Here is a 57,671-nt window from a genome sequence, read left to right as displayed (position 1 = left end):
GGTGAACCGGCGGCATCCGCCGTGCAACCCCGGACGGCCCCCGCATGTCTAGTCAACACAGGGGGCGGGAACGGCAGTTGGCCGACCGCCGACCGGGGACCAACTCAGGCCCAGGGGGGCTTTCCTCATGACGCACCGTAGCTCACGCATGCCCAGATCCGGACTGATGGCGGCCACCGCGGCCGCCGTGTTGATGCCGCTGACCCTGGCGGCTCCCGCGCTCGCCGGCGCTCCGAACCCGTCCGGCGGCGCTCCCGCGCCCGCCTCGACACCCGCGTCCCCGGCGCCCACGGCGGCGGCCGCGGCTCCGCACGGGCAGGCGGCACCCGCCGTCCCGACCGGCGTCGTCACGCAGGCCTACGTGCCGGTGGTGACCCCGGGCCCGCTGGGCGCGGGGGCGACCCGCTTCACCGTCCGCCTGCCGCAGGGGACGACCGGCCAGGTCGGCGCCGTGATGGCCTTCGATCCCTACCAGTTGCCGCCCGCGGGCTACACCTCGTGGCGCGTCGCGTCCCACCTGCACGCCGTCTGCTCGGTGAACGGCGGCCCGTTCCGGACGTGCGAGTGGGCCGGCGGGATCGACGACGGCGACGATCCGCTCGCCGCCTACCTGCGCCTGGTCATGCCGGTGGCCGACGCCACCGCCACCATGACGTACGACGTGCGGATCACCGCGGACTACGGGGCGCTGCCCGACGACCAGTTGCTGCACGGCTGGTTCCGGGCGACCGATGCGGACGGCGGCTCGCTCGCCGTCGGCAGCGCGCAGCTCCAGTACCTCAGGGGCGAGACGCCGGCCGCGGCCCGGGGCGTCCTCTACGCCCGGGACGCCACCGGCGAGTTGTGGCGCTACGAGGGCACCGACACCTCGCAGTCCACCGTCCCGTTCAAGCCGCCGGCCAAGGTCGGCGGCGGCTGGAACGCCTACACCGCGATCATCCCGCTGGGCGCGCAGTCCGCGGCGGCCACCGGCGACGTGGTCGCCCGCGACAAGGACGGGGTCCTCTGGTACTTCGCGCACAGCGGCGACCCGGCACGGCCGTTCGCGCCGCGGGTGCGGATCGGCGCCGGCTGGAACATCTACACGGCGCTGAGCGCCACGTCGGACAGCGGCGCCCGGCACGCCGACCTGGTGGCCCGGGACCGGGACGGCGTCCTGTGGCGCTACCGCGCCACCGGTGCCGCCGGTGCGCCGTTCGCGCCGCGGGAGCGGATCGGCGCCGGCTGGAACGCGTACACCGCGATCAGCCCGTACGGCGACGGCATCGTGGCCCGTGACGCCTCGGGCGTGCTGTGGTCGTACGCCGCGCGCCCGTCCGGCACCGGCACCGACCCGTTCGAGCCGCGCGTGAAGGTGGGCGCGGGCTGGAACGTCTACACGGCCCTGAGCGGCAGCAACGTGGCGAACGGCGCCGCCGGGGACTCGCTGATGGCGCGCGACGCCGCCGGACGGCTCTGGTGGTACGACCAGAAGTCGGACCACATCCCGGGCAGCCGCACGATCGTCGGTGCCGGCTGGAACATCTACACCGCGATCTTCTGAGATCTCCGATGCATGACACCAAGGGGGGACCTTTCATGACCCGACACACCACACGCCTGTCCCGGCGCGGGCGGGCCGCGGTGGCCGCGGCCGCCGTGCTGATCCCGCTGGCCGCCGCCTCGCCGGCGCTGGCCGGCGCTCCGGCCCGGCCCGGAACCGCCGCGACCACCGCGGCGGCGGCCGCCGCATCCGCTCGGCCGGCCGGCTCCCACGCTCCCGCCGCCCTCACCGGCGCCACCCCGGCGGCCGAGGCGCCGGGCCGGGTGGACCAGCTCGGCGGCGTGCCGGTGGTGACCGCCGGCGCCGACGCGGTGACCACGACGTTCCGGGCGACGCTGCCGGACGGCGTGACGGGGCCGGTGTCGGCCCAGCTCGCCTTCGCCCCGGACCAGTTGCCGCCCGGCGGCTACACCTCGGACCGCGTCGCGGCCCACCTGCACGCCACCTGCGCGGTCGACGGCGGCGCCTACCAGCCGTGCGCGTGGACGGGTGGCGTCGGCGCGGAGGACCCGGTCGGCGACTACCTCCGGCTGGAGCTGCCGCAGGCGCCCGCGGCCACCCAGATCACCTACTCCGTCCGGATCTCGGCCGACGCCCCGACCCTGCCCGCCGACACCGTGCTCACCGGCTGGGCCGAGCTGACCGACGGCGGCGGCGCGGTGCTGGCCGACGGCGTCGCGCAGCTGCGCTACTCCGTCGGGCCGGTCGCGGCCGACCACCGCGCGCAGTTGTACGCGGTGGACCGGGGCGGCGTGCTGTGGCGGTACGAGGGCACGGGCCGGTCGGCGACGCCGTTCCTGCCGCGGCAGCGGGTCGGCGCGGGCTGGGACGCGTACACCTCCGTCGTCCCGCTGGGCGGCACCGACGCCGCGGGACAGGGCGACGTGGTGGCCCGCGACAAGGCCGGCGTCCTCTGGTACTACCGGCACAGCGGCGACGCCGCGCAGCCGTTCCTGCCGCGCGTCAGGGTCGGCGGCGGCTGGAACATCTACACCGCGCTGAGCGGCACCGGCCAGACCGCGGTGGACCTCCGCTCCGGGCTGGCCGGCGACCTGGTGGCCCGCGACGCGAACGGCGTCCTCTGGTACTACCAGTGGACCGGCGAGGCCGGGCGGCCGTTCGCGCCGCGCACCAAGGTCGGCGCGGGCTGGAACGCGTACGACGCGCTGTCGGTCTACGGCAACGGCATCGTCGCCCGGGACACCCACGGCGTGCTGTGGTCCTACAGCCACAGCGGCGTCTCGGGACCGGGGAGCGACCCGTTCCTCCCGCCGGTGAAGGTGGGCGCGTTCTGGCAGCAGTTCACCGCGCTCAGCGGCGTGCTGGTGGGTGACGACCTGGTCAACGGGCTCGCGGCCCGCAGCAGCAGCGGCGGGCTGTGGCTGTACGGCGCGAAGCCCGGCTCACCGCAGATCCCGGGCAAGGGCACGGTCATCGGCGGCGGCTGGAACATCTACACCGTGCTGTTCTGACCGGCGGGCGGCTGTGCGCCGTCCCACGTCCGGGCCACCGGGCCGCCTCGCGGGGCGGCCCGGTGGCCCGGAGCCGTCAGCCCAGGTGCCCGGTGTCGTTCCAGCGCTCGACGGCCGGCTGCCCGTAGGCCCAGCCGAGGACGGACAGCGAGGCCGGGTCCAGCCGCAGCGCCGCGGCGAACGCCGGGTCGAGGCCGAGCCAGCGGGCCCCCAGGGTGCGCAGCACGTGGCCGTGCGCGAAGACCAGCACGTCGCGCTCGGCGGACCGCGCCCAGGCCACGACCTCGTCGGCCCGCGCGGTGAGTTCGGCGAGCGACTCGCCGCCCGGCACCCCGTCCCGCCAGATCTGGAACCCGGGCCGCAGCTCCTGCAGCTGGGCCGGGGTCAGGCCCTCGTAGTCGCCGTAGTCCCACTCCAGCAGCGCGTCCCACGGCTTGGCGCGGTCGCCGAAGCCGGCCAGTTCGGCGGTCTCGGCCGCGCGCCGCAGGGGGCTGGTGCGCACCTCGACGTCCGGCAGGCCCTGCCAGACCGGGGACGCCAGCCGCTCGCCCAGCAGCACGGCCGTGCGCCGGCCCTCCTCGGTCAGCGGGATGTCGGTACGGCCGGTGTGGCGCCCGGTCCGGGACCACTCCGTCTGCCCGTGCCGGACCAGGTGGAGACGCGCAGGCATGCGGGGCCTTTCCTCAGGAACGCGTACGCGGGAACGCGAGACGTACGGCGGACGACGGCGGGCATCCGGAAGGAGCGAGAGATACCGAATGCGCCGGTCTGGGGGGTGTGGACGCCCCATGATGACCTACGGCGGTCAGCGGCCGCCCAGCAGCCCCTCGACCATGGCGTCCAGCCCGCGCTCGTACTGCGCGGCGCCGTTTTCCTGCACCCGCATGAGTTCGGGCGCCAGGGAGACCAGCGACGGGTAGCGGTCGGACGGCAGGGCGTCGATCTTGGCCCGCACGCGGTCGCGGACGCCGTCGTCGCACAGGGCGCGGGCCCGCCGGGTGTTCCACAGGGCGGAGCCCACCGTGTACTGCATCAGCGCCACATGGGCGCGGGCGGCCTCGGTGCGCGACAGCCCGGCCTCGCACAGCAGGCCGAGCATCCGGTCGATGACGGAGATCGCGTCGTCCCCGCGCATCGGCCGCAGGGTCAGGAGTTGAAGCGCGGACGGGTGCTCGGAGAACAGCCGGTAGACGCCGAGACACACCTCGCGGAGTTCTGCCCGCGGGTCGCCCGAGCCGGCCGGGGGCAGCTCTATCGTGTCGAGGAGGCGCTGCGCCACCGCGTCGCTGATCTCGTCCTTCCCCCGGAAGTGGGAGTAGACGGCCATGGTGCCGACCCCGAGCTGCTGCGCCAGGGCGCGCATGGTGAACGCCTCGGCCCCGTGGCAGTCCAGCAGGCGGATCGCGGCATCGAGGATACGATCCGCATTGAGCGAATTGCGTGGTGCGCGGCGCCGTGGGGAGCGGACCGGCTGGGTGACGGACATCGGATTCTCTGTTCTCGTCCTGCGGTTCTCGTCCTGCGGATCTCCGGGGGTCTCGCGGAACTCCGTCGTGCGTCTGCGTCGTGGAAGGGCAACCCGTTCGAGCGGGCGGGCGTCCTTCCGCGTGCATACCCTCCCACGGGACGTTGAACACCGTACGAAGCCGGTGTCCACCGACGCCTCGGGGGGTGGTGTGCGGAGGTTTTAACGTACGGCGTACGGTAGAGCCTACGCCATTCGCACCACGACCATCGCTGAGCAGCCCGCCGGGGCCTTCGGAGAACCTGGAGAGACCTCCGCATGACGATCACCGCCACCGCGCCGCGCGCCGCCGCCTATCGCGGCAGGCTCCGCTGGTGGACCGAACTGCCGCTCGTCGCGGTCATATACGCCCTGTACTCCGGGGCGCGGCTGCTGGTGCGCGGTGACGTGGACGACGCGGTGGAGCACGGCGCGGACATTCTCCACCTCGAGCAGCTGCTGCACCTGGACCCCGAGCACTTCTTCAACCAGCTCTTCACCGACCACGCGTTCCTCGGGGTGCCGGCGGACTTCGCGTACGCGTCGCTGCACTACATCGTGACACCCGGGATCCTGGTCTGGCTGTGGCTGCGCAGGCCGACGGCGTACCGCAACGCCCGCACGTGGCTGCTGATCTCCACGCTGATCGGCCTGATCGGCTTCACCCTCCTGCCGACCGCGCCGCCCCGCCTCATCGGCGGCGGCCACGGCTTCATCGACACCATGGCGCAGTACGGCTCCTACGGCTGGTGGGGCACCGACGCGAGCGCGCCGCGCGGCCTCGGCCACCTCACGAACGAGTACGCGGCGATGCCCAGCCTGCACTTCGGCTGGTCGCTGTGGTGCGGGATCATGCTGTTCCGCTACGGGCGGCACACCGCGGTGCGGGTGCTGGGCGTGCTCTACCCGCTGATCACGGCGCTCGTGGTGATGGGCACCGCCAACCACTACCTGCTGGACGTGCTGGCCGGCGGCACCGTGATGCTCCTCGGCTTCCTGCTCGCCCCGCAGGCGCTGCGCCTGGTCGACGTGGTGCGCGCCCGTGCGGGCGTGGCGCTCGGCCGCCCGCCGCGGGTGGCCCCGGCCGAGGCGGGCGCCGGCGGCCTGTCCGCGACCGTCCCCGGCCCGCGCCGCGCGCCCGGGAAGGGCGCGGACGCCCACACCGGTGGGGACGCCTCCGCCGACGGGTCCGGCTCCGCACCGGGGAGCGCCGACGACGCCTCCCGTGCGGCGGAAACGGGCGGAATCAACACAACGGACACAACGGACGGCATCGACGACGCGGACCTGTCGTCCGCGGCCGTGGCGCGCGGCGGGGAACACGCCGGACACGGCCGGATGTCCTGACCGGGTGCCACACTCTCCCGGGTGAGCACTACGCACCTCCTGCGGGAGCGGCTGGCCGCCCTGCGCGGCCCGGCCACCTCACCCCGCCCGCTCGACGCCCGGGCGCTGGCCGCCCTGGCCGCGAACCCCGGCTGCCGCCGCCGCGCCGTGCTGGACGCGGCCGGCGTCGACAAGGGCGCCGTCGCCGGAGTCCTCGGCGCTCCGGCGCCCTTCGGCCAGTCCCGGTTCGCCTTCTCACGCGGCCACGCCTTCGAGGCGCGGGTCAAGGCCGACGACTGCGGCGAACTGCTGCGGCTGCTCGGCGCCGAGGGGCCCGCGCACGTTCCCGACCTGACGGCCGCCGGCCCGGAGGGGCGGGCCGCGCGCACCCGGCTGGCGCTCGCCGAGGCACCGCCGGGCGCGTGGACGCTGCTCGACCACCCGCTGCTCGCGCTGGAGGTGGCCGGCTCCACCGCCTACCTCGAGCCCGACGCGGTGGCCGTCGCGCCCGACGGCGGCTGGACCGTCGTGGAGATCAAGTCGTTCCCGATCCTGGACGGGGCCGCGGACCCGCAGAAGGTGGGCGCCGCCGCCCGCCAGTCCGCGGTGTACGTCCTGGCGCTGGACGCCGTCACGCCCGGGAGGGCGCGGCGGAGCGTCCTGCTGGTGTGCCCGCGTAACTTCTCGAACCAGCCGGCCGCCGAGTGGCTGGACGTCCGCAAGCAGGCCGCCGTGACCCGGCGCCAGCTCGCCCGGCTCACCCGGATCGAGGAGATCACCGCCACACTCCCGGAGGGCACCACCTTCGATCTGGTGCGGAACGCCGACGGCGACGCGACCCGTCCGGCCGGGGAGCTCGCGTCCGCGGTCGACGCGGTCCCCGCCGCCTACGCGCCGGAGTGCCTGTCCACCTGCGAGCTGGCGTTCCACTGCCGGGCCCGCGCCCTCGCCGCCCAGGACGTGGCGGCCCTCGGCCGCTCCCTGCGCGGTGACCTCGGCGAACTGACCACCGTCGAGGCCGTGCTGACCGCGGCCGCCGGGACCGCCGGCGACCCCGCCGATCCGGCCGTGGTGGCCCTGCGCCGCGCCGCCGCCCTGCGCTCCGAGGCCCTGGCGCACGCCGCCAAGGAGGCCGCCGCGCCGTCCTTCGCCCCCGCCGACGCCGCACCCTCCAGCGGCCGTCCCGCCATCCCGGGCCAGCCCGCGGTCACGGACCGGCCCGCGACCGCGGCCGCGCCCGCCGCCGCGGAAGCCAGGGGCGCAGAAAACGTCAAGGGTGCCAAGGGCGTCAAGGGCGCTGAGGGTGCCGAGGGAGGGGACCGGCGGTGAGCGTGCTGCAGGCACTGGCCAGGGCCGAGGCGGTGGCCGGCGGGCGGGCGGTGCCCGGCGCGACCGTGCTGCACCGCCGGCTGTCCGCCCGCCCGCTGGTGCTGGCGGTGCTGACCACCGCGGGCGAGGCCGGCGCGCCGCTGGGCGCGCTGGTCGGTACCGAACGGGACGCGCCGCGGCTGCTGGTGGTGCCCCAGCCGCTCGACCGCGACCTGCGGTTCGCGTTCTTCGCCGAGCTCGCCGGGATCATGCTGCCGCTGCTCGACGCGTACGGGGAGCGGACGGAGACCGAGCCGGCCACCCGCAACCGCGAGGAGTCACAACTCTGCTCGGACGCGCTGCAGATCGTCGTGCCCAACGCGGCGACGGTGGAGTACGTGCGGCTGATCGGCCGGTCCACGCGTTTCCTGCGCACCTCCGACGATCCGGACGCCGCGTATCCCGTGCCGGCGCCGCTGCCGCTGCTGGGCCGCTGGCTCACCCACTACGCCGAGCGGGCCCGCACCCCCGGCAGTTCGCTGCTGCTGGCGATGACCGACCTGCTGGCCCGGCACTGGACGACCGGGCAGAGCACGCTGGAGGACCAGCACCTGGGCGCGCTGCTCGGCTGGATCGACCCGCCGCCCGGCACGGACGGTGCCGCCGCCGCGGCCCGCGCCGAGACGGGCCGCACGCCCGACGGGCTGCTCGTCAGCCCGCCGGCCGGCCCCGCGACCGACCCCCGTTTCGACAACCGGCTGCTGGCGCCCGCCCTGGCCCGCTTCGACGCGGCACGGAAGGCCGGTTCGGGTGTCGCGCGCGCGCAGGCGGAGCTGCGGCGGCTGGTGGAATCGCAACTGCGGCCGGTGTGGGACGACGTGTGGCACGGCCTGGACCTGTTGCGTGCGCTGCCGGAGGGCGCGCACGTCGAGGAGCGCTGGAAGCGGGACCGCTGGTCGTTCACCGGCCACCACGACCGGGTGAAGGCGGGCGAGCCGCCGCAGCCGCGGCGGGACGACGCGATCGCGGCGGCGCAGAAGCTCGCCGGGCGCGAGACCGCGCAGGCGCGGCTGTCCGCCCAGGAGGCGCTGGACGACCCGCTGGCCATGGCGTCGCGGCGGCTGTCCGGCGAGGCGTTCAGCGGCGTGGTGCGCGGGGTCGAGGAGGCGTTCTCCGAGGGGCGCCGGCCCATGCCGCGCCCGCTGGTGACGGTGAAGACCGACGATCTGCCGCAGGCCGAGCCGGGCGCGCGGGCGTTCCGGGCGGTGCCGGAGGCGCGTTCCGCGCAGCCCGCGGAGCTGGTGTCCGTGGACCGGGACCCCGAGCCGGGGGCCGGGCGCGACAGGAACCCCGACGACGGCGGGGCGGACCGGTCCGACGCGGCCGACGGGTCCGGCTCGACCGGCGCGTCCGGCGGTAGGTCCGCGGCCGGCCGCCTCGTCACCGTCCGCCTGACCGGCGGCATGGGCAACGGCCGCGTGCCCAAGGAGGGTTCGGTGCCCGTCCCGGGAGACCTGGTGACGTTCACGTTCTTCGAGCACGAGCCGCGCGGCGGCCCCTCACTGCCCGATCCCGAGGCGACGCCGTGGACCCACGGCGGCCCGCCGGGTGCGGCGGCCGCCGTACCCGAGGCTCCCGACCCCGTCACCGCGGAGGACCACCTGTGACGTCCCTGCCCGAAGCGCGCGCCGGCGCGGAGGCGCCCGGCACGGCGCCCGGCACGCGACCCGGCACCGTGTTCGACCCGGCGGCCGAGGCGGCGAAGGCCACCGCGGCGATCCTGGACAGCACCCTGCACGGCACGGCCCGCGGGGTCGTCGTGGACTCCCCGCCGGGCGCGGGCAAGTCGACGCTCGTGGTGCGGGCGGCCCGCGAACTGGCCGCGGCCGGCGAGTCACTGATGATCGTGGCGCAGACCAACGCGCAGGTCGACGACCTGGCGGACCGGCTGGCCACCGCGGACCCCGAGCTGCCCGTCGGCCGGCTGCACGGCGCGGACTCGCCGCCCGACCCGCTGCTCGACCGGCACGAGAGCATCGCGAAGTCGTCGTCGGTGGCCGAACTGCGGGGCCGGGCCGTGGTGCTGGCGACCGCCGCGAAGTGGGCGTACGTCAAGGACATCGAGCCGTGGCGGCACGCGATCGTCGACGAGGCGTACCAGATGCGCTCTGACGCGCTGCTGCAGGTGGCCGGGCTCTTCGAGCGGGCGCTTTTCGTCGGCGACCCCGGGCAGCTCGACCCGTTCAGCGTGGTGGGCGCCGACCAGTGGGCAGGGCTGAGCTACGACCCGTCGGCGAGCGCGGTGGTGACGCTGCTGGCGCACAACCCGGGCCTGCCGCAGCACCGGCTGCCGGTGTCGTGGCGGCTGCCGGCGTCCGCCGCGCCGCTGGTGTCGCGGGCGTTCTACCCGTACACGCCGTTCCGCAGCGGCACCGGTCCGGGCGAGCGGCGGCTGGCGTTCGGCGTGCGGGGGGACGGCGGCGGACCGGACCGCGTGCTCGACGAGGCGGCGGAGAGCGGCTGGGGGCTGCTGGAGCTGCCGGCCCGGCACACCCCGCGCACCGACCCGGAGGCCGTGCGGGCGGTGGCCGCGGTGGTGCGCCGCCTGCTGGACCGCGGCGGGCTGACGTACTCGGGCGCGGACGCGCGGCCGGCGCCGCTGACCGCGGACCGGATCGCGGTCGGCACCGCGCACCGCGACCAGGCGGCGGCGGTACGCGCGGCGCTGGCCGCGCTGGGGGTGCCGGCGAGCGTCGCGGGCGGGGTCGCGGTGGACACCGCGAACCGGCTGCAGGGGCGGGAGTTCGACGTCACGGTGGTGCTGCACCCGCTGTCGGGGCGGCCGGACGCCACCGCGTTCCACCTGGAGACGGGCCGGCTGTGCGTGCTGGCGTCGCGGCACCGGCACGCCTGCGTCGTGGTGTGCCGCGCGGGCGTCGCCGACCTGCTGGACGAGCACCCGTCGTCCGAGCCGGTGCAGCTCGGGGTCACCGTGAAGTTCCCCGACGGCTGGGAGGCCAACCACGCGGTGCTGGCGCACCTCGCGGAGCACCGGGTGGCCTGGCGCCCCTGAGCCGCGGGCCGGCGGCCGGGGCTCGGGGGGCTTGCGTCGGCGCGGGAGAATGGAAGGCGTTGACGAGATCCGGGAGGTATCCGTATGTCCGAGCCGCAGCCCGCGGACCGGCGGCACGAAGGACGGCCGGAGCAGCCGGAGCGGCCGAAGCGCCCGGCCCCGCTCCTGTTCGAACCGGGGGCGTCCACCGGGGACGACCGCGACCGCTTCTTCGACCTGGAGTCGATGGACGACCCGCTGCAGTTGCTCGACCGGGCGACCGAACTGGCGCTGGCGTTCCGCGCCGCGGCCGACCGGGCCACGGAGTTCCAGGCGGTGGCCGCCGCGCAGCTGGCCGACCCGCGCCGCTTCGACCGGCTGAGCCACGGCTCCATCGCCGAGCGCGCCGGCTGGACCGAGGACTACGCGCAGAAGATGGTCGAGTACGGCGAGGACCTGCTCAAGGGCGGCGGAGTCGCCCCCTAGACCCGGGAGACCGGGGCCTCCGGCCGGCCGCGCCCCACCCCGCGCCCGTTCCGCGTCTGATCCGCGTCTGATCCTCACGTCCGACCCCTCGTGAAGCCCCGCATCCGGCCCGGCGTGCAGCCCCGTGTGACACCGGCCGGAATGCGCCGGCACCTGCCGACGCCGGAGCGTCACCGCACCGTCACCGCGCGGCAAGATACTCCGCGGCCTGTCCCCGTGCGGGATGTTCGGGTGATTTCACCGGGACGGCCGCGGCCGGTCTGTACCTGTAGATGCCATGGATGAATCGCAGGCCGTGGAAAGCGTGGAGAGCGTGGACAGGGTGACCACCACGGACGGTGTGCGCACCGTGGACGGCGTGGACACCGTTTTCGCCGTCAGCGACGCGCTCCGGCGGCAGCACACCGCGTACGTCACCTCGGAGGGCGCCGCGTGGCTCGCCTCCGCCAGCGCGTTCCCGCGCAGCGTGGCGGCGCTCTGGTCGGCGCGCCCCAGCACGCCGAGCGTGCTGCCGTGCGGGATCGCGTTCGACGCCGTGAGCGTGCCGGCGCTGTTCGGGCGGCGGTTGCTGGAGCAGTTGTGGGCGTCCGGCCCGGGCAGCGGCCCGGCGGCCGTGCACCGCGGCCGGGTGCTGCTGCTGGTGGCGCCGGGCACCGCGCAGCGGCTGCCCTCGCTGCTGGCCTGGGAGGAGTGGGCGGACCGGGTGCCGCCGCTGATGTGCCACGGCGCCGGTGACGCGGTGACGCTGCCGGCGCTCTACGGCCCGCCGGACGGCCGGCGCGGCACGGACGCCGCCTCGCGCTGGGTGGTGGCGCCCGACACCCGCTCGCCGTGGCTGCCCGGCGCCGACGTGCTGCTGTGGGCGTGCGTGCGGGCCGCGCGCAACGCCGCCGCGGGGCCGGAGAACACCGCTCCGGTCCTGGTCAGCGCCCCTGGAACGGCCTGAGGACTATCGATTTCCACTCGCTGGGACCGGATGCTAAGGTCTACGACGTCAGCAGGCGCCGCTAGCTCAGTTGGTTAGAGCAGCTGACTCTTAATCAGCGGGTCCGGGGTTCGAGTCCCTGGCGGCGCACCTGAGCACGCAGGCCCCTCGCGGAAGCGGGGGGCCTTCGTCGTGCGCGGCCTTCGGCGCCCTCACCGCGGGCCGCCGCCGCCCTCACCGCGGGCCGCTCCCTCATCTGCCGCATCAGAACGAGGTGCCTGACCGCCGCACCGCGACCCTTGACCTATGGGGCACTGGCCGACGTACGTGGACCAGGTACAGGTGCGGATCGAGGCGTCCACCGGCCGCCGGCAGCTCCTCCTGCTCCTGCTCGGGCTGCTGGCCTCGTTCCTGTTCATCCGGTTCAGCACCCGGATGATCCGGCGCGGGGTGTCCTGGTGGCCGGGGAACGTCGAGCCCGGCGGGCTGCACATCCACCACGTGGTGTTCGGCCAGGTGATGATGTTCGTCGGCGGCATCGGCTCGTTCGCGGTGCGCGGCGGCCCGCTCGTCCACGACCTGCTCGCGGTGCTCTTCGGAATCGGCTGCGGCCTGGTGCTGGACGAGTTCGCGCTGGTGCTGCACCTGGAGGACGTCTACTGGCGCGAGGAGGGCCGCCAGTCCGTCGACGCGGTCATCCTGGCGGTGGCGATCATCGGGCTGGTGCTGTTCGGCGCCGCGCCGCTGGGCGGCGGTGTCGGCGGGACCTCGTGGGTGACGTACGCGGTGGCCGCCGTGCTCGCCGGCTTCGTGGTGCTGTGCCTGATCAAGGGCAAGGTGTGGACGGGGCTGCTCGGCGTCATGGTGCCGCTGCTCGCCGTGGTGGGCGCGGTCCGGCTGGCCCGGCCCGGCAGCCCGTGGGCGCGTTGGCGCTACACCTCGCGGCCCCGGCGGATGGCGCGGGCGGAGCGCCGCGAGGAGCGGGTGCACCGGCGGTTCGCGGCGGCCAAGACGCGGTTCATGGACGCGGTGGCCGGCGCGCCGAACCCGGTGTCGCTGACGAAGGCGCCGCCGCGCGGCGCGCCCACCGTGGTCGAGGTGCCGCCGTCCCGGCTGGAGGTGCGGCTGGCCCAGGTCCTCGGGCCGCTGCGCGGCCCCGGCGCGGCCGCCGCCGTCTGGTACCTGCGGGTGGCGGCCGTGGTGGACCTGGTGACCGGGCTCGTCGCCCCGTTCCGCGAGCACGTGCGGGCCGCGACCGAGGGCGAGTACGTGACGCCGTTCCTGCTCAGCCCCGGGTTCACCGGCGCCGCGCTGGCGTTCGTGCTGTCGGTGAGCCTGCGCCGGCGCAAGCGTGCGGCGTGGATCCTCACGGTGGTGCTGACCGCCGCGTACCTGCTGGTCGTCGCCGGTGACGTGGCGTCCGTCCCGCACGCCCACCGGCACCCCGTCAACTGGGTGTCGCTGGTGCTGACGCTGCTGCTGCTGGCCGCCCTGCTGGTGTCGCGCACGCACTTCAACGTCCGCGGCGCGCGCGGCAACGTGGCGCTGGGCCTGGTCACCCTGCTGGCCGGGGCGGTGGCCGCGGTCGGCCTCGGCACCCTGCTGGTGTACGCCACGGACCGGGCGGCGCCGAGCACGTGGGGGGCCAGTGCCCACTACGCGTCGGTGCGGGTGCTGACCGTCTCCAGCCTGTTCTCGCTGCCGGGCGTCGACGTGCCCGCGTGGACCGACCTGGCGATCAACCTGCTGAGCGTCGCGCTGATGCTGGTGGTGCTCGTCGTGTTCTTCCGCCCGCCGGCCGGTCTGGCCCGCCTCGCGCCCGCCGACGAGCGGCGGCTGCGAGTGCTGCTGCACGCGTACGGCGCAGCGGACTCCTTCGGCTACTTCGCGCTGCGCCGCGACCTGTCGGTGTGCTGGAGCGGCGACGGCGCGGCGGCGGTGGTCTACCGCGTCGTCAACGGCGTCGCGCTGGCCCACGGCGACCCGCTCGGCCCGGCCCCGGCGCGGGCCGCCGCCGTCGCGGGCTGGCTCGACACGGCCCGCCGCCACGCGTGGGCGCCGGCCGCGGTGTACGCGGGCGAGGCGGGGACCGCGGAGTACCGCGCCGCGGGCCTGCACGCGGTCGCCTCCGACGAGGAGCAGCTGCTGGGGACGGGGCCGCTCCCGGCGGAACTCGCCCGGGTGCGCGAGGAGATGGCCGGGGCCGGCTACCGGGTGGTGCTGCGCAGGCAGCAGGACGTCGACGGGCGGGAGTGGCCGCAGCTGGCCCAGCTCGCCGACGCGTGGCGGCACGCCGGCCGACGCCGGCACCGCAGGGGGCCGGGCCTCGGGCGGCTCGGCGACACGGCGGACGGGGACTGCGTGGTCGGCGAGTGCCGGGACCGCCACGAGCGGGTGTGCGCGCTGGCCGTGCTGGTGCCGTGGGGCACGGACGGGCTCACGCTCGATCTGCTGCGCTGGGACCGGGAGTCGGGGCGCGGCCCGGTCGACTTCCTGCTGGCGGAGGTCCTGCACCGGGCCGCCGCCGGGGCGCCCCCGGTCTCCGGGGTGGCCCGCCTGTCCCTGGGCCTGGTGTCCCCGGCCCTGCACGCGCTCCCGGCCCTGCCCGCCCTCTCGGCGCTCACCACCGCGCGGTCGGCGCGGCGGCTGCTGTGCGAACGGCGCAGCGAACTCCCCCGCGTCCTGGCGGCCGCCGGCCCCGCGGCCCCCAACCCGCACTTCCGCTAGGGTCCGTTCGCCCTGGCGGGGTGGGCGACGCGTCACGGTGGCCCGGGGTCCCGCCGGGAGGGGCGGCGCGCAAGGTAGCGTCAGGGGGACGGCGCGAGCCGTCGCCCCTGCACGTATCCGATGGAGGCTTCACCATGGCAACCACCCGCACCGCGACGACTCAGTGGAAGGGCCCGCTGATGGGCGGCGCCGGTATCGTCTCGCTGGACACCTCCGGCGTCGGCCAGTACGAGGTGTCCTGGCCGTCGCGCGCCGAGGCCGCGAACGGCAAGACCTCCCCCGAGGAGCTGATCGCCGCGGCCCACTCCTCCTGCTACTCGATGGCGCTGTCGCACGGCCTGGCCGGTGCCGGCACCCCGCCGGAGACCGTGGAGACGGTGGCGAACGTGACGTTCCAGCCCGGTGAGGGCATCACCGGGATCACCCTGTCGGTGAAGGCCCGGGTGCCCGGCCTGACCGACGAGGCGTTCCAGGCCGCGGCGGCGGACGCCAAGGCCAACTGCCCGGTGAGCAAGGCCCTGGCCGGCGTGAACATCACGCTGGAGGCCGAGCTCCTCGACTGACCGGGAGCGCTGGTGCGTTCAGCGGCGGGTGACGTGCACGGTGTACGTCCCCGCCGCCGTGCGCGACTCGACCTGGAAGGTCACCCCGGACGCGCGGTCGGTGAAGCCCTCGCCGGCGGTGAAGGGCGCGTCGTTGAGCGAGTTGAACGCTCCGCTGCTGAAGTCGCAGGCGGAGGTGAGCGGATGGGCGTCGGTGACGGTGACGGGGCCCTGCCCCGAGTCGACGTCGGTGCGTACGCGGTAGGCGAGCACGCCGGTGCGGCACGCGTCGCGGTCGTCGCCGCGCTTGTCCCTGACCTCCAATATGTAGGCGCGGGTGGGCGAGTAGGGCACGATGACGGCCTTGTGCCCCCCGGGCGTCTCGATCGGCGTGAGCTGGTACGTGCCGCTGCCGCGGTGGGTCACGCAGTCGATCTGCTGGTCGGTGATCCAGCCGAGCCGCCACTTGTGCCAGGCGAACAGGTCGCCCTGCAGGCCCCAGTCGAGGGACATGGTGTCCCACTGGCCGGCGAGGGTGTCGGTGCGCTGGAAGTCGTCGGCGGCGTAGAGGTCGGGCAGGCCGAGCGCGTGGCCGTTCTCGTGGCTGAGCACGCGTGAACCCGACTGGTCGTGGCCGTAGATGAGGGACACCTTGTTGAGCTGGGCGCCGTCGTCGGTGGTGGCCGCGGACGCGCCGGTCCAGGTGACGGAGAGCACGGCCTCGTCGGCGGGCGGGCCCGCGTTGGGCGTGACGAGGACGTTGACCAGGTCGTAGCCGCGGAAGTCGATGTCGCGGTCGGCGACCTTGAGCAGGTCCCGCATCATCGCGGTGTGCGCGTCCCAGCCGTAGCCGCGGCCGATCCCGTAGGCGGAGAACGGCCGCGGCATGCGTATCCACCGCAGCACCGGCGTCGACCGGTAGTCGAGCTTGCCGTAGGAGGCGGCCGTGTACCACTGCTTGACCGCGGGGAAGAACTCGTCGTAGCGCTGCCTGGCGCTGTAGGGCGCCGGCGCGTCGGGGAAGTCGATGAGCAGCGTGAGCGCGTGCAGCGTGCCGGTGGAGGGCGCGAACTCGGCGTCGGGTCCGGTGTCCTGCGGCTTGGCGGAGAAGCCCTCGGACATCGCCACTCCGGGGACGGACCGCAGGGCGCAGGGCCGGGCGGCGGGCGGCGGCGGGGCGTTGAAGGAGAAGCCCGGGTCGGAGGAGACCGTCGAGCCGACGGCCAGCAGGCATATCGCGCTCAGTGCGAGGGCTCTCAGTCCGAACCTGCCCGCCGCGGACACGCCGGTCAGCCCCTCTTCCCGGTCGCGGCTCCGGACGCGGTCAGGGTGTGCGGCGCGGCCTCGCTGATCCGTACGGTCCAGGTGCCCCCGGTGTGGGCCATGACCGTGACCTGGGTGGAGCCGTCCGGCGTGGTGGAGGACTCGCCGACGCCCAGCGGCGCGTCGGCCAGCGCCGGGTAGACGGAGGTGGCCTCGCAGGCCGACGTGCCGGGGTGGCCGTCGATCACGTCGATCGGTCCCTCGCCGGACTCCTTGTCGGAGCGCACCCGGTACAGCAGCACGCCCTGCCGGCAGCCGGTGGCGTCGTTGCCCGCGGTGCTGCGGGCCTCGACGGCCAGCACCGAGTCGGGCCCGGTGCGGACCACCAGGAGCTTGGTGCCGCCGGGCGTCTCGTCGGGGCTCAGGTCGTGGTAGGTGACGCCGGTGCGGGAGATGCAGCCGACCTGGTCGTCGCGCAGCCAGCCCAGCTTCCACTTGTGCCAGGCGAACGGGTCGGGGTCCAGGCCGAACTGGCTGCCCATGAGGTCCCAGTCGCCGACGTGGGTGTCCCAGTCGGCGTTGCTGCCGGCCGGCGGCCGGTAGTACAGGTCGGGCAGGTCGAAGACGTGCCCGGTCTCGTGGGCGAGCACGTTGCGGTCCGGCGGGTGGTGCTCGAAGACGGTGACGAGCCGGCGCACGGGCGTGCCGTCGAGGCGGACGGGCTCGGCGAGGTTGACGACCTTGGTGGCGTCGGAGTCCACGCCGGGGGCGGTGGGGTCGGCGACCAGGTAGACGACGTCGTAGCCGTGGAAGTCCACCGCGGGGTCGGCGGTGCGCAGCGCGTCCCGCAGGTACATGCTGCGCCCGGCGGCGTCCCAGTCGCGGGTGATCCGGTAGTCCGTGGACGGCCGCGGCATCCGCAGCCAGCGGGTCACCGGGTGCACGTGGAGCCGGAACTGCCCGTAGGAGGCGTTGTCGTAGAAGGTGCTGGTGGCCGGGAAGTGGTCGGCGACGAGGTCCTCGGGGGTGACCTGGGGGGTCGCGTCGGGGAACGACAGGAAGACCATCAGCGCGTTGACGTCGCCGACGGGCCGGGAGTAGCCGCCGGGCCAGCTGTCGACCCCCTCGGAGTGGTGCACGTCGGTGCGCGGCAGGACGCAGGCGCTGCCGTCGGCCGCGTGCGCGGCCGGGCCGGTCATCAGGGTCCACGCCACCAGGCCGGCGAAGCAGGCGACGGCCGCGGCGGCGGCCCGCAGCGCACGGCGCGACACGCCGGACGCGCGCCGGGCCGACGCCGCACGGGCGTCGCGGTCCGTCCGCTGCCGGGGAGCTGACCTGATGCCTGACCGCCGCACAAGGACCTCCGGGGAGGAATGACGAGCTGTTCGAGACCTCCCCCACATTGCTATGAAATGAGATGATTTGCGGTGTTCGGCTGGTCCGTGCGGGTGTTGCGGCCGGAACCACCGGCGGGGCACTGGCGTACGAGGGGACGCCCGGGAGGACGACTACCCTCCGTCATGACGTGCGGAGGTCGATCAGGTGCTCGACCCAAACGCGCGGAAACGGGCACCGCGTCAGCACGCGCGCCGAGAATCACCACGACGGCGCTGGAAGGCCCGCTCCGGCAGCCCATATGATCGCCGTCAAAGGAAGCGCTAACAGGGAGCGGGCCATGGGCGTACCGTCGGGCGGCCCCGCCGTCGAGCCCGACACCGCGACCCAGAGCGTCACGCACCGTGATATCCGGGGCGCGTCCGCGGGGGACACGGAGCTGCGCGACTACCGGGCCGCCTTCGCCGCCGCCCGGGTCCCCATGGCCCTGGTGGACCTCGACGGGCGGGTCCTCGCCGCCAACCGCGCGCTCGGCGTCCTGCTGGGCGTCTCACCCGAGCGGATGGCCGGCGCCGGCGGCGCCGCCGCCCTGCTCGGGCTCGACGGGGACACGCACGCACACGCCGCCTTCCAGGAGGTGGCCGGCGGCCGCCGGGCCCGGCTGCGCTGCACCCGCCGGCTGGCCCGCGCCGACGGCGGCGGTATCCGCGCGGAGATCACCCTGGCCCGCACCGGTCCCGGGCCGCTGCTGCTGACCGTCGAGGACGTCGGTGAACGCGACGCGCTGCGCGAGCAGTTGAGGCATCTGCGGATGCACGACCCGGTGACCCGGCTGCCCAACCGGGCGCTGTTCCTGGAGCGGCTGGCGGAGGCGGTGGAGCAGGCCGGGGTGCGCGGCACCGGCCGGATCGGGCTGTGCCACCTGGACCTGGACGGCTTCAAGGCCGTCAACGACACGCTCGGGCACCGGGTCGGCGACGAGCTGCTGGCGGCGGTGGCGCACCGGCTGAAGGACTGCGCGGCGGCCGGCGGCCACCTGGCGGCCCGGCTGGGCGGCGACGAGTTCGCGCTGCTGCTGCGGAACTCCACCGGGACCGGGCAGGCCACCGGGCTGGCCGAGTCGGTGCTGGCCGCGCTGCACGCGCCGTTCGACGTGGGCGGCCACCGGCTGGCGGTGTCGGCGAGCATCGGGGTGGTGGAACGGGAGGCCGCGGGCAGCACCGCCACGCAGCTGATGCAGGCCGCCGACACCACGCTGTACTGGGCGAAGGCCGACGGCAAGGCCCGCTGGACGCTCTTCGACCCGGAGCGCAACGAGCACCGGATGACCCGTCAGGCGCTGGCCCGCACACTGCGCCAGGCCGTGGACCGCGGCGAGTTCGTGCTGGACTACCAGCCGCTGGTGGCGCTGGACACCGGCCGGCTGCGCGGGGTGGAGGCGCTGGTGCGCTGGGAGCACCCGCACTTCGGGCGGCTCGCCCCCAACCGCTTCATCGGCCTGGCCGAGGAGGACGGCTCGATCGTCCCCCTGGGCCGCTGGGTGCTGGCCGAGTCCTGCCGGCAGGCCAGGACCTGGCAGCAGGCCCACCCGGACCGGTCCCTGGTGGTGTCGGTCAACGTGGCGGTGCGGCAGGTGTGGGACTCCGACCTGGTCGCCGACGTGGCGGCGATCCTGCGCGAGACCGGGCTGCCGCCGCGGCTGCTGCAGCTGGAACTGACCGAGTCCGCGGTGATGGGGTCGGCCGGCCGCCCGCTGCAGGCCCTGCACGCGCTGGACGAGATGGGCGTGCGGATCGCCATCGACGACTTCGGCACCGGCTACTCCAACCTCGCCTACATGAGCCGGCTGCCGGTCTCGGCGCTCAAGCTCGACGGGTCGTTCGTGCAGGGCTTCCGGTCCGCCGAGCACCCCAACCCGGCGGACGAGACGATCGTCGAGGCACTGGTGGAGCTCGCCCACCGGCTGGGCCTGACGGTGACCGCGGAGTGCGTGGAGAGCGCCGAGCAGGCCGAGCGCCTGCGCCGGATCGGCTGCGACACCGGCCAGGGCTGGCACTGGTCGCGCCCGGTGGCCGCGGCGGCGATCTCGGACCTGCTGAGCGCCTGACCCCGCCCGGCCCAGGGCCGCGCTGCCGCACCCGGCAGCGCGACGACGGGACGGGCCCGCGTCCTCGTGGGGGAGAGGACGCGGGCCCTGGTGTGGGGGGATCCCGAGGCCGCCCGCGGTGCCGGCGGCCGCGCGGGCTGTGTCGGACAGGCCCTAGCAGGCGCCGTTGTCCTGCCAGACGCCCCATTCGCCGGTGGTGCCGGGCTCCTCGTTGGTGGTCCACCACTTGGCCTGCCAGTTGTGGCCCTTCCAGGACACCTGGTTGCCGCCGACGTAGATCGCCGAGGCGCTCCAGGACGGCAGGGTGCAGGTGCCGGACGGCGGGGTGGTGGGAGGCGTCGTCGGCGGCGTGGTGGGGGGCGTCGTCGGCGGCGTGGTGGGGGGCGTGGTCGGCGGGGTGGTCGGCGGCGTGGTGGGGTTGGAGCAGCCGGACGCCGAGCCGTTGGTCGCGGTCACGATCTTGTTGAAGAGCGTGGCCGACGCGTCGAGGTCCAGCAGCGAGTACATCATCGAGCCGCCCAGGCCGTGGCAGTGCGCGTAGTCCGCCTTGGCCTGGATGCCCTGGCTGCCCAGACCGGTCCAGAACTCGGTGCCGTTGTAGAAGTAGTTGGACTGCGAGGCCGCGTCCCAGAAGGTCGTCGAGGCGTTGTCGACGATGCCCGACAGCTCCTTGTAGTACGCGGTGCCCGCGACCTGGCTGATGCCGCGTGCGGCGGCCGGCCCGGTGGCCGGCTGGTACAGGCCGTGGTTGCTGCCGGCCGGGACCCCGGTCCACCCGCGGTAGTAGAGCGGGTAGCCCATGGTGATCTTGTTCGCCGGGAAGCCGCCGGCGATGCCGTACGTCGCGTCGCCGTTGGTCCAGGCGTTGATCGCGTTGTCGGTGCTGTACTTCTCGGAGCCCGGCGAGACCGGGTTCGACGGGTCGTTCGGCGACTGGTACGTCGGGTCCTGGTGGTTCGTCGGACCGGTCGTCTCGAACGCGCCGTGCATGTCGTACGTCATGATGTTCGCGTAGTCGAGGTACTGGCCGACCTTGTTGGTCTCGATGTTCGCGATCTTGTCCTGGCCGGCCGGCAGGGCCGCGGTGAGCAGCATGTGCTTGCCGCCGTTGGCGGCGCCGTAGGCGTCCAGCTCGCTGCGGAACTCGGCCAGCAGCGCGGTGTAGTCGGCCTTGTCGGCCGCGCTGTAGTGGTTGCCGGTGTGCCCGCCCGCCGAGCCCGGGTACTCCCAGTCGATGTCGAAGCCGTCGAAGATGCCGGCCCCGGAGCCGGTGCCGCCGTAGCCGCCCTGCACCGGCAGGTTGCCCTTGATGAACATGTCGATGCAGGAGCTGACCAGCTTCTTGCGGCCGGCATCGGTGGCCGCCGCGTCGGAGAAGTACTTGGAGTACGTCCAACCGCCCAGCGAGGCCACGATCTTGAGGTTGGGGTACTTCGCCTTCAGCTCCTTGAGCTGGTTGAAGTTGCCGACGATCGGCTGGTTCCAGGTGTCCGCGGTGCCGTTGACGCTGATGTCGGAGCCGAAGGACTTCTGGTAGTCGGCGAACGCGTCGCCCGCGCCGTCACCGGCGTTGGGGTCGCTCTCGTTGGTGGAGTCCGACGCCTTCGTCGCCTCGAAGCAGGTGAGGTTCGTCGGGTCGATGTTCTCGAACGAGTAGTTGAGGATGTCGAGCTTGCCCGCGATCCCCTCGGTGTCGAGGTTCTTGGGGTAGAAGGCGTTGCCGTACACGCTCCACTGGTCGTAGTAGGCGATCTTGACCCCGCCGCTGCTCGCCGCGGCGGCGGCCGCGGCGGGCTTGGCGGCGGACGTGGCGTCCGCCTGGGCGGTGCCCGTCGTCACCGCGAGCGCGGCGAACGCGCCGAGGGCGAGGGCGGCGCTGGTGGCGGCGGCCACGAACGCTCTCTTCCTGGACTGCACAAGTACCTCCGGGGGGAGAGGGAGGACCAACAGGGGGCTGGAGCATGGATAGTCCTTCGCCAAGTGCACGTCAATGGTCTGAACCAGACTTAGGACTAGACCAATCGGAGCCCGCCGCGCCGCCGCCGGAGCGTTCACGCCATGAGCAAAGCCGCTCGTCAACGGGGTGACGAGCGGCTTTAACCCTGGGTTAAGTCAGGACGTACGGTCGGTCCAAGGTTGGACCACCCGTCCCTCGGAAATCAGTCCTTAACCGCAGCCACGTCCTTGGGGAAGCCGTACGCGTCGGCGATGAGGTCGTAGCTGCGCAGCCGCGCCGCGGGCGTGTGGGCGTTGGAGGTGATGACCAGCTCGTCGGCGCCGGTGCGCTCGACGAGCGCGTCCAGCCCGGCCCGGACGTGGGCCGGGTCGCCGTGGACGACGTTGGCGAGCCAGGAGTCGACGAACTCGCGCTCCATCGGGCTGAACTCGTAGGCCTCGGCCTCCTCCACCGTGGGCATCAGGCCGGGCCGCCCGGTGCGCAGCCGCAGCATGCCCAGCGCGCCGGTGAGCACCTGGCGGCGGGCCTCGGCCGGGTCGTCGGCGGCGAGCGCGGACACCCCGATCGAGGCGTAGGGGGCGTCCAGCACCTCCGACGGCCGGAACGACTCGCGGTACAGGGCGAGCGCGGGGACGGTGTTGGCGGCGGAGAAGTGGTGCGCGAAGGAGAACGGCAGGCCGAGCGCGCCGGCCAGCTGCGCACTGAAGCCGGAGGAGCCCAGCAGCCAGATGCTCGGCCGGGCCGGCGACTGCACTCCCCCGTCCGCGGTCGCCTGTATCGGGCCGGGGATCGCGTGGATCCGCGCGTAGGGGTGGCCGTCGGGGAAGTCGTCGTCCAGGAAGCGGGTCAGTTCCGCGAGCTGCCGCGGGAACTCGTCGGCGCCCTCGCGCAGCCCGTCGGTCCTGCGCAGCGCCGCGGCGGTGGCGCCGTCGGTGCCGGGCGCGCGGCCGAGCCCCAGGTCGATCCGGCCCGGGGCGAGCGCCTCCAGGGTGCCGAACTGCTCGGCGATCACCAGCGGGGCGTGGTTGGGCAGCATGACGCCGCCCGAGCCCAGGCGCAGGGTGCGGGTGTACGCCGCCAGGTGGGCCAGGATCACCGCGGGCGAGGAGCTGGCGACGCCCGGCATGGAGTGGTGCTCGGCCACCCACATCCGGTGGTAGCCGCGGGTCTCCGCGGTCCTGGCGATCTCCACGCTGGCGCGCAGCGCGTCGCTCGCGGTCAGCCCCTTGCCGACGGTCGCCAGGTCCAGCACCGACAGCGGCACCGGCGCCGTACCGCGCACCGTGCCCCGGATGCCGTCGCCGCCGGTCCCCCCGCGTCCGGTCGTGTCCGTGACCGACTGCTCTGCGTCACCCACCGCGGGCGCCTCCTGTCGTTGTCGCATGCCGTCGCGTGCCGTCGCCGTCACATGGCGTCGCATGCCGTCGCGTGCCGTCACATGCCGCGGCCCGTCTCTCCTGGCGACAACCGGAGAGGCCGTCCGGTTGTTCCCCCGGGGGGCCTCCGCGAGGGTCACGCGCATCCCAGGAGCCCCACGGAGACCTCCGCGAGCGCCGTGAACACGCCACGGGACCGCCATGAATGCGCCGCCGAGTGCGCCGAGCGTGCGCCTCCGGGGGGTCGTTTTCCGCCGTTCCGAGAAGAGGGCAATGACGTGGACATATGCCAGACAGGCCCCTTCCTGCACAGACGCCTGAGGGCTGCTCGGGGCCTGTTCAACCACCTCTACCGGCAGGGGTATTGGGGCTATCGTGGAGTTCCGGTCACGACGCCGGGCCAGGGCCGCGCCGCTGGCCCACCGACCAGGCGCCACGTCCGGGACACGCAGACGGTCTTACCTGCAGGGGGCTACCGTGGCGCTCGAACACCGACAGCTGGGGCCGGTGCATGCGGTCCGGTACGCGCTGCGCGTGCTCGAATCCGTCGACTCCCACCGCGACGGCGTGACCGCCGAGCAGCTCGCGCGCGAGATCGGCGTGCCCCTGGGCTACCTCACCCAGCTGCTCTCGATGCTGCGCCGCGAACGCTACCTGGGCTTCCTGCCGGGCGGCGGCTACGTGGTCGGCGAGTCCATGGTGCTGCTCTGCGCCGCCAACAGGAACCTCGCCCTCGCGGAGAAGCTCCGGACGATCCTGTCGGAGCTGCGCGACGAGGTGGGCGCCGCGGTCTACTTCAGCCGGTACGACGACGGCGAGGTGCGGATCATCGACTTCGCCGACGGCCCGAACGCGCCCAAGGTCAACGAGTGGGTGGACTTCCGCTCCGCGGCCCACGCCAGCGCGGTCGGCAAGTGCCTGCTCTCGCAGCTCGACCACAACGGCCGCCTGGAGCACCTCTCCCGGCACCGTCCGGCCCGCCTGACCTCCCGCACCGAGGTCGACGACCGGGTGCTGCTGACCAAGCTGGAGCGCCAGCCGGCCAGCGTCCCGACGCTGGACCTGCAGGAGTACGCCATCGGCACGGTGTGCGCCGCCATCCCGGTCACCATCGGCAAGACCGTCGCCTGTCTCGCGCTGTCCATGCCGTACAGCCAGGCGCACCGGCTGCGCCCCGCGGTCGACACGCTGCACGAGCGCGCCGCGCCGGTGCTGCTGTCGATGAGCATCTGATCGCGGCCACCTCCCGCGGCCCGCGGGCCCCTGCCTGCCCGCCTCCCGCTCGCGCCGCCCCTGCCGGGCGCCCACCGGCACACCCACGGACACGGCGAAGGCCCCCCGCTTCCGCGGAGGGCCTTCGTCTCAGGTGCGCCGCCAGGGACTCGAACCCCGGACCCGCTGATTAAGAGTCAGCTGCTCTAACCAACTGAGCTAGCGGCGCCTGCTGACGTGGATGATCGTACCCGATCGGCGCGGATGCCCCCAACCGCGTGCGTGCCCCGGCGCCGCCCCCCGGCACCGTTCCGCCCGCCTCTGGCACCGTCCCGGCCCGGAGGCGGATAGCCGCCAGGCGGGAACGTGCCAGGTCCGGGGCGCTGACGCCGCCGGGACCCGGCCGGTAGATCATGCTCATGACTTCGAATCGACGCCGGACCGCCGTGCCGGCGGGCGCCACCGCGCTCGCCCTCGGCACCGCCCTGATGCTGCCGTCGGGCAGCGCCATCGCGGCGACGCCGCCGCCCACACCCCCGCCGGCCGCCCACACCTCGACCGCGCCCTCCTCCGCCACCGTCACCCTGGTCACCGGCGACGTCGTGCACCTCGGCACCGGTGCGGCCCCGACCGTCACCGTCGACCGTGCGCCGGGCGCGACCGGCGCGGTGCACGTCCGGCAGGACGGCGGCGACACCTACGTGATCCCCGACGAGGCCCAGTCGCTGCTGGCCGCCGGGACACTGGACCGCCGCCTGTTCGACGTCAGCGCCCTGGTGGCCATGGGCTACGACGACGCGCACAGCGCCGGCGTCCCGCTGATCGCCACCTGGACGAAGGCGGCCCGCGCGGCCCGCTCGCTGCCCGTCGCGCCGGCCGGCGCCCGGACGGTCCGCACCCTGCCGAGCATCGGCGGCGCCGCGCTCAGCGCCGACAAGAAGCACGCCCGCGCGTTCTGGGACGACCTCGACCCGGCCGCCGCGCGCGGCGCCACCGCCGCCCGGTCCGCCCGCACCCTGGACGCCGCCAACGGCATCGCGCGGCTGTGGCTGGACGCCAGGGCGAGCGCGGCGCTGCAGGACTCCGTGCCGCAGATCAACGCGCCGCAGGCGTGGGCCGAGGGCTACGACGGCACCGGCGAGAAGGTCGCCGTGCTCGACACCGGTGTCGACGACACCCACCCCGACCTGCAGGGCAAGGTCGCCGAGGAGCAGAGCTTCGTGCCCGGCGAGACCGTGGCCGACGGCCATGGCCACGGCACCCACGTGGCCTCCACCATCGCGGGCAGCGGCGCCGCCTCCGGCGGGCTGGAGAAGGGCGTCGCCCCCGGCGCCCGCCTGCTCGTCGGCAAGGTGCTCTCCAACGAGGGCTCGGGCCAGGACTCCTGGATCATCGCCGGCATGGAATGGGCCAAGGCCCAGGGCGCCGACGTGGTCAGCATGAGCCTGGGCAACCCGCTGCCCGACGACGGCACCGACCCGATGGCACAGGCCGTGAACAGCCTGTCGGCGGACGGCGGCCCGCTGTTCGTCATCGCCGCCGGCAACTCCTACGGCGCCGGTACCATCGGCGCGCCCGGCTCCGCGCGCTCCGCGCTGACCGTCGCCGCTGTCGACTCCGCCGACCAGCGCGCCGACTTCTCCAGCATGGGCCCGCTGTCCGGCAGCTACGGCCTCAAGCCCGACCTGTCCGCGCCCGGCGTCGACATCACCGCGGCCAAGCCCGGCGGCGGCTACCAGACGATGTCCGGCACCTCGATGGCCACCCCGCACATCGCGGGCGCCGCGGCCATCCTCAAGGAACGGCACCCCGACTGGACGGCCGACCGGCTCAAGGACGCGCTGATGTCCTCGTCCAAGGTGCTGCCGGACTACACCCCGTTCGAGCAGGGCACCGGCCGGGTCGACGTGCTCGCCGCCGTCGACTCCACGGTCCAGGCCACCGGCTCGGTCGACACGGCCGTCTTCCGCTGGCCGACCGCCGGCGCGGCCCCGGTCACCCGGACCGTCACCTACCGCAACAGCGGCGCGGCCCCGGTGACCCTGAAGCTGTCCACCGGTTCGGCGAGCGCCGCCTACACGCTGTCCGCCGACACGGTCACGGTCCCGGCCGGCGGCAGCACCGACGTCACGCTCACCCTCGACCCGGCCACCGTGCCGGCCGACACCACCTTCTCCGGCCAGGTCACCGCGACCGACGCGGCCTCCGGCGCCGTCGTGGCGCACACCGGCTTCGGCCTGGAGAAGGAGAAGGAGCTGTACAACTACACGATCAAGCTCCTCGGCCGGGACGGGAAGCCCACCGCGGGCACCGTGGTCATGGCGGAGGAGGGCAACCCCCAGTCGTGGCCGGTGCAGGTCGACGGGCAGGCCACGCTGCGCCTGGAGCCCGGCACGTACATGGCCTACGCCGAGATCGACGTCCCCGGTGACACCCCGGACTCCCTGGGCCTGGCGCTCGTCGCCGACCCGGAGACCGTGCTCGGGAAGGACACCACCGTCACCCTCGACGCCGGCAAGGCGCACCGCATCAGCGCGTCGGTGCCGCAGCGCACCCAGGTCCGGCAGCTCAACTGGGACCTGGCGCGCACCTTCTCCAACGGACAGCTGGTGCGCGACGTCGCGATGCTGCCGCTCACCTACGACGCGCTCTACGCCGCTCCCACCAAGAAGGTCACCGACGGCACCTTCGACTTCCTCACCCGGTGGCGGCTGGGCGAGCCGACGATCGCCCTCACCGACCAGGGCCAGGCGCTGGACACCCTCACCCCGGCCGGCTCCCCTATCGGCAACGGCACCTCCGTCCTGGCCACCGCCTACGCCGGCCAGGGCGCCGCGGCCGACTACGCCGGGCTCGACGTGCGCGGCAAGGCGGTCGTGGTGGACCGCGGCGACGCCGTGCCGCCCGCCGAGCGGGCCGCGAACGCCAAGGCCGCCGGCGCCGCCCTGCTCGTCGTCGTCAACGACGCGCCCGGCCGGCTGCTCGACTACTACGCCGGTGACGACGGCAGCGACGCGCCGCTGCCCGTGGTGACGATGCGGCACGACGCGGGAACGCGGCTGGCCGCCGAGGCGAGGACCGGCACCCGGATCCAGGTCGCCCAGCGCACGTACACCCGCTACGTGTACGACCTGGCGGACGAGCACGACGGCACGATCCCGGACCGTTCGCTGGCCTACACCCCGGATCCGAAGAAGGACCTGGCCAGGGTCGACGCCGTCTACAACGGCGACCGCGCCCGCTCCGGCGGCGGCTACCGCTACGACATCCCCGCCTGGGGCGCGCCGGGCGTCGGCTTCGCCGAGCGGGAGTCGTACCCGTCGACGCGCACCGAGTACGTCTCGAGGATGAAGGGCGCCGGCTACTGGTACGAGGACCACTCGGTGTACGACGCCGCGTACGAGAACCAGTTGCTGGAGGAGCGCGGCAGCCAGGACACCTTCCTGCCCGGGCACACCTACAGCACCTCCTGGTTCGGCGGGATCGTCCGCCCGCGCCTGGGCACCGGGTACTGGGGGCCGACCCGCTCCTCGTACAACGACATCCAGTTCAACATCAGCCCGTGGACGGACGGCGGCGCCGGGCACTCCGGTGCCATGCCGGCCGACGAGTACGACGGCAACACCACCTTCGCCGCCTACCAGGGCGACACCCTGGTCAAGAAGGGCGTCGGCCGGGCCGGCGGCCTGTGGGACCAGCCGGCGCAGACGCTGCCGTACCGGCTGGTGATCGACTCGGCGCGGGACGCGGCGCAGTGGAAGACCTCCATCCGCACGCACACCGAGTGGAACTTCGTCTCGGGGCCCGTCACGGGCGACGCGCTGGTGCCGGTCAAGCTGCTGCAGCTGGACTACGCGGTGGCCACCGACACGGCCACGGACGTGCCGGCCGGCCAGTGGACGACGATCGGGCTGTCGTCCGCGACGCAGGAGTGGCTGGACGGCGTGACGAAGGCGTCCTCGGCGACGCTGTCGGTCTCCTACGACGACGGCGCCACCTGGCAGCCGGTCACGCTCACCTCGCAGGGCAAGGGCTCGTGGTCCGCGCGGATCAGGACCCCGCACACGCCCGGCGGCGCGGTGTCGCTGAAGGCCACGGCCTCCGACGGCCACGGCGGATCGGTCAGCCAGCAGGTCATCCGGGCTTTCGGCCTGAAGTGACGCGCGGCTGAGGACGCGCGCCGCGTCGGGTGCCCGCCCGGACCCGGGCAGGTGAACACGGCGTCGATCGCCGGCGGCCCCGAGGGGGGCCGCCGGTGGCCGGCGGGTGCGGGGGTGGCACGGGGCACCCCCGCGGACCCCGTATGATGGTTCTCGCAAGCGCCGCTAGCTCAGTTGGTTAGAGCAGCTGACTCTTAATCAGCGGGTCCGGGGTTCGAGTCCCTGGCGGCGCACCCGAGACGAAGGCCCTCCGCGGAAGCGGAGGGCCTTCGCCGTTCCCGGGAGCAGGGCCCCGCCCGCCGAGCCGGGACGAGGCCGGTCGAGACCGGTTGGGGCCGGTCGAGACCGGTCGGGAGCCGGCCGGCCGGGTCAGGACGGCGGGGCGGACCAGTGGGCGGGGCGGTCCAGCGCACCGGGGATGCGGGTGCGGGCGTCACCGCGAGCCGCGTTCACCTGGGCCTGGGCGAGGAAGAGCGCGCCGGTCAGGTCGGCGCCGCGCAGGTCCGCGCCCCGCAGGTCCGCGCCGATCAGGTCCGCCAGCCGCAGATCGGCGTCCCGCAGGTCCGCCCCCATCAGGTACGCCCCGCGCAGGTCTGCGCCGCGCAGGTCCGCGCCCTTGAGCCGGGCGCCGGTGAGGTCCGCGCCGCGCCGGTTGCGCGGCCGCCGGACGGCCGCGGCGCGGGCGAGCGCGCTGGCCCGCAGCAGCACCGTGTTGACGGCGGCGCGTTCGGCCGCCACGTCCACGGCGAGCAGTTCCGCGGCGCCGAGCCGGGTGAGGCCGGCGACCCGGTCGCGTGCCGCCCGGGCGGCGGGGTGCACCTCGGCCGCGGCGTCCAGGACGAGCGTCCCGGCGAGGTACCAGAGCAGTTCGTGGAGCTGGCGCATCACCGGCAGCGCGGCGAACATCGCCTGCCCGCGGTCGGCGGCGTCCCGCCAGTCGCGCCCGCCGAAGGTCACCTGGGACACCTGCTGCCCGGCGCCGAAGCAGTCGTAGACCGTGCAACCGCGGTAGCCCGCGTCCCGCAGCGTGCCGTGGATGCCGCAGCGGTGGTCGCCGCCGAGGTGGCCGCAGGGTTCGCCGGCCGCCTTGTCCCGGGCGAAGTCCGCGGAGCGGGAGAAGGCCAGCGCCACGCAGCACAGCCCGAAGCAGGCGCCGCAGTCGGCCCGCAGGCCCGGCACGCCCGGCCCGTCCGGCACCGCGGATGGCTCCGGTGCGTCCGGTGCGTCCGGTGCGGTGGTGCTCACGGGCTGCTCCTGGTGCCGTGCCGGCGGCGCGCCCGGTGCCGCGACTGCGGCGGGGACGGGGCGACGCGGGCGGTCCGCCGTCCGGACCGCCCGCGTCCATGGTGCCCTGTCGGGGCCCCCGGCCGATCCCCGCGGTCAGCTGCCGGGGAAGACCGCGGGCTTGGCCGGGGTGTACAGCCAGGTCTGGAAGAACGCGCCGAGGTCCTGGCCCGACAGGTGCTCGGCGAGCTGCCGGAAGTCGGCGACGGTCGCGTTGCCGTACCGGTGCTGGGCGGGCCACAGCCGCAGCAGCTTCAGGAACGCCTGGTCGCCGATCGTGTCGCGCAGCGCCTGGATCGCGACCGCGCCCCGGTCGTACACCGCGTCGTCGAACTGGTTCTGCGGGCCCGGGTCGCCGGGCTCGACCTTCCAGAACGGGTCGTCGGCCGGGTGCGCGTCGTAGACCTGGCGGGCGAGGTCCTGCGGCGTGCCGGTGTGCTCGTGCTCGGCCCACAGCCACTGGGCGTAGCTGGCGAAGCCCTCGTTGAGCCAGATGTCGGACCAGCGCTCCAGCGACACGTCGTCGCCGTACCACTGGTGCGCCAGCTCGTGCGCGACGACGGAGGTGTTGACGCCCTTGGAGAACGTGGCGGGGCTGTAGAACACCCGGGTCTGGGTCTCCAGCGAGAAGTGCGTGGGCACGTTCGGCACGTAGCCGCCCGCCGAGTCGAAGGGGTACGGCCCGAAGTAGCCGCTGAGGAAGTCGACGATCTCGGCGGTGCGCTCCACGCTCGCGCGGGCGTTGGCGGCGTTCGCGCCCAGGTCGGTGCTGTAGGCGTTGATCACCGGGATGCCGGTGCGGGTGCGGCTGTGGGTGATGTCGAAGTGCCCGACGGCGAGCGTCGCCAGGTACGTGGCCTGCGGCTTGGTCTGCTGCCAGTGGTAGCTGGTCCAGCCGTCCGCGGTGCGCTGGGACAGCAGCAGCCCGTTGCTGATCGCCTGGTCGCCGGACGGCACGGTGACGTGCACGTCGTAGCTCGCCTTGTCCAGCGGGTGGTCGTTGCTGGGGAACCACCACCACGCCGACTCGGGCTCGTTGGCGGCCACACCGCCGTCCGGGGTGTGCTGCCAGGACGTGAATCCGTACCGCTGGACGGTGGACGGCACGCCCGCGTACGTGACCGCGACGGTGATCCGCTGCCCCCGGCCGACGGCGTGCCGCGGGGTGACGACCAGCTCCTGCTCGCCGCTGGTCGCGAAGGCCGCCGGGCGGCCGTCGACGGTGACCTTGCTGACGTCCAGCGCGAAGTCCAGGTCGAAGCTGGTCAGGCCCTGGGTGGCGGTCGCGGTGATGACCGCGGTGCCCGACAGGGCGTCGGTGGCGGGCTGGTACCGCAGGTTCAGGTCGTAGTGGGAGACGTCGTAGCCGCCGTTCCCGTAGGTCGGGTAGTAGGGGTCGCCGATGCCGGGGGCGCCGGGTCCGGCGCCGGCCGCGGAGGCCGGGATCGCGAGCAGCAGGCCGAGTACGGCGGTGGCGGAGGCGATCACTCTCGTGCGCACAGGGGTCCTCCAGTGCGGAGATCAACGGATGGCAGGTACACGGTGACCCTAGGAAGGGCCGCCGGCCCCAGCCACCCCGAACGCCCCTGCTGTCGCAGAACCTTCACCGGGCGCAACACAACGGCCGGAAAGCACCGCCCCCGCCACCTGCCGCCCCTCCGGCTGACGTGGGCCGGAAGGGCGGATAGGTTCACCATGTGAAGAGTGTCTGGTTGCGGGCCGTCCAGCGCCTGGAGAGCGAGTACCTCGCGCGCCTGGGCCTGTCCCTCCCGCTGCTGGCGCTCGCCGTGGTGGTCGCCGCGGACCTGATCGCCGGCCGCGACCACTACCTGACGCCGGGCATCGTCGCCGCGCCCGCGCTCGCCGCGATCACCGTCAACTGGCACAAGACGCTGCTGGTCAGCGTCATCGGCGGGGGCGTGCAGGGCGCCCTGGCCCCCTACGACGGCATCACCACCACCTCCGACCACGACGTGCTCTTCGGCCAGCTCTACGCCTACTGCGTGGTGTCGGCGTTCAGCGTCTACATCGCGTGGCGGCGGGAGACGGGCGCGCGGGCGTTCACCGCCGTCGCGTCGGTCGCCGAGGCCGCCCAGCACGCCCTGATGCACCCGCCGGCGCCCCGGGTGGGGACGGTGCGGGTCGCCGTCCGCTACGTCTCGGCCGCCGACGCCGCGCAGATCGGCGGCGACCTGTACTCCGTGCTGGAGACCCCGCACGGCGTGCGGGCGCTGATCGGCGACGTGCGGGGCAAGGGACTCGCCGCCGTGCAGAGTTCCGCGGTGGTGCTCGGCGCCTTCCGCGAGGCCGCCTTCGACGAGGGCGGCCTGGACCGGGTCGCGGCCCGCGTGGACACCAGCGTCGGACGGCACGTCACCAGCGGCGACTTCATCACCGCGCTGTTCGCGCAGTTCGACGAGCCGGACACCGTGGAACTGCTGCACTACGGCCACGTGGCACCGCTGCGGGTCTCGCGCGACGGCGAGGTGGCGACCCTGGAACCCGCCGAGCCGTGGGTGCCGCTCGGCCTCGCCGACATGGTGCCGGGCCGGCCCGAGCCCTGGCGGGTGCCGCTGCTGCCGGGCGACGTGCTGGTGCTGTGCACCGACGGGGTGATCGAGGCCCGCGGCGCCCAGGACGGCACCTTCTACCCGCTGTCGGACCGGGTCGGCCCGCTCGTCGCGGGCAGCGGCCACGAACTGGACACGGCCGTCGAGCGGGTCTACGACGACCTGCTGCGGCACACCGGCGGGACACTGTCGGACGACGTGGTGCTGCTGCTCATCTCCACCATGTCCCGCCCGCTGCCGATGCACCCGCAGGACCCGCCACTGCTGCGCTCCTGACGGGCCGTCCGCGGGCCGTGAGCCACCCGGCCGGGCGGGCGGCGGCTCACCGGCCGCGCGTCACGGCTCCGGCCACGCCCCCTGAGGACCGCCGGGAGCCGCGTCCGGCGGTTCCCCGGACGCGGGCGCCGGGCCCGCACCGTCCGCCGCCTCACCCGGCACGGCACCCCCGGCGCCGCCCGCGCCACCCGCCGCGTCCCGCACGCCGGCCTCCGGACCGGACCCCGAGCGCTCGGCCGGCCGTGCGCCGGACTCCTCGCCCGGCCGCTCCCCGGCCCCCTCCCCCGCACCGTCGCCGCCGCCGCCGTGGCTGACGCCGGCCTCCTCCTTCTCCTCCGGCACCACACGCGTCGCCCGTTCCAGGGCGACCAGCACCGACTCGTACGGCTCGCCCGTGGCGTGCTCCATCGCCAGCTCGCACATCCGGTCCGCGGACAGGTACAGGTCGTAGTCCCGGGCCGCGACCTCCTCGGCCTCACGGCGCGTCGCCGCACGGGTCAACTCCTCGCGCAGCAGACCGCGGTCGCCCGCGAACGCGCAGCACCCCACGTCGTCGGGCACCACGACCTCCGCCGCGCACGCCCGCGCCACCGCCTCCAGCGCCCCCTCGGCCCCGCCGCCGCTCCCCCCGCCGTCCACCGGGCCCTCGCGCAACTGCCGTGACGCACACGTCGGATGCAGCACGGCACTCGCGACCCGCGCCGTGACGGACAGCTTGGGCAGCAGGTGCTCGGCGGCCCACACCACCGAGTCGATCACCGTCAGCTCCCCGTGCAGCTCGCGGTTGGCCTCGCTCAGATACGGCACCACGTCCCGGGACAGGCCCAGCGTGCACGCCCCCGCGTCCACCACGACCGGCAGCCGCCCGCCGCCCGTCCACGCCCACGTCTGCTCCACCATCCGGTTCGCCATCACCTCACCGCCCTCGGTGAATCCCTTGCCGTGCCACAGCGCCGAGCAGCACGTGCCCGCGACGTCCGGCGGGATCCACACCGGCATCCCCGCCCGCTCCGAGACCGCGACCACCGCCCGCGGCACCCAGTCCGCGCCCCGCCGCGGCGGCCCGAACACCCGGTTGGCGCACGCCGGGTAGTACACGGCGGTCGCCCGGTTCCGCTCGGTGCGCGGCAGGCGGGGAGCCGCGCCCGGAGTCTCCGGCAGCCAGTCCGGCACCAGCTCGGCCCCCGCCGCCCGCCGCGCCAGACCGGCCGCGGCCGCCAGCGGCCGGTCCCCCGCCCGGCCCCGTATCGCCGTGGCCGTGGCCAGCGCCGTCCGCGCGGTCCGCTCGGCGGCCCGCCCGAACGTCGCCAGCCGGGCGGCCGCGCGCTCCTCCGCCCGCGTGTGCCGCGCGGCCCGCAACTCCCGCATCAGGGCGCCGGTGTCGATGCCGACCGGACACGCCAGGCGGCACAACGCGTCGCCCGCACACGTGTCGACCGCGTCGTACCCGTACGCCTCCAGCAGCTCCTCCAGCACCGGGGAACCCGCCGGCTGGCGGAGCATCTCCCGCCGCAGCGCGATCCGCTGCCGCGGCGTCGTCGTCAGGTCGCGGCTCGGGCAGACTGGTTCGCACAACCCGCACTCCGTGCACGCCCCTGCCGGCCCCTCGACCACCGGCAGCGTCTTCAGGCCGCGCAGATGCCCACGCGGATCCTGGTCCAGCAGCACCCGCGGCGCCAGGATGCCGTCCGGGTCGAGCAGCGCCTTGACCCGCCACATCAGCGCGGCGGCCGGCGCACCCCACTCGCGTTCCAGGAACGGCGCCGCGGCCCGGCCCGTGCCGTGCTCGGCCCGCAGCGACCCGTGGAACCGCTCGGTGACCATCCGGCAGAAGGCGTCCATGAACGCGGCGTAGCGCTCCGCGTCGGCGGGCTGCCCGGGATCGAAGGCGAGCAGGAAGTGCAGGGCGCCGTGCGCGGCACGCCCCGTGACGCCGGGGTCGAAGCCGTGCTGCTCCTGCAGCGCCAGCAGTTCGGTGCACGCCTCGCCGACCCGGTCGGGCGGCACCGCGAAGTCCTGCACCAGCAGGGTGCTGCCGGCCGGACGGCCCCCGCCGACCGCGGCCGTGAAGGCGCCACGGGCCCGCCACATCGCGGATATCTCCGCCGCCCGGCGGGTGAACGCGTTGTCCGCCGACGCGACCGGACTCACCAGGCCCAGGTCGTCGCATATCCGGCGGGCGGCCCGCTCGTAGGCGGCCAGCTCCACGTCGTCCGCGGCCCGGAACTCCACCAGCAGCGCGGCACACTCGGCCGGCACCTCGGCCCACTCCGCGGGCGCCCCCGGCGTCCGCCCGCAGGCCCGCAGCGCATGCCCGTCCAGCACCTCCACCGCGTCGGCGCCCGCCTGCGCGAACAGCGGCACCGCGGCAGCCGCGGCCGGCAGCGACGGGAAGAACAGCAACCCCGCCGTGACCGCCGGACGCAGCGGCAGCGTCTCGAAGACCGCCTCGCTGACGAAGCCCAGGGTTCCCTGCGCGCCGACCATCAGGCCGCGCAGGATCCGCACCGGCGTCTCACCGTCCAGGAACGCGTCCAGCCGGTAGCCCGCGGTGTTCTTGACGGCGTGTTTGGCACGGATCAGCGCGGTCAGCTTCTGGTCGGCCTCGATCTCGTCCCGCAGGTCCAGCAGCCCCTGATACAGCTCGGGCTCGGCGGCGGCCAGCGCCGCGTCCGCCTCCGGATCACCGGTGTCGACCACCGTGCCCGACGGCAGCACCACCGTCAGCGACGCCACCGTGTGGTACGAGTCGCGGGTGGTGCCGGCCGCCGGCCCGGACGCGTTGCCCGCCACCACGCCGCCGACAGTGGCGGCCGCCGCACTCGACGGGTCCGGCCCCAGCACCCGGCCGTGCCGGGCCAGCGCCGCGTTCGCCCGCGCCAGCACGGTCCCCGGCAGGATGCGCGCCCGCACACCGCCCGCCTCGACCTCCACCCCGCTGAAGTGCCGCCGCACGTCGACCAGGATGTCCTCACCCTGCGCCTGCCCGTTCAGGCTCGTACCGGCCGCACGGAACACCAGATGGCGGCGCTGCCGCCGCGCGAACCCCATCAGCTTCACCACGTCGAGCACGCTGTCCGGCACGACCACGGCCTGCGGCACGAACCGGTACGGGCTCGCGTCCGACGCGTAGGCCACCAGGTCCGCGACACGGCCGAGCACCTTCTCCGGCCCCAGCAGCTGCTCCAGCCCGGCCCGCAGCCCCGCGGGAGCGCCGCCGGCGCGCGCCTCCTCCACCCGATCCGCCGCGGCCTCCTCGGGCGCGACGGGGCGCAGCGCCTCGGCTCCCCTCCCCTCCTTCTTCCGCTCTCCTACGGGCATCAGGACCTCCTTGACGGGGATCACACCTTCTGCACGATATGCCGGAACTCCGGGGTGCGCGCGGTGTCCTGGCCCCGGGACGGGCCCCACCGGCACGCACCGGGACCGGCCGGAGCCGCCCCCGGGGCCCGGGGCCCGGGCGCCGCGCTACCGCGCGACCGGATGGGAGCCGGTGAGCGCGGCGTAGACCACGACGTTGGCGGAGTACTCCTGCTGCGTGCGGTCGAAGCTTCCGCCACAGGTGATCAGCCGCAGCTCGGGACGGCCGGTGCCGGACCCGTAGACCCGCGAGGCGTCGAAGTGGTCCTTCTGCACCACCTCGACGGCCTCCACCGAGAACTCCGCCACCGTCCCGTCCGTCCGCGTCACGTCGACGACGGCGCCGCGCTGCACGGTGCTCAGCGCGTAGAACACCGCCGGGCCGGTCTCGGTGTCGACGTGGCCCACGATCACCGCCGCACCGGGCGCGCCGGGCGCCGGACCGCCGCGGTACCAGCCCGCGACGCCCGGGGTGTCGTACGGCGGCGGATCGATGGTGCCGTCGGTCAGGTCACGGCCGACCAGGGAGGCGTGCACGCCGATCGACGGGACGTCCAGCCGGGTCGGCGCCGCGGCGGGCAGCGGCGCGTGCGGCGCGTACACGTGCGGCGGATGGTCCGCGGCGACGGCCGCGGCGACCGCCGCACCGGTGTCACCGCCGGACCCGCCGTGGCCGGCCGGGCCGAGCCACCAGGCGGCCAGCAGGAGCAGGGCGACCGCGGCGGTCGCCCAGGTCCTGCCGTCCGGCCTGGCGTCGGCCCCGACGCCGGCCCGGTGGGCCGTCACCCGGATCAGCCGCGCTCGCCGGCGACGGAGCGGCGGCGCCGCAGGGCGAGTCCGGCCAGGCCGGCCGCGGCGAACGCACCGGTGATCACCAGCGGACCGGTGCTCGAGCCGGCCGCGGCCGGTCCCGCGGCCAGCTGCGCGGTGCCGCCGCCGCCCGCGGGGACGGGGAAGACGGGCTTGCCCGGGGACACGGGCGTGACCGGCGAGACCGGACGGCTGGTGGACCCGGTGATCGTGACGGACGCCTTGGCGGAGCTGCCCGCGCCGTCGCACTGCACGGACACCGCGTACGAGCCGTCGACCGCGTCGGACTTGATGAACGCGCTGCCCTCCAGGCCGCTGCTGCCGTCCGAGGCCGGGGCGAGGGTGATGCTGTCGACGAAGACCGCGGCGCTCGCCTTGGCCTTGTGGCCCGAACTGCACGACACCGACAGGTGGATGGTCACGCGCCCGCCGGGCGCGACGCTCGCCGGCGAGACGTCGACGGCGTCGGCGCCCGCCGCGGACAGCGGGTCGGCACCGGTCGCCGCGGGGTCGGCCCCGGCGCTGCCGGCCACACCGGCCGCCCCCGCGGCCGGGTCGGCGCCACTGTCCACGCCGCTGCCGGTGTCCGTGCCGGCGCCCGGGTCGGCGCTCAGATCGGTGCCGGTGCCCGGGTCGGTGCTGCCGGTGCTGCCGGTGCTGCCGGTGCTGCCGGTGCCCGGGTCGGTGCTGCCGGTGTCGGTGCCTGCCAGGGGGTCCGCGGCCGCGGACCCGGCAGGGTCGGCTGCGGCGCTGCTCGTGCCGCCGGTATCGGCGGCGGCCGGCGCCGCGGCGGACACTCCGCCGAGGGCGACCACGGCCGCCAGGCCGGCCGCGGCGACGGCGGGCAGTTTCAGACCAGACATGGAAGAGACCTCCGCTCGGCCGGGCGCGGGGACTCGCACCCGGTGCTTACGAAGATCCCGTCACCCCCCGCCCCCCGCACCCCGGGCGCCGCCTCACTGACCCATCAGGGTGATGATGTGTACACACACAGTCACATACTCGTGATCGTCACACGAGCTACCAAGAGGCAGAGACATGCTCAACGTGGGTGGGTACGCCCGGATCTCCGACATCGGCCACCTCGGTGACGGGCGCGACGGGCGTGAGGGAGTGTCTCGCCAACGCGAGGACATCGACGATCTCGCCCGATCGCGGCGGGTCCGGGTGCACCGCGTGTACGAGGACAACGACAGGTCCGCGTACCAGCGGCGCACCCGGCGCACGGCGTTCGAGGAGATGGTCTCGGACCTCGAGTCCGGCGTCATCAGCGGCATCCTCGCCTACGCCATCGACCGCATCGCCCGGCAGCCGCGCGACCTCGAGCGCCTGATCGACATCTATGAGCAGGCCCGCCGCCCGATGGTCTTCGCCACCACGGCCGGCGACTACGACCTCACCACGGTCGACGGCCGCTTCCAGGCCCGGATCCACGTGACGATCGCGAACAAGTTCTCCGCCGACGCGGGGCGGCGGGTCGCACGCCAGCGGCAGGCCGAAGCCGCGGCCGGCAAGCCGCACCAGGGAAAACGCGCCTTCGGGTGGAAGGACGCCCAGCACGTCGACGAACGGGAGGCCGAGATCCTGCGCCGGGCGCGCAGGGACATCGTCGACGGCAAGCTGATCGCCACCGTCCATCGCGAGTGGGTCGAGGCCCAGGTCCGCACACCGCAGACTCCGGCCGGCAGGACCATCAGCTACAGCAGTGTCCCGTACGTGCTGCGCAACCCACGCCTCTGCGGCTTCCGCTCCTACATCCCCCAGGAACACCGCGCGCGGGCCGGTCGCCTGGACCCGGTCGAGTACCTGGTGGAGCGCACCGACGGCAGCCCCGTGGTCGGGACGTGGGAGACGATCTTCACCCCCGCGGAATGGCGGGAGCTGGTCGACGTACTCGACGCCCGCCGGCAGACCGGCAAAGGACGGAAGGCCGGAACGCCGGTCACGAAAAGACTGCTGTCCGGCATCGCACGCTGCGGCAACTGCGGCTCGGGCCTGCACTCGGCGATGTACCAACGAGGCACGCCGAGCTACGAGAGGTACGGCTACTACTACGTCTGCACCTTCTCCGGCGGAGGCTGTGGACGGCTCTCCCGCAGCGGCCCCCCGGTCGAGGACCACGTCGAGAGGGCGCTGTTGAACAATCTCGGGGAAAAGGCCCGCGGCGAAGCGCGGTCCGAACCGGAGGACCCGGCATCGGCGGACGTCGGATCGGCACTGATCCGGATCGACGCGGACAAGGCCGAGGCCCGCCGGCTCCGCGCCGAGGACCTGCTGTCGCTCGCCGAGTTCGCCCGGGAGATGCGGCGTCTGGAGGAGAAGGAGCGCGGCCTCTCACAGCGGGCCTCCGTCCCTCGCGTGGCGCCGGTTCATTCGCGTTCGCTCGCCGCGCGGATCGTCCGCGAGTGGGAGACCTACACCGTCGACATGAAACGCACGGTGCTCACGCGCAGCATCGAGGCCGTGGTCGTGAGCAGGGCCGGCAAGGGCGGAGCCCAGCGCGGCGTCTTCCGGCCCGAGCTGCTGGAGATCGTGTGGAAGTGACGTTCCCGCCGAATCCCCGCGACTCGGCCCCTTCGGACCTCGCCGCTAGGCTTGGGAGCAAGGACTGATCGCTAAGGAGCCCCTCCGTGTCAGAGCGCAAGCCCATCCGATCGTGGCTCACCGACATGGATGGCGTGCTCATCCATGAAGGCGTTCCCGTCCCCGGAGCAGACGCCTTCATAAAGAAGCTCCGGGAGTCGGAGAGACCGTTCCTGGTCCTCACGAACAACTCGATCTACACACCGCGCGACCTGCACGCCCGGCTCACCCGCATGGGGCTGGAGGTGCCGGTGGACAGCATCTGGACGTCCGCCCTGGCCACGGCCAAGTTCCTCGACACCCAGCACCCCGGGGGCTCGGCCTATGTGATCGGCGAGGCGGGGCTCACCACGGCCCTGCACGACGCGGGCTACATCCTCACGGACGTCGATCCTGATTTCGTGATCCTGGGCGAGACCCGGACCTACTCGTTCGAGTCGCTGACGAAGGCCATCCGCCTGATCAACGAGGGAGCAAGGTTCATCGCGACCAATCCCGACAACACCGGTCCCTCGCCCCAGGGCGCCCTCCCGGCGACCGGCTCGGTGGCCGCTCTGATCACGAAGGCCACCGGCAAGGAGCCGTACTTCATCGGCAAGCCGAACCCGCTGATGATGCGCACCGGCCTCAACGCCATCGGCGCGCACTCCGAGACCTCCGCCATGATCGGCGACCGTATGGACACGGACATCCTGGCCGGCCTGGAGGCCGGCATGGAGACCTTCCTGGTGCTCACGGGCCTGACGACCACGGCGGACATCGACCGGTTCCCGTTCCGCCCGACGAACGTCGTGGACTCGATCGCGGACATCGTCGACCTGGTGTGACCGCGAACGGCGAAGGCCCTCCCCGAGCGCGCGGGGAGGGCCTTCGGCAGGTCAGCTGCCGGTGGCGGACTTCCAGGCGTCGACGTAGGAGGAGAGGTTGGTGTCGATGTCCTTCCAGTCCGGGGTGAAGACGTCCACGCCGGACATGATCTCCTTGAGCTTGACCGCGTTCGGGTCGGTGGCGGTCACGTCGGTGCGGGCGGAGAAGCCGCCGCCGACGGAGGAGACCTCCTGCTGGACGTCCTTGCTGAGCAGGAAGTCGAGCAGCTTGCGGCCGGCGTCCTCGTGCGGGCCGTTCCTGACCAGGCCGGCCGCGTACGGGAGCGCGAAGGTGGTGGGCTTGGAGGTGGCGCTCGCGGCGGGGAAGAAGATGCCCTGGTTCGGCATGGACGACTGGTCGGCGTAGTTCATCTGCACGTCGCCGTTGGCGACGAGCAGTTCGCCCTTGTCGACCTTGGGCGCGAGCTGGCCGGTGGACGCGGACGGGCCGACGTTGTTGGCCTGCAGCTTCTTGAAGTAGTCCATGGCCGGGCCCTGCCCGCCGAGGTCGTGCATCGCCTTGATGACGACGGCGGTGCCGTCGCCGGCGACGCCGGGGGTGGAGTACTGCAGCTTGTTCTTGAACTTCGCGTCCAGCAGGTCGTCCCAGGTCCTGGGCGGCTGCGGCAGCTCCTTCTTGTCGTAGATGAAGCACAGGTAGTTGTTGACGATGGACGTCCAGTGCCCGGCGGCGTCCTTGTCGGCGGCGGCCACCTGGTCGGAGCCGGCCGGCTTGTAGGCGTCGAGCAGGCCCTTGCCGTCGGCCTGCTGGATGAACGGCGGCAGGGTGACGACCACGTCGGCCTGGGTGTTGGACTTCTCGCGGACCAGCCGCTGGACGACCTCGCCCGAACCGCCCTCGACGTACTTGACCTTGATGCCGGTCTTGGCGGTGAAGTCCTTGAACGCCTTGTCGTAGAAGCCGTCTCCGGCGTCCGAGTGCAGTCCGTCGGCGCTGTACACGGTCACCTCGGTCGACGGCTTGCCGCTGTCCGCGGAGGACGAGCCTCCGCAGGCGGCCAGGGCCAGTCCCAGCGTCAGGGTGCCCGCGACGGCGGTGAGCGGGGTAACGATGCGGTTGCGCATGGCAGTTCGAACTCCCTTGTTCACGATCGGGCCGGTGGCCCGGTGATGGTCGGCCCCGTGGGGGCCCGGTGACGGCTGGGGCGGGGGGCCTCAGCGGTAGGAGGCGCGGGTGCGGACGCGGGACATGCCCAGCAGCACCACGAGCGTGGTCAGCATCAGGACGACGGCCAGGGCCGCGCCCTCGAAGAGCGAGCCGCGGCTGGTCGCTCCGTAGATCCGTACCGGCAGCGGCACCCAGTCCGGCGGGTAGAGCATCATCGTGGCGCTCAACTCCCCCATGGACAGGGCGAAGCAGAGTCCGGCGGCGGCGGTGAGCGAGGGCAGCAGCAGCGGGATGCGGATCCGCCACAGGACGGTGGCGGGGCGGGCGCCCAGGCTGGCGGCGCTCTGTTCGTAGGCCGGGTCGAGGCGCGAGAGTGCGGCGCTCACCGACTGGTAGGCGAAGGCGGTGACGAGGACGGTGTGGGCCAGGACGACGATCCTGGCGGTGCCGTTGAGGAGGAACGGCGGCTGGGAGAAGGCGACCAGCAGGGACAGTCCGACGACCACGGAGGGTACGGCGACGGGCAGCATGAACAGCCCGTCGAGGACGCGGCGTGCCGCACCGCGCAGCCGTTCGGCGGCCAGTGCCGCCCAGGTGCCGATGACCAGGGCGAGGAGGCTGGCGGCCAGTGCGGTCAGCAGGCTGGTGGTGAGGGCGTGCAGCGAGTCGCCGTGGGTGACGTCCCGGTAGTGGGCGAAGGTGGCGTGGGAGGGGAACGCGCCGCTCCAGTGCGTCGCGAAGGACGCCATGACGACGACCAGGAAGGGCAGCGCGAACAGGGGCAGGAACAGGACGAAGAAGAACAGCCAGGCCGTCCAGCGGCCCTTGCGGCTATGCACGAGCACGCCGGCCACCTCCCAGGGCGCGGGCGGCCGCCGCCCGGTAGAGGGCGTAGAGGGCCACCGACAGCACGACCGCGACCATGGCGACGGCGCAGGCGCCGGGGTAGTCGCCGTCGAGGATGGCCTTGCTGTAGACGAGCATCGGCAGGGTGGTGACGCCCTTGGCGCCGGTGAACAGGACGATGCCGAACTCGTTGAGGCACAGGACGAGGACGAGGCTGCCGCCGGCCGCGAGGGAGGGCAGTGCCTCGGGCAGGATGATCTGCCGGACGATCCGCGGGGCGCGGGCGCCCAGTGACGAGGCGGCCTCCACCTGTGCGGTGTCGACCTGGGAGAACGCGGCGAGCAGGGGGCGCATCACGAACGGGGTGAAGTAGGTGACTTCGGCGAGCAGGACGCCCCAGGGGGTCTGCAGGAAGGCCACGGGTCCGTGGGCGGCGCCGGTGGCGTCGGTCCACAGGCCGTTGGCCATGCCGACCGTGCCGTAGACGAACAGCAGGGCGAGGGTGATCAGGAAGGACGGGAAGGCGAGGAAGACGTCGATGAAGCGGCTGAGCGCCTTGCCGCCGGGGAAGGGCACGAAGGCGATGACCAGGGCGAGGGCGAAGCCGAGCACCAGGCATCCGGCGGTCGAGGCGGTGGCGATCCACACGGTGTTCCACAGGGCCTTGCGGAAGGAGTCCTCGTGGAAGACCTGGGTGTAGGCCGCGAAGGAGTGGCCGCCGCTGTCGGGTGACAGGGACTGCTTGGCGACGAGCACCAGGGGATAGAGGAACGACAGTCCGAGGGCGGCCACGGGCGGCAGGGCCCAGGCCCAGCCGGGTACGCGGCGGGTGCGGTGGCGCGTGCCGGGTGCCTGGGGCCGCCGGCCGCGGGTGGCGGGTTCCGCGGGTGCCTGCGGGGGCGGGCCGGCCGTCGCGCTAGCCAACGGGGACACCTCCCGCGAGGCCCGCGGGCAGCAGCACGCCGTCCTCGGCGTCGAAGGTGAGGGCGACGTCGTCGCCGACGCGGGGCGGCTGCCGCAGGTCGCCGACGTCGGCGCGCAGTTCGTGGCCGTGGGCCTCGACCAGGAGGCGGTGGGTGTGGCCGCGCCACTGCACGTCGGTGACGGTGCCGTGCAGGATGTTGGCGCCCGGGACGGCGGCGGCTTCGGGGGAGCCGGCCGCCGGGCCGGTCGCCTTGGCGTCGGTGATCCGCAGCGCGTGCGGGCGGACGCACAGGGTGGCCTCGGCGCCGGCGGCGGGTCCGGTGGACGCGTCGTCGGGGGCGGTGACGCGGAGCGTGGTGGCGTCGAGGCTCACCGAGCCGGGCTCGCCGGCGCGTACCCGCAGGAGGTTCGCGTTGCCGACGAACGTGGCGGTGAACTCGGTGCGCGGGGTGCGGTAGAGCTCGTGGGGCGTGCCGCAGTCCTGCAGGCGGGCCTGGTCGAGGACGGCGATGCGGTCGGCGAGGGTGAGGGCCTCGATCTGGTCGTGGGTGACGTACAGGATCGAGACGTCCGGCAACTCGCGGTGGAGACGGGAGAGTTCGGCGAGCATGCCGGAGCGCAGCCGGGCGTCGAGGGCGGACAGCGGCTCGTCGAGCAGCAGCACGCCGGGGCGGATGGCCAGGGCGCGGGCGATGGCCACGCGCTGCTGCTGGCCGCCGGACAGCTCCCGCGGGTAGCGGCGGGCGTAGCCGGCCATGCCGGTCATCTCGAGTGCCTCGGTGACGCGGGCGGCGATCCGGCCGCGCGGAGTGCGCCGCGCCTTGAGCCCGAACGCGACGTTCTGGTCGACGCGCAGGTGCGGGAAGAGCGCGTACTGCTGGACGACCATGCCGATGCCGCGCTTGTACGGGGGCAGGTCGGTGACGTCCCGGCCGCCGATCATGACGCGGCCGGAGGCGGGCCGGACGAATCCGGCGACGGCCCGCAGCGCGGTGGTCTTGCCCGAGCCGGAGGGGCCGAGCAGGGCCATCACCTCGCCGGGCTCGACGGTGAGGTCGAGCGCGTCCAGGACGGTGGTGCCGCCGTAGGCCACGGTCACCCGGTCGAACCGGATGCCCGCCCCCTGCGGGGTGTCCGTGCGGTCTGCGGCCGGGTCCATGTCACAGCCTCCCGAGCAGCGCGGGGAGGTCGGCCACCGAGGCCAGGACGTGGGTGGCGCCCGCGTCCTTCAGCTGGGCGTCGGTGTGCGCACCGGTGGTGACGCCGGCGACGACGCGGGCGCCGGCGCGTATGCCGCTGAGCATGTCGAAGACGGTGTCGCCGGCGACCGCGACCTCCTGGACGGAGCCGGTGCCGGTGCGCAGCAGCGCGGTGAGCACCATGTCGGGGTGGGGGCGGCCGCGGCCGGCGTCGGCCGGGCACAGTGTCAGGTCGGCGATGTCCTGCCAGCCGAGGGCGTTCAGGATGGCGTCCTGGGTGGTGCGGGAGAAGCCGGTGGTGAGGACCACGGTGCGGCCCTGGGCGCGCAGGGCGCGGATGGCGTCCTCGGCGCCGGGCAGCGGGGCGCAGGCGCCGGAGTCGACGAGGTCGGCGTAGGCGCGCTCGAACGCGGCGTTGGCCTGCTGGGCGCGTGCCTCGTCGCCGAAGAGCGTGCGGAAGACGCTGATCTTGGACTCGCCCATGGTGGCGCGGACGTGGTCCAGCTGGGCGGCGTGCTCGGTGCTGCCGGGGGCGACGCCGAGTTCCTCGGCGGCGCGGGAGAAGGCGGCCTCGACCAGGCCGCCGTCGGCGACGGTGGTGCCGGCCATGTCGAGGACGACGAGCGTGACGGGGGTGCGGGGGGCTGCGGTCATGGTGCTCTCGGTCGCGGGGGTCTGGGGGGTGTGCGCGGTCATGGGGTTCACCAGCCGATCTCGTTCGCGGTGGCCTCGCCGATCGCCGGGGAGCAGGTCATGCCCCGGCCGCCGGGTCCGGTGACCAGCCACACGCCGTCGCGGACCTGCTCGCGGTGCACGACCCGGGTGGTGTCGGCGCACTGCGCGTACACCCCGGCCCAGCGGCGGCGGATCCTCGGCAGCGGGCGGCCGAGGATCTCCCCGGCGCGGATGAGCAGGTGGTCGTAGGGGTCCTCGGTGACGTCGAAGGAGAACGCCTCGTCGTACTCGTGGGTGTCGCCGATGGTCAGGCCGCCGTCGAGGCGCTGGACCATGAGCATCTGCATGCGGTGGGCGGCGGGCACCGGCGGCTGGGGGTGGCCGTCGCGCAGGGCGTCCAGGGCGCCGCCGGCGTAGGCGGGGTAGTAGCGGAAGCTGTCGCCGTCGGCGACGGAGGTGGTCAGTTCCTCGCCGAGCGGGTCGGTCTGCGCCATCTGCAGCCGCACCCGGCGTACCGGCAGCTGCGGGGCGAGTTCCCTGACCAGGCCGGACAGCCAGGCGCCGGTGGTGAGCACGACGGTGTCCGAGGCGTACGAGGTGCCGTGGTCGTCGCGGACCAGGCCGGGCGCGACGTCCCGGACCTCGCGGCCGGGCACGAAGGTGTAGCGGCCGCCGGCGGCGAGGTGCTCGCGCAGCGCGGGCAGCGTCAGCCGCGGCTCGACGGCCGCGTCGCGGGTGCACAGCAGCGCGCCGCTGATGTCGCCGCGCACGGCGGGGTTGTGCGCGCGGACCTCGGCGGGGGTGAGCCAGGCGTAGCCGCGGTCCGCGGCGTCGGGGCGGCTGAGCACCTCCTCCGCGACGGCCTGCTCGGCGGCGCTGCGCACGACCGTCAGCGAGCCGTTGGCGCGGAAGCCCACGCCCGGCACGCGGGCGCCGATCTCCTCCCACAGCTCGCGGGCGCGCTGCGCGGTGGCCAGTTCGGGCCCGGCCGCGCGGCCGCCGACCCAGACCAGGCCGAAGTTGCGGACGGACGCGCCGCGGGCCTCGCGCTCGCGCTCCAGGTGGACGACCTCGTGGCCGCGTTCTATGGCGTGCCAGGCGTGCATGGTGCCCAGCACCCCGGCTCCGACGACAGTGACTCTCACGGCCATGACGTTCGCGGTGCCGCATGGACGGATGGCGTCCGGATACCGACGCAGGGGTGAACAGGGCAGCAAGCTTGGCCCAGACCCGTTATCGCTCCGTGACCTTCAGAACGGAGCGGTGGTCAACTCGGTTGCCCATGAGGGACCTTGAGGTAAGGGGATGGCGCGGGACCCGTACGGGGCTCGCCCGGGTGGTCAGATCCGCTTGTCCAGGTGGACGGTGAAGCTGAAGCGGTCGCCCCGGTACAGCGAGCGCACCCGCTCCAGGGGCTCGCCGTCGGCGTCCTTGCTGGACCGGTGCAGAAGCAGCATCGGCAGCGCGGGCGGAGTGCCGATCAGCAGCGCCTCGCGCGGCGTGGCCAGCACCGTCTCGATCCGCTCGTCCACCACGGACGGCTCCACGCCGATCTGCTCGCGCAGGAACCCGTAGAAGGAGGTGTCGGGCTTGAAGTCCCGTGCCAGGTACGGGAGTCGGGCCACCGACAGGTAGGTGCTCTCCAGCCCGACCCGCTCGTCGTCGGCGAGCAGCACGCGCTCCATGTGCCACACGGGCGCCCCGACCTCGACCCGCAACTCGCCGGAGAGCACCCGGTCGGCCTCCAGTTGCTCCAGGCCGATCAGGTTGCGGCCCGGGACCCGGCCCTGCCGCCGCACGCCCTCGGTGTAGCTCGCGGTGGACAGCGGCTGCACCAGCTTGGGTCCGGCGACCACGGTGCCGCGGCCCTTGCGCCGGACCCGGCCCTGGAGGAGCAGCTCACGCAGCGCCTGGCGAACGGTCTCCCGCGCGACCCCGAAGCCCGACGCCAGTTCCCGCTCGGTCGGTAGCAGCCCGCCCTCGCCCAGCTGGTCGAGCAGCTCCTCCAGCCGCGTCTTGACCGCGAAGTACTTCGGCACCCGGCCGTGTTCGGGGATGCCCGCGCGGATCGGGGCGCGCGGGTCGGCGGCGTCACTCATCCCATGATCCTGCCAGACGCGGTCCCCCGCCCCGCACCGCGGCGACCGCGGGCCCGGGACGGCGCAGGGGCGTCACGGGACGGCGGAGGAGCGTCGAGCGGAGGCAGAGGCGGGGCAGAGGCGGAGGGGGAGGCAGAGGCGGGGGCGGGGGCGGGCGTCAGGCGAGGGCGGCGCGGGTGAACAGCGGCGCCAGCACCAGGAGCGCCGCTCCCTCGGCGACCGCCAGCGGCGTCGCGGTGGACACCGGCACGGCCCGGCCGCGTCCCGCCAGCACGCCCGCGGTCTCGCGCCGGAACACCTCGGGCGCGGCCAGGACCGTGCGGCCGCCGAGCACGATCCGGTCCACGTCCAGCAGCGCGACGAGGTTCGCCGCCCCCACGCCCAGCAGCCGCGCGGCGCCCGCCGTGTCGCCGCGCGCGGCCGCGGCCAGGCACAGCGCCTCCAGGCAACCGCGGTTGCCGCACTCGCACAGCGGCCCGTCCAGCTGCACGACCTGGTGGCCGAACTCCCCCGCGCCGGTGCGCCCGCCACGGTGCAGCACGCCGTCGAGCACCAGCGCGGCGCCGAGCCCGGCGCCCAGGTGCAGGTACGCGAACGACTCGCCGGCCGCGACGGCGTCCGCCGCCCGCCCGGCACCGGGCCCGCGAGGACCGTCGGCAACGGCGACGGCGGGTGCCACGGGCGCCGCGGGGGAACCGTCCGGGCCGGTGGGGACGGCGGGCGCTGGCGGTGGGGCGGCCAGGACGGCGAGCGCGGCGGCGTTGGTGTTCTTGTCGACGGCGACGGGCAGGCCGAGGCGGGCGGCGAGGGCGTCGCGCAGCGGCACGCCCTCCCAGTGCGGGAAACCGGTGACGCGGTGGAGCGTCCCGGTGCGGTGGTCGAGGGGCCCGCGCATGCCGACTCCGACGCCGAGCACCGGCCCGGACGCGAGGGCGGCGATCTCCCGCACCTGCGCGGTGATCGCGGCCAGCCCGTCGGCCACCGGGCGGTCCAGCGCCAGCGGCGCCGACCGCTGGGCGACGGTCCGGCCGGCGAGGTCGGTGAGCACCGCGGTCACGGTCTCGCCGTCGAGGTGGACGCCGACCGCGTACCGGGAGCCGGCCGCCAGCCGCAGGCCGGTGCCGGGCTTGCCGCCGGTGGACGGCAGCCGGCCGGCCTCCTCGACCAGCCCCTCGGCGCGCAGCCGTGCGGTGATCTTGCTGACCGCCTGCGGTGTCAGGCCGGCCCGCTCGGCCAGTTCGGGGCGGCCGAGGCCGGGGCCTCCGGCGAGGGTCGCCGCGCGCAGCAGATCGAGCAGCACGGCGGCGTTGTGGCTGCGCAGGGCGGGCAGGTTGGCCCCAGAGGCGGACGGATGCACGGGTCCATTGTCCCGCCCGCTTGCACTTTGGCAACACTGTTGCGAAAGTGGCGTCATGCCGACTGCCACGCCCGCCGCCGACCCGTCCGCCGCTTCCGAGCCCACCGCCGCGCCGCTGCGCGTCGCCCTCGTCGGCTACGGCCCGGCCGGCTCCTTCTTCCACGCCCCGCTGATCGCGGCCACGCCGGGACTGGTCCTGGACACCATCGTCACCGGCAGCCCGGAGCGCCGCGCGCAGGCCGGCGCCGCGTACCCCGGCGTGTCCTTCGCCGCCACGGCCGACGAGCTGTGGGACCGCGCCGGCACGCTCGACCTGGTGGTGCTCGCCTCCCCCAACCGCACGCACGTGGCGCTGGCCACCGCCGCCCTGGAGGCCGGCCTGCCGGTGGTCGTCGACAAGCCCCTCGCCGGCACCGCCGCCGAGGCCCGCTCGCTGGCCGCCCTCGCCGACACCCGCGGCCTGCTGCTGAGCGTCTTCCAGAACCGGCGCTGGGACAGCGACTTCCGCACGCTCCAGGCCCTGCTGGCCGCCCGCGACCTGGGCGAGGTGCAGCGCTTCGAGTCCCGCTTCGAGCGCTGGCGCCCGCAGCTGAAGGGCGGCTGGCGCGAGTCCGGCGACCCGGCGGAGGTCGGCGGCCTCCTCTACGACCTGGGCAGCCACCTGGTGGACCAGGCCCTCACCCTCTTCGGCCCGGCCCGGCTCGTCTACGCCGAGGGCGACGTCCGGCGGCCGGGCGCCGCGACCGACGACGACTCGTTCATCGCGCTCACCCACGCCGGCGGCGTCCGCTCGCACCTGTGGATGAGCGCCACCACCGCCCGCCTCGGCCCGCGCTTCCGCGTGCTCGGCAGCACCGGCGGCTTCGTCACCTACGGGCTCGACCCGCAGGAGGCCGCACTCCGCGAGGGCCTGCGGCCCGGCCAGGACGGCACGCAGTGGGGCGCCGAGCCCGAGTCCGCGTGGGGCACCGCCGGCACCGACGACGCGCCGCACACCGTCCCGTCACTGCCCGGCGACTACCCCGCCTTCTACGCCGGCATCGAGACCGCCCTGCGCGAGGGCACCGCGCCCCCGGTCACCGCGCTGGAGGCCGCCGCCGCCCTCGACGTCATCGAAGCCGCCCGCCGCTCGGCCCGCACGGGCACCACCGTGTCCCTGTGACACCGGCCGGGCCGGCCCCGGCCGCCGCACCTGCGCCCCGGGCCGCGGCCCGGGAGAACGGAGACCCCATGACCACCGCGAACCCCCCGGCCGGCACTACCCCGGGCACTCCGGGCACCTCGGGCACCGACCGGGTGGCCGAACTCGCCGCGCAGGAGACCGCCCTGGTCCTGCCGCGCCTGACCAACGACGACGCGTGGCGGCTGGGCTGCCTGCTGGTGGGCATGGCCCGCGAGCGCGACGCCGCCGTCACCGTCGACATCCGGCGCGGCACCCAGCAGCTGTTCCACTGCGCGATGGAGGGCACCACGCCCGACAACGACGCGTGGCTGGCCCGCAAGGCCCGCGTCGTCGAGCGCTACCACGCCAGCTCCCTGCAGATCGGCGAGCGGTTCCGGGCCAAGGGCACGACCTTCGAGGAGTCGTCCCGGCTGGACCCCGACCGCTACGCCGCGCACGGCGGCGCGTTCCCGCTGCGCGTCGCGGGCGTCGGCGTCGTCGGCGTGGTCGGCGTCTCCGGGCTGCCGCAGGCCGAGGACCACGCCCTGGTGGTGGACGGCCTCACCCGCTTCCTGGACGAGGTCCGCACCTCCTGGAACGCCTGACCCCGCCCCCACGGCACACCGCCGCGAGCGGACCTCGCACGCGGCCGGTGCGTCAGGCCTGCGCGAACACCTGACGCTGCAGGCCCAGCCCCTCGACGGCCAGCTCGACCACGTCGCCCGCCTTCAGGTACGGCTTCGGCTCGGGCTGGCCGAGGGCCACCCCCGCGGGCGTGCCGGTGTTGATCACGTCACCGGGGTACAGCGTCATGAACTGGCTGAGGTAGCGCACCACTTCGGCGACCGGGAAGATCTGGTCCGCGGTCGAGCCGTCCTGCTTCAGCTCGCCGTTCACCCACAGCTTCAGCGGCAGCGCCTGCGGGTCCGGCACCTCGTCCGCGGTGACCAGCCACGGGCCCAGCGGGTTGAACGTCTCGCAGTTCTTGCCCTTGTCCCACTGGCCGCCGCGCTCGATCTGGAACTCCCGCTCGGACACGTCGTGCGCGATCGCGTAGCCGGCCACCGCGGCCATCGCCTCCTCGTGCGACGCGGCGTACCGCAGCTCCCGGCCGATCACCACCGCCAGCTCCACCTCCCAGTCGGTCTTCCGGCTGCCCCGCGGCACCAGCACCGTGTCCTCCGGGCCGACCACCGTGTCCGGCGCCTTCATGAACACCACCGGCTCGGACGGCGGCTGCGCGCCGGTCTCCGCGGCATGGTCGTGGTAGTTCAGGCCGATGCAGACGATCTTGCCGATCCGCGCCAGCGGCGGGCCCACCCGCGGGCCGGCGTCCAGCTCCGGCAGCGACCCGCCGGCCTCCGCCTCGGCCACGCGCGCCAGCGCGTCGCCGTCGGCCAGCAGGTGGCCGTCGACGTCGGCCACCAGGCCGCTCAGGTCCCGCAGCACGCCCCCGCGGTCCAGCAGGGCCGGGCGCTCCGCCCCGGCGGGTCCGACACGCAGCAGCTTCATCGTGTGCACTCCGTAAGTCGATGGGTTCGCCCCGCCCTCGGCCGCACTCCCGCCCGGCCCCACGAGGATCATCCGATGTCTTGTCAGATCCTCCAATCCCCCGTCCTCGTCGCGCAACCCCCTGATCAGCCCGTGGACGGACCGACCCGCCCACGCCGCAGCCCCCGCCCCGGCGCCGCGCCCCGCCACCACCACCACGAACGCCCACGCAGACGTCGGAGCGGCGAACCCTCAGGCGGCCGCTCGCCCCACCCGGCGCGGCGGTCGCCGACCCCGTCACCCGGCGGCCACGTCAGCCACCCGCCCCGTCAGCCACCCGCCGCATCAACCACCCGCCGCGTGCGCGACCGTGTAGATCAGCAGACCCGCGAGCGCACCCACCACCGTGCCGTTGATCCGGATGAACTGCAGATCCCGCCCCACATGCGCCTCGATCTTCCGCGACGTCTGATCCGCGTCCCAGCCCGCCACCGTCTCGCTGATCAGCGACGTGATCTCGTCCCGGTACGTCGTCACCAGATACGTCGCCGCGTCCTCCAGCCACGAGTCGACCTTCGCCTGCAGCCGCTCGTCCGTCGCCAGCCGCGTCCCCAGCGACATCAGCGACGCCCGCGCCCGCAGACGCAGCTCGCTGCGCTCGTCCTCCGCCGCCGCCACCATCATCGTCCGGACCGCACCCCACGCCGACTGGATCAGGTCCTGCACCTCACCCCGCGCCAGCAGATCCCGCTTCAGACGCTCCACCCGCGCCCGGGTGTCGGCATCCGACTGGAGCTCCACCGCGAAATCGGACAGGAAACGATCCACCGCCCCCCGCGCCGGATGCCCCGGCGAGTCCCGCATCTCCGTGACGAACCGCAGCAACTCCTTGTAGACGCGCTCACCGACCTTGCGGTCCACGAACCGCGGCGTCCAGCCCGGCGCCCCGCCCTGCACCGCGTCCATCACCGAATCACCGTGCAGGATCAGCCAGTCCCGCGCCCGCGCCAGCACCAGATCAACCATCCGCCGGTGCCCGCCGTCCGCGACGATCCGCTCCAGCAGCTTCCCCAGCCCCGGCCCGATCTCCTGCGCCTCCGCCCGCCGCGTGATCGCCTCGCTCACCACCGCCTGCACGTCGGAATCCCGCAGCACCGTCAGCACACCCCGCAACGCGGCCGCCGCCTGCTCCGTCACCCGGTCCGCCGACGACGGCTCCGCCAGCCAGCCCCCCAGCCGCGCCCCGATCCCCACCGAACGCAACCGGGCCCGCACCACCTCCGCCGACAGGAAGTTCTCCCCCACGAAGTCGCCCAGACTCGCGCCCAGCGCGTCCTTCTTCGTCGGAATGATCGCCGTGTGCGGGATCGGCAGGCCCAGCGGCCGGCGGAACAACGCCGTCACCGCGAACCAGTCCGCCAGCGCACCCACCATGCCGGCCTCCGCGGCCGCCGACACATAACCCGCCCAGCCCCCCGCACCACTCGCCCCGGCCCAGCGCGACAGCGCGTACACCACCGTCGCCACGGCCAGGAAGCCCGTCGCGATCAGCTTCATCCGGCGCACCCCGCGACGCCGCTCCGCGTCCGGATCACCCCCCGCACCGCCCGGCACCCCCGGCGGATCCGCCGGCCCGCGCGGCACCGCCGGCCCACCGGACCCGCCACCCGAACCGCCCGCACCCCCTCCCGAACCGCCCGCACCGCCGCCCGAGTCACCGGGCCCGCCCGGGTCACCGGCCCGCTCCGGATCGCTCACCCGCCCTGTCGTTGGCCCCAGCTCCATGCGCTCCACCCGCGTATTCTCACCACCACTGCCGAACCTGGAACGTACGGCAGGTTCCCCACGCCTCCCCAGCGCCACCCCGAGGAGCCCCACCCGCCATGAACCACCCGCACGCCACCGGGGGACTCGCCGGCTACACCGACCACTTCCAGGCACCCGAGGGATACCTCGACTTCGCCCGCTACGGGCCCCCCTCCCACGACGTGCTCGCCGCCACCGCCGAAGCGCTCACCCGCTCCGCCCGCGCCGACCACCACACCGTCGACGACCTCATGCACGCCGAACCCCGCGCCCGCGCCGCCGCCGCCCGCCTCGCCGGCACCGACGCCGCCCACACCGTCCTCCTCCCCAACGCCTCCACCGGCCTCTTCCACGCCGCTTTCGGCATCCCCGGCGGCACCGTCCTCGTCCCCGCCACCGACTTCCCCGCCAACCACTACCCCTGGCGCCGCACCGCAGCCCTCGGCCGCGCCCAGCCCCGCTGGCTCCACCCCGGCCCCGACGGCCGCATCACCCCCGACATCGTCGCCGCCGCCCTCACCGACGACGTCGTCGCCCTCGCCGTCAGCGCCGTCGACTTCCGCACCGGCCACCGCGCCGACCTCGCCGCCCTCCGCGACGTCATCGGCCCCCACCGGCTCCTCGTCGTCGACGCCATCCAGGGCTTCGGCATCGCCGAACTCCCCTGGCACACCGCCGACGTCGTCATCAGCGGCGGCCAGAAATGGCTCCGCGCCAGCTGGTCCACCGGCTTCGCCACCCTCTCCGACCTCGCCCTCGAACGCCTCCAGCCCACCCTCACCGGCTGGACCGGCATCGAGGACGTCGCCACCTTCGACGACCAGGAACACCCACCCGCCACCGGCGCCCAGCGCTGGAGCATCACCAACCTCAGCCCCGTCACCGCCGCGGCCCTGGCCGCCGCACTCGAACTCGTCGAACACACCACCGTCCGCGCCATCGAGACCCACATCTCCACCCGCGTCGACCAGCTCATCGACACCATCCGCCACTGCGGCGGCGAACTCCTCTCCCCCGACGACCCCGCCCAACGCGCCGGCATCGTCTCCTTCCACATCCCCGGCACCGACCCCGCCACGGTCGCCAAGGCCCTGCACGCCCACGACGTCACCCCCACCGTCCGCACCACCTCCCTGCGGCTCTCCCCCCACGCCTCCACACCCCTCGCCGCCGTCGACCGCGTCAGGGCCGCCCTCACCTCCCTCACGTGAGCGGCGATAATCGCCCCATGACCCGACGACTCGTCCTCGCCACCCGCAACGCCCACAAGGTCACCGAACTCCGGGCGATCCTCGCCGAGGCGGGCCTCGGCCCCGACGTCGAACTCGTCGGAGCGGACGCCTACCCCGAGATCCCCGACGTCAAGGAAACCGGCACCACCTTCGCCGAGAACGCCCTCCTCAAGGCCCGCGCCCTCGCCGAAGCCACCGGCCTGCCCGCCGTCGCCGACGACTCCGGACTCTGCGTCGACGTCCTCGGCGGCGCCCCCGGCATCTTCTCCGCCCGCTGGGCCGGCCGCCACGGCGACGACCAGGCCAACCTCGACCTGCTCCTCGCCCAGCTCTCCGACATCGACGCACCCCACCGCGCCGCCCACTTCGCCTGCGCCGCCGCGCTCGTCCTCCCCGACGGCACCGCCCGCGTCACCGAAGGCCGCCTCACCGGCACCCTCCGCCACACCCCCGCGGGCACCGGCGGCTTCGGCTACGACCCGATCCTCCAGCCCGACACCGAGACCCGCACTTGCGCCGAGCTCACCCCCGACGAGAAGAACGCCATCAGCCACCGCGGCAAGGCCTTCCGCGCCCTCGCCCCGCAGATCGCCGAACTCCTGCGCTGAGAAGCCGAACCGGCGCGGCGCACAGAGTGCGCCGCGCCGACGAGTGGGCCCGGTGGGACTCGAACCCACGACACACCGGACCTAAACCGGCGCCCTCTGGCCAGCTGGGGTACGGGCCCGCGGCGCTACTGTACTGGGCTCCGGCCGACCGCCCCGCCCCGAGGCCTGCCCGCATAGGTGGGGGTCTGGCTGTGGCACGACGGGCACAGGTAGCGCAGGTTGCCGAGCCGGTCGTCCAGCCGGTCGCCGTTCACGTGATCGACCTGCAGCACCAGCCGTCGGCCGCGCCAGACATCGCCGATTCCGCACTCCGCGCACTCGTGCGGGACGCCTTCCTCGTCGAGGGCGCGGCGCAGCAGGCGCGTGGCGGTGCGGGCGGCGCCGGGCTCCTGCCGCCGAAGGATCTCGGCCGCCGTCTTCCGCCGAGGTGCGACCGAGCCTCGTGCCCGCGCACCCGCCGTGAAGTGGCTGAAGGAGACGCCGTGCGCGGCCGCGCTGCGCCGCAGCCGCGCACGCGCCGCCGCGTTGTCGGCCATGCCCAGTGACCTCAGCAGTCCGGCCACGCTGTCGCTGGAGGCGGCGGCCGACGTGAGCGGTTCCCGGGGAAGGATCTCGGGACCGTGCCGCCGGCCGCGGGTGAAGTGGCGGGTGTCTATCCCGAACTCGTCGAGTTTCTTGCGGACATGGCCGTAGGGGCTGTCCCGCGGCGGGTGTCCCAGGTACTCGATGACCTCGCGGACGCTGCGGGCGTGGCGGGCGGCCTCGGCGAGCTGCTCGCGCGTGTAGGTCCTGCGCTCGCGAGTGGGCAGGGGCTCGTCGGCGAAGTGCGACACGTCGATGGCGTGGTGGTCCAGACGGGCGAGCAGATACCGCAACGGCACGGCCCCCAGGGGGGTTTCGAGGCGGCGCAGCATGTCGACCGCGCTGGTGGACACCGCGGCCGTCCGCGTCAGCAGTTCCCTGGTGTACCGCGGTGTGCTCATGGCGTCCTCCGGCGCCGTCCGCGGTAGGTGTCCGTCACCGCGTGGCAGTTGGGGCACAGCAGCCGGAGATTGTCCGGCCGGTTGTCCCACCAGTCGCCGCTGATGTGATCGACCTGCAGCCGCAGTGGCCGGCCGTTCCATTCCGGCCCGGTGCCGCAGAGGGCGCAGCGGTCCGCCACTCCCGAGCGGAGGAGCGCTCGGCGGAGGGCCTGTCCGGGGGCACGGCCCTGGTCGGGGTCGCGCCACCCCAGCACGTCCCGCCGTCCGGCAGCGCTTCGGGTGCGCGGTGCGCGGGCGAAGTGCGAGGTGTCGATGCCGAGCGACGTGATGCGGCGGCTGATATGCGCCTGGTTGCCGCCGACCTGGCTGATGCCCAGCTGCCGCACGACGTCTTTGACGCTGCGGGAGGCGGCGACGACTTCACGGAGGCGCTGCTCGGTGTGGCGCACGCGTCCGCTGGTCCAGTGCGAGATGTCGATGCCGGCCCCGGCCATCTTCGAACGGAGGTAGCTCCGGCGGGCCGGCGTGGGCTCGCCTCCGAACCACAGCACCGCCTCCTCGGCGCTCGACGTCTCACCTGCCGCCTCGGCCAGCCGTTCGAGCGGATACCGCTGCGCCACCGCCTGCCCCCTTCGGTCGGTCCGGACTCGTGTTCGAGTGGTCGTACGGATCAACGAAGGGGGAACACCGGGGTTACGGCCGGGCGGTGGGCGGGATCGTCAGACCTCCAGGTCGCGGAGGAGTTTGGCGACGTGGCCGGTGGCGCGGACGTTGTAGAAGGCGTGGGAGACCTTGCCGGTCTCGTCGACGACGATGGTGGAGCGGATGACGCCCATGATCGTGCGGCCGTAGCTGCTCTTCTCGCCGTAGGCGCCGTAGGCGTCGAGGACGGTGCGGTCGGGGTCGGAGACGAGGGTGACCTTGAGGGACTCCTTCTCGCGGAACTTCGCCAGCTTCTCCGGCTTGTCCGGCGAGACGCCGATGACGTCGTAGCCGGCGGCGGCCAGTACGTCGAGGTTGTCGGTGAAGTCGCAGGCCTGCTTGGTGCAGCCGGGGGTCATCGCGGAGGGGTAGAAGTAGACGATCGTCCTGCGGCCGCGGTGGTCGGCGAGGGAGACGGGCTTGCCGTCGGCGTCAGGGAGGGTGAAGTCGGGGGCGGTGTCGCCGGGGGCGAGTCGCGTGGCCATGAAAAGCTCCTCGGGCAAACGGGGGTGCCGACGCGGCGCGGGCCGGGTCGTGCTGACAGACTGTCCGAACGCTACCGAATCAGGCGAGGGAGGCAGTGCGTGTCGGAAGGTGCGAGGACGCCCGCCCAGATCGAGGCGGACATCGCCCGCAGGCGGGACGGTCTGGCGGCGACGCTCGACGAGCTCGCGGTCCGGGTGCACCCGTCGACGATGGTGCGGGACACCAAGGCGAAGGCCGTGTCGGCGCTGGACCGTTCCGTGGGGCAGGCGTATGTCGCGGCGAACCGCGCGGTCGGCAAGGTGCGGGCGCAGTTCGTGACGGAGGACGGGAAGCCGCGGCTCGAGCGGATCGTTCCGGCGGCGGGCGCGGTGGTGCTGCTCGGCGTGGTGGCGGGATTCTCGGTGCGGCGGCGGCGCCGGTAACGTCGGTGTCGTGAGTTCCAACAGTGAGCACGACAAGCTGCCCATTCGCATGCTGCACGACCGCGTTCTGGTGCGTCAGGACAGTGGTGAGGGCGAGCGCCGCAGTGGCGGCGGCATCCTGATTCCGGCGACGGCGGCCGTGGGCAAGCGGCTGGCGTGGGCCGAGGTGGTGGCGGTGGGGCAGAACGTCCGGACCGTCGAGGTCGGAGACCGGGTGCTCTACGACCCGGAGGACCGGGCCGAGGTCGAGGTGCGGGGTGTGGCCTACGTGCTGATGCGCGAGCGGGACCTGCACGCGGTGGCGGCCGAGCGGCTGCAGGGCACGGACGACTCGACGGGCCTGTATCTGTAGCAGCCGCGGGTGCGGGTGGCAGCCGCGGGGACACCAGGACCCCTGGATCGGACCCGGGCGGTGGGCTTCGTCCCGCCCGGGTTCTTGCTGTGTGCGGCGCGGGTTACGGCGCGGTCGTCTGCGTCGCGGGCTGCTGCTGGAGCGTGTCGGTCCT

Annotated in this window: 47 protein-coding genes and 4 tRNA genes (1 of these 51 only partly in view); 24 read left to right on the top strand and 27 right to left on the bottom strand. The window is 74.4% G+C overall.

Translation table 11 applies throughout. From position 1 onward, the window contains the following. Positions 1-148: 148 nt before the first annotated feature. Positions 149-1,543, top strand: a complete 1,395-nt coding sequence (locus BMW99_RS09415; protein ID WP_141726090.1) for a tachylectin-related carbohydrate-binding protein — start codon at positions 149-151, stop codon at positions 1,541-1,543. Between the two features lie 35 nt (positions 1,544-1,578). Beyond that, positions 1,579-3,015 (top strand): hypothetical protein, encoded by a 1,437-nt coding sequence (locus BMW99_RS09410; protein WP_069463171.1) that lies wholly within the window; start codon positions 1,579-1,581, stop codon positions 3,013-3,015. 76 nt (positions 3,016-3,091) lie between these two features. Here BMW99_RS09410 and BMW99_RS09405 read toward each other — a convergent pair whose 3' ends face one another. Together BMW99_RS09405 and BMW99_RS09400 are read right to left on the bottom strand one after the other, a co-directional pair. Then, positions 3,092-3,685, bottom strand: a complete 594-nt coding sequence (locus BMW99_RS09405) for a histidine phosphatase family protein (RefSeq protein WP_069463170.1) — start codon at positions 3,683-3,685, stop codon at positions 3,092-3,094. A 135-nt stretch (positions 3,686-3,820) separates the two neighbouring features. Beyond that, positions 3,821-4,501 carry a TetR/AcrR family transcriptional regulator C-terminal domain-containing protein gene (locus tag BMW99_RS09400; RefSeq protein WP_069463169.1) on the bottom strand — a complete coding sequence of 227 codons (681 nt, stop codon included), beginning with the start codon at positions 4,499-4,501 and terminating at the stop codon, positions 3,821-3,823. 297 nt (positions 4,502-4,798) lie between these two features. On the opposite strand from BMW99_RS09400, the gene BMW99_RS09395 reads away from it, so the two are divergent. The 9 genes from BMW99_RS09395 to BMW99_RS09355 all read left to right on the top strand — a co-directional run bounded on the left by BMW99_RS09395 (position 4,799) and on the right by BMW99_RS09355 (position 14,906). After that, entirely contained in the window at positions 4,799-5,866 is a 1,068-nt protein-coding gene (locus BMW99_RS09395) for a phosphatase PAP2 family protein (RefSeq protein ID WP_079138352.1), read from the top strand. Between the two features lie 21 nt (positions 5,867-5,887). After that, positions 5,888-7,174: a hypothetical protein gene (locus BMW99_RS09390; protein WP_245791317.1), complete on the top strand. Its 1,287-nt coding sequence runs from the start codon at positions 5,888-5,890 to the stop codon at positions 7,172-7,174. Continuing rightward, positions 7,171-8,820, top strand: coding sequence for a hypothetical protein (locus BMW99_RS09385; protein ID WP_069463168.1), 1,650 nt, complete (start codon positions 7,171-7,173; stop codon positions 8,818-8,820). The genes BMW99_RS09390 and BMW99_RS09385 overlap by 4 nt, the downstream gene beginning before the upstream one ends. A 68-nt stretch (positions 8,821-8,888) precedes the next feature. After that, positions 8,889-10,226, top strand: a complete 1,338-nt coding sequence (locus tag BMW99_RS09380; RefSeq protein ID WP_069463176.1) for an AAA family ATPase — start codon at positions 8,889-8,891, stop codon at positions 10,224-10,226. Positions 10,227-10,310: 84 nt separating this feature from the next. Continuing rightward, a complete protein-coding gene (locus tag BMW99_RS09375; protein WP_069463167.1) occupies positions 10,311-10,691 on the top strand; it encodes a hypothetical protein in 381 nt (126 codons plus the stop codon). Between the two features lie 322 nt (positions 10,692-11,013). Then, entirely contained in the window at positions 11,014-11,637 is a 624-nt protein-coding gene (locus BMW99_RS09370; protein ID WP_407640278.1) for a hypothetical protein, read from the top strand. Between the two features lie 55 nt (positions 11,638-11,692). Beyond that, positions 11,693-11,766: transfer RNA gene (locus tag BMW99_RS09365), tRNA-Lys, on the top strand. Between the two features lie 156 nt (positions 11,767-11,922). Further along, positions 11,923-14,343 (top strand): phosphatidylglycerol lysyltransferase domain-containing protein, encoded by a 2,421-nt coding sequence (locus BMW99_RS09360; RefSeq protein WP_075016599.1) that lies wholly within the window; start codon positions 11,923-11,925, stop codon positions 14,341-14,343. A 134-nt stretch (positions 14,344-14,477) separates the two neighbouring features. After that, entirely contained in the window at positions 14,478-14,906 is a 429-nt protein-coding gene (locus BMW99_RS09355) for an OsmC family peroxiredoxin (protein WP_069463124.1), read from the top strand. Between the two features lie 18 nt (positions 14,907-14,924). On the opposite strand, the gene BMW99_RS09350 is transcribed toward BMW99_RS09355, so the two are convergent. Beyond that, positions 14,925-16,169 carry a M6 family metalloprotease domain-containing protein gene (locus tag BMW99_RS09350; protein WP_245791316.1) on the bottom strand — a complete coding sequence of 415 codons (1,245 nt, stop codon included), beginning with the start codon at positions 16,167-16,169 and terminating at the stop codon, positions 14,925-14,927. A gap of 5 nt (positions 16,170-16,174) precedes the next feature. After that, complete coding sequence (locus BMW99_RS09345) at positions 16,175-17,419, bottom strand: M6 family metalloprotease domain-containing protein (RefSeq protein WP_245791315.1); 1,245 nt, start codon at positions 17,417-17,419, stop codon at positions 16,175-16,177. A gap of 404 nt (positions 17,420-17,823) precedes the next feature. Between BMW99_RS09345 and BMW99_RS09340 the strand changes: the two genes are divergently transcribed. Then, complete coding sequence (locus BMW99_RS09340) at positions 17,824-19,590, top strand: putative bifunctional diguanylate cyclase/phosphodiesterase (protein WP_069463126.1); 1,767 nt, start codon at positions 17,824-17,826, stop codon at positions 19,588-19,590. A gap of 153 nt (positions 19,591-19,743) precedes the next feature. Here the strand turns inward: BMW99_RS09340 and BMW99_RS09335 are convergent, their stop codons facing one another. Continuing rightward, on the bottom strand, positions 19,744-21,507 hold the full coding sequence (locus BMW99_RS09335) for a glycosyl hydrolase family 18 protein (RefSeq protein ID WP_075016598.1): 1,764 nt from the start codon (positions 21,505-21,507) through the stop codon (positions 19,744-19,746). Positions 21,508-21,749: 242 nt separating this feature from the next. Beyond that, positions 21,750-22,904, bottom strand: coding sequence for an LLM class flavin-dependent oxidoreductase (locus tag BMW99_RS09330; RefSeq protein WP_069463213.1), 1,155 nt, complete (start codon positions 22,902-22,904; stop codon positions 21,750-21,752). A gap of 496 nt (positions 22,905-23,400) precedes the next feature. On the opposite strand from BMW99_RS09330, the gene BMW99_RS09325 reads away from it, so the two are divergent. Next, positions 23,401-24,156 (top strand): IclR family transcriptional regulator, encoded by a 756-nt coding sequence (locus BMW99_RS09325; protein ID WP_069463214.1) that lies wholly within the window; start codon positions 23,401-23,403, stop codon positions 24,154-24,156. Positions 24,157-24,290: 134 nt separating this feature from the next. Here the strand turns inward: BMW99_RS09325 and BMW99_RS09320 are convergent. Further along, positions 24,291-24,364, bottom strand: a tRNA-Lys gene (locus BMW99_RS09320). A 190-nt stretch (positions 24,365-24,554) separates the two neighbouring features. Between BMW99_RS09320 and BMW99_RS09315 the strand changes: the two genes are divergently transcribed. Then, positions 24,555-28,295 (top strand): S8 family peptidase, encoded by a 3,741-nt coding sequence (locus BMW99_RS09315; RefSeq protein ID WP_075016628.1) that lies wholly within the window; start codon positions 24,555-24,557, stop codon positions 28,293-28,295. A 159-nt stretch (positions 28,296-28,454) separates the two neighbouring features. Beyond that, positions 28,455-28,528: transfer RNA gene (locus BMW99_RS09310), tRNA-Lys, on the top strand. Positions 28,529-28,664: 136 nt separating this feature from the next. Here BMW99_RS09310 and BMW99_RS09305 read toward each other — a convergent pair. Next, positions 28,665-29,540, bottom strand: a complete 876-nt coding sequence (locus BMW99_RS09305; RefSeq protein ID WP_069464889.1) for a pentapeptide repeat-containing protein — start codon at positions 29,538-29,540, stop codon at positions 28,665-28,667. A 135-nt stretch (positions 29,541-29,675) separates the two neighbouring features. Then, positions 29,676-31,079, bottom strand: a complete 1,404-nt coding sequence (locus BMW99_RS09300) for a M1 family metallopeptidase (RefSeq protein WP_079138636.1) — start codon at positions 31,077-31,079, stop codon at positions 29,676-29,678. A 197-nt stretch (positions 31,080-31,276) separates the two neighbouring features. Between BMW99_RS09300 and BMW99_RS09295 the strand changes: the two genes are divergently transcribed. Further along, positions 31,277-32,425 (top strand): PP2C family protein-serine/threonine phosphatase, encoded by a 1,149-nt coding sequence (locus BMW99_RS09295; RefSeq protein WP_079175994.1) that lies wholly within the window; start codon positions 31,277-31,279, stop codon positions 32,423-32,425. Between the two features lie 60 nt (positions 32,426-32,485). Here BMW99_RS09295 and BMW99_RS09290 read toward each other — a convergent pair whose 3' ends face one another. The 3 genes from BMW99_RS09290 to BMW99_RS09280 form a co-directional block, all read right to left on the bottom strand. Continuing rightward, entirely contained in the window at positions 32,486-35,746 is a 3,261-nt protein-coding gene (locus BMW99_RS09290) for an FAD-binding and (Fe-S)-binding domain-containing protein (protein ID WP_079176001.1), read from the bottom strand. A 147-nt stretch (positions 35,747-35,893) separates the two neighbouring features. Beyond that, entirely contained in the window at positions 35,894-36,571 is a 678-nt protein-coding gene (locus BMW99_RS09285; RefSeq protein ID WP_075016596.1) for a class F sortase, read from the bottom strand. Positions 36,572-36,576: 5 nt separating this feature from the next. After that, positions 36,577-37,458: a hypothetical protein gene (locus BMW99_RS09280; RefSeq protein ID WP_075016595.1), complete on the bottom strand. Its 882-nt coding sequence runs from the start codon at positions 37,456-37,458 to the stop codon at positions 36,577-36,579. A 175-nt stretch (positions 37,459-37,633) separates the two neighbouring features. Between BMW99_RS09280 and BMW99_RS09275 the strand changes: the two genes are divergently transcribed. Together BMW99_RS09275 and BMW99_RS09270 are read left to right on the top strand one after the other, a co-directional pair. Then, a complete protein-coding gene (locus BMW99_RS09275; RefSeq protein WP_069464807.1) occupies positions 37,634-39,139 on the top strand; it encodes a recombinase family protein in 1,506 nt (501 codons plus the stop codon). Between the two features lie 125 nt (positions 39,140-39,264). Continuing rightward, positions 39,265-40,005, top strand: coding sequence for an HAD-IIA family hydrolase (locus BMW99_RS09270; protein ID WP_407640279.1), 741 nt, complete (start codon positions 39,265-39,267; stop codon positions 40,003-40,005). A gap of 51 nt (positions 40,006-40,056) precedes the next feature. Here BMW99_RS09270 and BMW99_RS09265 read toward each other — a convergent pair whose 3' ends face one another. The 8 genes from BMW99_RS09265 to BMW99_RS09230 form a co-directional block, all read right to left on the bottom strand. Continuing rightward, the gene (locus BMW99_RS09265) at positions 40,057-41,130 is read right to left on the bottom strand and encodes a 2-aminoethylphosphonate ABC transporter substrate-binding protein (protein WP_069464809.1); all 1,074 of its coding nucleotides are present in this window, start codon (positions 41,128-41,130) and stop codon (positions 40,057-40,059) included. 90 nt (positions 41,131-41,220) lie between these two features. Further along, positions 41,221-42,018 carry an ABC transporter permease gene (locus tag BMW99_RS09260; RefSeq protein ID WP_069464813.1) on the bottom strand — a complete coding sequence of 266 codons (798 nt, stop codon included), beginning with the start codon at positions 42,016-42,018 and terminating at the stop codon, positions 41,221-41,223. Continuing rightward, the gene (locus BMW99_RS09255; protein ID WP_069464812.1) at positions 42,005-42,943 is read right to left on the bottom strand and encodes a 2-aminoethylphosphonate ABC transporter permease subunit; all 939 of its coding nucleotides are present in this window, start codon (positions 42,941-42,943) and stop codon (positions 42,005-42,007) included. Before BMW99_RS09255 ends, BMW99_RS09260 begins: the two co-directional genes overlap by 14 nt. Beyond that, positions 42,936-44,102, bottom strand: coding sequence for an ABC transporter ATP-binding protein (locus tag BMW99_RS09250; protein ID WP_069464810.1), 1,167 nt, complete (start codon positions 44,100-44,102; stop codon positions 42,936-42,938). Before BMW99_RS09250 ends, BMW99_RS09255 begins: the two co-directional genes overlap by 8 nt. 1 nt (position 44,103) lies before the next feature. Continuing rightward, positions 44,104-44,838: a phosphonatase-like hydrolase gene (locus BMW99_RS09245; RefSeq protein ID WP_075016625.1), complete on the bottom strand. Its 735-nt coding sequence runs from the start codon at positions 44,836-44,838 to the stop codon at positions 44,104-44,106. Positions 44,839-44,843: 5 nt separating this feature from the next. Then, a complete protein-coding gene (locus tag BMW99_RS09240) occupies positions 44,844-45,962 on the bottom strand; it encodes a TIGR03364 family FAD-dependent oxidoreductase (RefSeq protein ID WP_075016626.1) in 1,119 nt (372 codons plus the stop codon). A gap of 195 nt (positions 45,963-46,157) precedes the next feature. Then, on the bottom strand, positions 46,158-46,916 hold the full coding sequence (locus tag BMW99_RS09235) for a GntR family transcriptional regulator (protein WP_069467705.1): 759 nt from the start codon (positions 46,914-46,916) through the stop codon (positions 46,158-46,160). Positions 46,917-47,073: 157 nt separating this feature from the next. Further along, positions 47,074-48,273 (bottom strand): ROK family transcriptional regulator, encoded by a 1,200-nt coding sequence (locus tag BMW99_RS09230; protein ID WP_075016594.1) that lies wholly within the window; start codon positions 48,271-48,273, stop codon positions 47,074-47,076. Between the two features lie 55 nt (positions 48,274-48,328). Between BMW99_RS09230 and BMW99_RS09225 the strand changes: the two genes are divergently transcribed. Next, entirely contained in the window at positions 48,329-49,435 is a 1,107-nt protein-coding gene (locus tag BMW99_RS09225) for a Gfo/Idh/MocA family oxidoreductase (protein WP_075016593.1), read from the top strand. 68 nt (positions 49,436-49,503) lie between these two features. Further along, positions 49,504-50,040 carry a heme-degrading domain-containing protein gene (locus tag BMW99_RS09220; protein ID WP_079175993.1) on the top strand — a complete coding sequence of 179 codons (537 nt, stop codon included), beginning with the start codon at positions 49,504-49,506 and terminating at the stop codon, positions 50,038-50,040. 52 nt (positions 50,041-50,092) lie between these two features. Here the strand turns inward: BMW99_RS09220 and BMW99_RS09215 are convergent, their stop codons facing one another. Next, positions 50,093-50,947: a fumarylacetoacetate hydrolase family protein gene (locus BMW99_RS09215; RefSeq protein WP_075016592.1), complete on the bottom strand. Its 855-nt coding sequence runs from the start codon at positions 50,945-50,947 to the stop codon at positions 50,093-50,095. A gap of 324 nt (positions 50,948-51,271) precedes the next feature. Beyond that, positions 51,272-52,711, bottom strand: coding sequence for a DUF445 domain-containing protein (locus BMW99_RS09210; RefSeq protein ID WP_079175992.1), 1,440 nt, complete (start codon positions 52,709-52,711; stop codon positions 51,272-51,274). Between the two features lie 98 nt (positions 52,712-52,809). Here BMW99_RS09210 and BMW99_RS09205 point away from each other — a divergent pair, with 98 nt between their 5' ends. Together BMW99_RS09205 and rdgB are read left to right on the top strand one after the other, a co-directional pair. Continuing rightward, positions 52,810-53,943 (top strand): aminotransferase class V-fold PLP-dependent enzyme, encoded by a 1,134-nt coding sequence (locus BMW99_RS09205; protein ID WP_075016590.1) that lies wholly within the window; start codon positions 52,810-52,812, stop codon positions 53,941-53,943. 17 nt (positions 53,944-53,960) lie between these two features. Then, positions 53,961-54,572, top strand: coding sequence for an RdgB/HAM1 family non-canonical purine NTP pyrophosphatase (gene rdgB / locus BMW99_RS09200; protein WP_075016589.1), 612 nt, complete (start codon positions 53,961-53,963; stop codon positions 54,570-54,572). 44 nt (positions 54,573-54,616) lie between these two features. Here rdgB and BMW99_RS09195 read toward each other — a convergent pair. From BMW99_RS09195 to bcp, 4 genes are all read right to left on the bottom strand, one after another. Beyond that, positions 54,617-54,691, bottom strand: a tRNA-Leu gene (locus tag BMW99_RS09195). A gap of 6 nt (positions 54,692-54,697) precedes the next feature. Beyond that, positions 54,698-55,555: an HNH endonuclease signature motif containing protein gene (locus BMW99_RS09190; protein WP_069466966.1), complete on the bottom strand. Its 858-nt coding sequence runs from the start codon at positions 55,553-55,555 to the stop codon at positions 54,698-54,700. Beyond that, positions 55,552-56,175 (bottom strand): HNH endonuclease, encoded by a 624-nt coding sequence (locus BMW99_RS09185; RefSeq protein ID WP_069466967.1) that lies wholly within the window; start codon positions 56,173-56,175, stop codon positions 55,552-55,554. Before BMW99_RS09185 ends, BMW99_RS09190 begins: the two co-directional genes overlap by 4 nt. A 99-nt stretch (positions 56,176-56,274) precedes the next feature. Next, entirely contained in the window at positions 56,275-56,742 is a 468-nt protein-coding gene (gene bcp, locus BMW99_RS09180; protein WP_069466968.1) for a thioredoxin-dependent thiol peroxidase, read from the bottom strand. 99 nt (positions 56,743-56,841) lie between these two features. Between bcp and BMW99_RS09175 the strand changes: the two genes are divergently transcribed. Together BMW99_RS09175 and BMW99_RS09170 are read left to right on the top strand one after the other, a co-directional pair. After that, positions 56,842-57,165 (top strand): DUF3618 domain-containing protein, encoded by a 324-nt coding sequence (locus tag BMW99_RS09175; RefSeq protein ID WP_069466969.1) that lies wholly within the window; start codon positions 56,842-56,844, stop codon positions 57,163-57,165. Positions 57,166-57,214: 49 nt separating this feature from the next. Beyond that, the gene (locus BMW99_RS09170) at positions 57,215-57,517 is read left to right on the top strand and encodes a GroES family chaperonin (RefSeq protein ID WP_069466970.1); all 303 of its coding nucleotides are present in this window, start codon (positions 57,215-57,217) and stop codon (positions 57,515-57,517) included. A 103-nt stretch (positions 57,518-57,620) separates the two neighbouring features. Here the strand turns inward: BMW99_RS09170 and BMW99_RS09165 are convergent, their stop codons facing one another. Continuing rightward, a protein-coding gene (locus BMW99_RS09165; protein WP_075016588.1) for a transglycosylase domain-containing protein crosses the window boundary here: on the bottom strand, positions 57,621-57,671 show its final stretch. 2,316 nt of this gene lie beyond the right edge of the window; 51 of the gene's 2,367 nt are visible here — the last part of the coding sequence; its start codon lies off the right edge, out of view — the gene reads right to left on this strand; it ends in the stop codon at positions 57,621-57,623.

The sequence above is a fragment of the Actinacidiphila rubida genome (genome assembly GCF_900110255.1).
GTDB classification, from domain to species: Bacteria; Actinomycetota; Actinomycetes; order Streptomycetales; family Streptomycetaceae; genus Actinacidiphila; species Actinacidiphila rubida.
The sequence above is the reverse complement of the archived record's forward strand: the minus strand, read 5'-3'. Positions and strand labels throughout refer to the sequence as shown.

What these genes read in the sequence shown, in the direction of transcription:
- BMW99_RS09220 (WP_079175993.1), top strand. Translation starts at nt 49,504, where the DNA reads ATGACCACCGCGAACCCCCCGGCCGGCACTACCCCGGGCACTCCGGGC.
- BMW99_RS09290 (WP_079176001.1), bottom strand. Translation starts at nt 35,746, where the DNA reads ATGCCCGTAGGAGAGCGGAAGAAGGAGGGGAGGGGAGCCGAGGCGCTG.
- BMW99_RS09235 (WP_069467705.1), bottom strand. Translation starts at nt 46,916, where the DNA reads ATGAGTGACGCCGCCGACCCGCGCGCCCCGATCCGCGCGGGCATCCCC.
- BMW99_RS09205 (WP_075016590.1), top strand. Translation starts at nt 52,810, where the DNA reads ATGAACCACCCGCACGCCACCGGGGGACTCGCCGGCTACACCGACCAC.
- BMW99_RS09355 (WP_069463124.1), top strand. Translation starts at nt 14,478, where the DNA reads ATGGCAACCACCCGCACCGCGACGACTCAGTGGAAGGGCCCGCTGATG.
- BMW99_RS09265 (WP_069464809.1), bottom strand. Translation starts at nt 41,130, where the DNA reads ATGCGCAACCGCATCGTTACCCCGCTCACCGCCGTCGCGGGCACCCTG.
- BMW99_RS09340 (WP_069463126.1), top strand. Translation starts at nt 17,824, where the DNA reads ATGGGCGTACCGTCGGGCGGCCCCGCCGTCGAGCCCGACACCGCGACC.
- BMW99_RS09400 (WP_069463169.1), bottom strand. Translation starts at nt 4,501, where the DNA reads ATGTCCGTCACCCAGCCGGTCCGCTCCCCACGGCGCCGCGCACCACGC.
- BMW99_RS09360 (WP_075016599.1), top strand. Translation starts at nt 11,923, where the DNA reads ATGGGGCACTGGCCGACGTACGTGGACCAGGTACAGGTGCGGATCGAG.
- BMW99_RS09275 (WP_069464807.1), top strand. Translation starts at nt 37,634, where the DNA reads ATGCTCAACGTGGGTGGGTACGCCCGGATCTCCGACATCGGCCACCTC.
- BMW99_RS09395 (WP_079138352.1), top strand. Translation starts at nt 4,799, where the DNA reads ATGACGATCACCGCCACCGCGCCGCGCGCCGCCGCCTATCGCGGCAGG.
- BMW99_RS09170 (WP_069466970.1), top strand. Translation starts at nt 57,215, where the DNA reads ATGCTGCACGACCGCGTTCTGGTGCGTCAGGACAGTGGTGAGGGCGAG.
- BMW99_RS09215 (WP_075016592.1), bottom strand. Translation starts at nt 50,947, where the DNA reads ATGAAGCTGCTGCGTGTCGGACCCGCCGGGGCGGAGCGCCCGGCCCTG.
- BMW99_RS09410 (WP_069463171.1), top strand. Translation starts at nt 1,579, where the DNA reads ATGACCCGACACACCACACGCCTGTCCCGGCGCGGGCGGGCCGCGGTG.
- BMW99_RS09315 (WP_075016628.1), top strand. Translation starts at nt 24,555, where the DNA reads ATGACTTCGAATCGACGCCGGACCGCCGTGCCGGCGGGCGCCACCGCG.
- BMW99_RS09415 (WP_141726090.1), top strand. Translation starts at nt 149, where the DNA reads ATGCCCAGATCCGGACTGATGGCGGCCACCGCGGCCGCCGTGTTGATG.
- BMW99_RS09225 (WP_075016593.1), top strand. Translation starts at nt 48,329, where the DNA reads ATGCCGACTGCCACGCCCGCCGCCGACCCGTCCGCCGCTTCCGAGCCC.
- BMW99_RS09405 (WP_069463170.1), bottom strand. Translation starts at nt 3,685, where the DNA reads ATGCCTGCGCGTCTCCACCTGGTCCGGCACGGGCAGACGGAGTGGTCC.
- BMW99_RS09270 (WP_407640279.1), top strand. Translation starts at nt 39,265, where the DNA reads ATGGATGGCGTGCTCATCCATGAAGGCGTTCCCGTCCCCGGAGCAGAC.
- BMW99_RS09375 (WP_069463167.1), top strand. Translation starts at nt 10,311, where the DNA reads ATGTCCGAGCCGCAGCCCGCGGACCGGCGGCACGAAGGACGGCCGGAG.
- BMW99_RS09250 (WP_069464810.1), bottom strand. Translation starts at nt 44,102, where the DNA reads ATGGACCCGGCCGCAGACCGCACGGACACCCCGCAGGGGGCGGGCATC.
- BMW99_RS09190 (WP_069466966.1), bottom strand. Translation starts at nt 55,555, where the DNA reads ATGAGCACACCGCGGTACACCAGGGAACTGCTGACGCGGACGGCCGCG.
- BMW99_RS09245 (WP_075016625.1), bottom strand. Translation starts at nt 44,838, where the DNA reads ATGACCGCGCACACCCCCCAGACCCCCGCGACCGAGAGCACCATGACC.
- bcp (WP_069466968.1), bottom strand. Translation starts at nt 56,742, where the DNA reads ATGGCCACGCGACTCGCCCCCGGCGACACCGCCCCCGACTTCACCCTC.
- BMW99_RS09280 (WP_075016595.1), bottom strand. Translation starts at nt 37,458, where the DNA reads ATGTCTGGTCTGAAACTGCCCGCCGTCGCCGCGGCCGGCCTGGCGGCC.
- rdgB (WP_075016589.1), top strand. Translation starts at nt 53,961, where the DNA reads ATGACCCGACGACTCGTCCTCGCCACCCGCAACGCCCACAAGGTCACC.
- BMW99_RS09210 (WP_079175992.1), bottom strand. Translation starts at nt 52,711, where the DNA reads ATGGAGCTGGGGCCAACGACAGGGCGGGTGAGCGATCCGGAGCGGGCC.